The sequence below is a fragment of the Enterococcus hermanniensis genome, from assembly GCF_001885945.1.
GTDB classification, from domain to species: domain Bacteria; phylum Bacillota; class Bacilli; order Lactobacillales; family Enterococcaceae; genus Enterococcus_A; species Enterococcus_A hermanniensis.
In genome coordinates this window covers 288,357-337,814 of sequence record NZ_JXKQ01000002.1, presented here as the reverse complement: position 1 = coordinate 337,814, position 49,458 = coordinate 288,357, and the positions used below count along the sequence as shown (strand labels likewise).

The window sequence follows — 49,458 nt, the reverse complement described above, 5'->3', positions numbered from 1 at the left end:
CAAGGACAACGTCCAGCACAAAATAATTCAAGCCAAACTCCTCGTTCAAACCAAAATGGTAGCAGTCAAGGACAACGCTCGAATGATACTACTACTCAAAACCGCAATAGCAACAATAACAGCAACAACAGAAATAATTATGGCAACCAAAATCGTAACAACAGTTTCGGTGGTAACCAAAATCGTAATAAAAATAGATATAATAAAAAAGGCAAAAAAGGCAAGTATCAACCAAGTCAAAAACCTGCCGTACCACCACGTAAATTCCGTGAACTTCCTGAAGTTTTGGAATATACAGATGGCATGAATGTAGCGGATATTGCGAAGAAAATCCATCGCGAACCAGCTGAAATCATTAAAAAATTATTTATGATGGGTGTTATGGTCAACCAAAACCAACCATTAGATAAAGATACGATCGAATTGTTAGCAACAGACTATGGTATCGAAGCACAAGAAAAAGTAACGATTGATATTGCTGATATCGACCGCTTCTTTGATGCAGAAGAAGTAGACGAAGATAAATTAGTTTCTCGTCCGCCAGTAGTAACAATCATGGGACACGTCGACCATGGTAAAACAACGCTTTTAGATACATTACGTCATTCACGCGTAACAAGTGGTGAAGCGGGAGGTATCACGCAGCATATTGGTGCTTACCAAATTGACATTAATGGCAAACCAATTACTTTCTTGGATACACCAGGACATGCGGCCTTCACAAGCATGCGTGCACGTGGAGCAAGTATCACGGATATCACTATCTTAGTTGTTGCAGCAGATGATGGTGTAATGCCGCAAACAATCGAAGCCATCAACCATGCGAAAGCAGCGAAAGTACCAATTATTGTGGCAGTCAACAAAATCGATAAACCAGGTGCTAACCCGCAACATGTGATGCAAGAATTAAGTGAATATGAATTGATTCCTGAATCATGGGGCGGCGATACGATTTTTGTAGAAATTTCTGCAAAATTCAATCAAAATATCGAAGAACTTCTAGAAATGATTCTTTTAGTTGCAGAAGTAGAAGATCTTAAAGCTGATCCAACGCAACATGGTATTGGTACAGTTATTGAAGCTCGTTTGGATAAAGGCAAAGGACCAGTTGCGACATTATTAGTTCAACAAGGAACTGTTAATGTGGGTGATCCAATCGTAGTAGGGAATACTTACGGTCGGGTACGTGTAATGACGAATGATATTGGTCGTCGTGATAAATCCGCTGGACCTGCTACTCCTGTTGAAATTACTGGGTTAAATGACGTGCCTCAAGCAGGCGATCGTTTTGCTACTTTTGAAGATGAAAAAACCGCTCGTGCTGCTGGTGAAGAACGTGCGAAACGTGCATTGCTTGAACATCGTAGTTCTAATGCTCGTGTAACCTTAGATAACTTGTTTGATTCTCTTAAAGAGGGTGAATTGAAAGAAGTTAACGTGATTATCAAAGCTGACGTTCAAGGTTCTGCTGAAGCATTGGCCGCATCATTGAAAAAAATCGATGTTGAAGGTGTTCGTGTGAAGATCGTCCATTCAGCTGTTGGTGCCATCAATGAAAGTGACGTTACATTAGCTGCCGCAAGTAATGCGATCATTATCGGATTCAATGTACGTCCAACACCACAAGCTAAACAACAAGCGTCTGCTGAAGAAGTTGATATTCGTTTGCACCGCATTATTTATAAAGCGATCGAAGAAATCGAAACAGCGATGACAGGATTACTTGATCCTGAATTTGAAGAAAAAATCACTGGTCAAATGACTGTTCGCGAAACTTACAAAGTTTCAAAAGTTGGGATCATTGCCGGTTGTTACGTCAATGAAGGTTCAATCCAACGTGATAGTGGTGTCCGTATCATTCGTGATGGCATCGTTATCTACGAAGGTAAATTAGCCAGCTTGAAACGTTTCAAAGATGATGTTAAAGAAGTGAAAATGGGCTACGAATGTGGCGCCATGATTGAAAATTATAACGACCTTAAAGTTGATGATGTTATTGAAGGCTTCGTTATGCAAGAAGTGAAGAAAAAATAATTTCAGATAACCTTCTAATGTAAACAACGATTCTTGTGACCTACTATCAATAGCTTTAAGTAGTTATTGGTAGTAAGGCTAAACAAGAAGAAAAGAAACTTTAATAGGTACAAGGAGGTAGCTATTATGCCAAATTATCGCGATCGTCGTCTTGCACAAGAAATCTTAAAAGAGGTCAATGATATTTTACGTAAAAAAGTTCGTGACCCTCGTGTCCAAGAAGTGAATATCACAGATATTCACGTAACGGGTGATTTACAGCAAGCTACGATTTATTACAGCTTGTTATCTGATAAAGCTTCAGATAAGCAAAAAGCGCAAGAAGGATTGACGAAAGCCACTGGCTTGATTCGCCGTGAATTAGGTCAAGCCTTGTCGATTTATAAAACACCAGAACTATTTTTTGAATTGGATGAATCGGTTGAATACGGTTCTAAGATTGATCAAATGATTCGTGATTTAAATAAAGAATAAATTCTTTAAAACTCGAAATTTTTCGAGTTTTTTTTTGCATTCTTAGTGAAATACTGTTACATTGTATGAAGTTTGTAAATAATCCTTTTGCTGGATATTTCAAGGAGGCAAAGTTAAGAAATGACAACGGAGTTTGAAGAACGGATGAAGGCTCTACATAAAGAATTTGATGAATTAAGTCCGGAAGAACGTAAAGCAGTAAAACAAAAAATTAAAAGAATCAATGTTTTAACTTCTCGCAAGTTGGATCGAATGAAACACGAATTATTACGTATGGAAACAAAAAGAGCACAACTTTCTTTAGATGGTGAATCAAAAGAGCTGTCAGAATTAGAAGACCGTATTATAAATAAAAAAAGAGAATTCTTAAAAGTATTATTTAAAGCAAAAGAGAATTGTTCTAAGAGGTGATTGAATGGGCCTAGTTGAGATTATCATCATCATAGCTATCTCCATAACCTTATCGAATGTTCTAGCAAAAGTTTTCCCTTCATTCCCTATTTTTATGATTCAAATTATTATTGGCATTATTCTGGGTTTAACGGAAGTAGGAAGCTCAATCAATTTTGAATCAGAAGTTTTCCTGGTCATGATTATTGCTCCTTTACTATTTCGTGAAGGTGAAACGGCGGACATCCCTTCGATCCTTAAACATTTTGGTTTAATTCTGCTACTTGCGTTTGGCGGCGTCATTCTTACACTCTTTGGTTTAGGATACGTTTTACATTGGATTATCCCTACGATTCCATTAGCTGCTTGTTTAGCTTTTGGTGCTTCGCTAGGTCCAACAGATGCAGTGGCGGTAAGTTCGTTGGCGAAACGGTTAAATATACCTGACTCTATCATGCATGTGTTAGAAGGCGAGGGGCTGATCAATGACGCGACTGGGGTTACGGCTTTCCAGTTTGCGGTAGCAGCACTTTTGACAGGTCAGTTTTCTGCGGCAGATGCGTCCATATCTTTGGTTGAATCAAGTATTGTTGGTGTCTTAGTCGGTTTAGTCATTATGTGGGTCAAAAACGAAATTATCAAAATCATCGAACGAATTTCGGCGCAAGATATTTCGGCCTACTTATTAATTGAATTGATTTTACCATTTTTGGCTTATTTCATTGCTGAATTATTCCATGCTTCAGGAATCATTGCGGCGGTTGTAACTGGTGTGTTGCAAGCGACTGGTTTTCGCAGAGTCAATTTGTTTGAAGCCCAACTTTCAAATGTAACTGAAACCTCTTGGGGCACGATTAGTTTTATGCTGAATGCATTAGTATTTATTTTCTTAGGCATTGAATTGTCGCAAGTCTTTTCCCCTGTATGGAACAGTCGGAATTATTCCAACTTGCATTTGTTGGAGATCGTTTTGTTATTAACCGCATTACTATTTGTTTTACGTTTCTTGTTTGTCAGTCTATTTTATATCGTTACGCAAGGCTGGAGGAAAAGTAATGAGCAGTTAAAAGATCGGTTACTTCTAACATTTGGTGGTGTCAAAGGGACTGTCAGTATCGCAACTATCTTTATTTTACCTACGACGATCAATGGGATGGATTTTCCTGATCGTTCCTTACTCTTGTTCATTACCGCATGTGTCACCTTTTTGACATTGATCATTGGGATGATTATTCTTCCGATTTTATCTGAAGGAGAAGTTATTCCACCGACCGATCCGAAGTTGATGTTGATCTTTAGAGATGTCATCAGCCAATTATATGATGATCTGGAGAACAAAGAATTAAGTGATAAAGAGCGATTTGCTTTGCAAGCAGTGATCGCTAATTATCAAAATCGAGTACAGTTGGTTTTTAATAATTCAATGCCCGAAAGTGCGCAACAAGAATTTCAAGAAATCCAAGCACTGATTATTTCCGTAGAACGAGATGGACTAGATGAGAGTTTCCGTCGTCATGTAATCGATTCTGGAGCATATCGTTTGTATTCACGCTTTATTTCAAATGTATCCGAATCGGTGACTAAACAAATGCTCTCTTTGCTTAGTTTTTGGTTGATTTTTGTGAGAAGGATCATTCGAATTATTTTGCACCCTAAAATGTTTTGGGAACGACGTAAGAACCAAAGAGAAACTGTTGATAATGAGGATATTTCAGCATTAAGAAAAGTCTTCTTGCGTAACAGTGAAGCTATTTTAGACAGTTTAGAAAATTTACGTGATGTTTATGATGAAGATCTGATTGATTTCTTTGTTGATGAACGAAAAAATTTAATGAAACAAGTCGAAAATCATGGCTTATTTGGCACCTATTTAATTCAACAAGATCCACTATATTCAAAAGAATTGATTCGTGGATTTTATTTGGAAAGAAAATTAATTGATGAGTATGAAGTAAATGGTGACATTAGTAATTTTGTAGCCAATGATTACCGACATCAAGTCAATCAATTAGAATCCTATGCGATCCAGCAACCGAGTGATCCAAGCATCAAATTTGTGATGAATCGGCGCAAAAAGAAAAAGAATAAAAACAAATAAACCATCATACTTGCTGTGATGGTTTTTTCTTATCCAGAATTTTAGATTCAGGTAAAACACGGGTTCTTATTTCTTTGTTTAGCTATGCTATAATGGGAATGTTGAATATTAAATGAAATGAGGAACAGCGATGGACGGGATCTTACCGTTATGGAAAGAGCGCGGCATGACGAGTCATGACTGTGTCTTTAAGTTAAGAAAAATTTTACATACAAAAAAAGTCGGTCACGGAGGTACTCTAGACCCTGATGTTGATGGTGTTTTGCCAATTTGTATTGGTAAGGGAACTAAAGTGATCGAGTATCTTCAAGAGAGCGGAAAAGTTTATGAAGGAGAAATAACTTTAGGCTTTTCGACAACAACCGAAGATCGTAGCGGAGAAATTGTAGAAGAAAAAGCGGTTATGACAGGATTGAGTGAAAGAGAAATCGATCAAGCAATGGCGACGTTTATCGGAACGATCACTCAAGTACCACCAATGTACTCGGCAGTTAAAGTAAACGGACGCCGCTTGTATGAGTATGCTAGAGCAGGTGAAACGGTTGAACGGCCTGAGCGCAAAGCGGTTATCGAAAGTTTTAAGCGCACAACGAGGCCTGTTTATAATGAAGAAACTAAAACTCAAAGTTGGCGATTTGAAGTTAGCTGTGGCAAAGGGACGTATGTGCGGACATTGGCAGTTGATTTAGGAGCCAAGCTTGGCTATCCGGCACATATGTCAGATTTAACTCGGTTGGCTAGTGGGGGCTTTTCTGTGGGCCAAGCAGTGACATTAGCTCAAGTTGCTGAATTAATGGAAAAAGAACAAATCGATCAAGCTTTACAACCAATCGAGGAAGCGATGAAAGATTTTCCAAGAATTGATTTAAGCGATGCTGATTGGCAAAAAGTTAAAAATGGCCAAGTTTTGCCAATGAAAGATTTTGGACTAAAAAAAATGCCGGATCAACTGCTTGCTTTTTTCTATCAAAATCAATTAGTTAGCATGTATGGTCAACACCCTGAAAAAAATTGGTTGTTAAAACCAAGTAAAGTAATCCGAAACGAGGTATAACCATATGGAAATAATTAAATTACACCACCCGTATAAGCTTGAAGAAATTCCTCAAGACGATTGTGTGTTGATCTTAGGTTTTTTTGATGGTGTGCATCGTGGACACCAAGCAGTGATTGAAGCGGGGAAAAAAATAGCTCAAGAAAAAAACTTGAAATTAGCGTTGATGACCTTTAATCAACATCCAGCGGTTGTTTTTCAACGGGTACAAAGTAAACCGATCAAGTATTTATCTACATTAAAACAAAAAGAGAGACATTTAGCTGCCTTAGGAATCGAAAGATTATATGAAGTAGCATTCACGTCATCATTTGCAGCATTATCGCCACAAGAGTTTGTAGATCAGTATATTGTAGGTCTGCACGCAAAAGTAATTGTTTCTGGTTTCGATTATACTTACGGCAAAGGGCCAAAAGCAGATGCCAAACATCTGCCGGATTATGCTAAAGGCCGTTTTGAAGTCGTAACAGTCGCTAAAAAAACCGAAGATGCTGAAAAAATCAGTTCTTCGCGGATTCGTCGTTTGCTATCTGAAGGTAGATTAGACGAAGCCAATCATTTATTAGGTTATGTGTATGAGACTAGTGGGACTGTCATTCATGGTGAAGCACGGGGACGGACGTTAGGTTATCCGACGGCGAATATTCAGGTGCGAGAAGACATGAATCTGCCAAAAGAAGGTGTTTATGTTAATCAACTTGAAATTGATGGAAAATGGTACCCAGCGATGGGATCGATCGGACACAACGATACGTTTGGGCCAAATCGAATGTTGACGGTAGAAATCAATATTTTAGATTTTAATCAAGAAATCTATGGTGAAAAAGTAAATGTTCGCTGGCATCATATGTTACGTGGACAAGTGGCTTTTGAATCGGTCGAAGGTTTGATCGAACAGCTAAAAGCAGATGAGCAAGCAACGAGAGATTATTTTAAAACGAATCTATAGTTTATAATCGATAATTCTAGCTAAAACTATTGTGAAACACAAAAAGCTTCAACTCAAATTGATTGAGTTGAAGCTTTTTGCTTGTTATTTAGTTGTGACAGTATTTTTCTTTGAAAAGAGACTTCCCCAGAAAATACCAGTTAATTGTGCAATAAAAAAGAGCAAAAGTAAAGGAATCGAAGCTATCAAAGGCGATGAAGAATGATAAAAGGTAGTAATAGGACTTTCTATCAAAACTAGAAAAATACTTAGTAAAAAATTTAGGCCATTACCAAAAATTAACAGTGGAATTTGATAGCTACGCTTAGCATAAAATCCAATGCTAATAGAGACAATAGTAAATAGTAAAAGCCCTATAATAGAATGAAAAAGATAATCCATCGCTAAAGTGATATGAACATACGGTATGATGAAAAAAATAAATGGCAACAAGCGAATTATTTTTTTGTTTAGCATGATGAAACTCCTTTTTAATTTATTTTTATATAGTTATTTTATGCTTTAAAATTACTCAACACAACGAATATAAAGAAAATACAAATAATTATTAACGTTATTTTATCTAAAATGAAGAAAACGTTATCAGAAATATAGGCGTTTTATAGTTTCTTTCACTTAAAAAAAATATTTTCTCATAATAAATTTTTTTTAGAGTAGTTATTTTTTTAAAATTATTCTCGTTTGACTAAAGAGGATCATAAGGAACCTTATAATCAGTGGAAATAAGCCTAAAATAGCATATAAAAATTTTTTCTTTACTATCTGAGTGATTGTGATAATATGATTAAAAATGGAGGGGTTATATGAATAAATTGCAAAATCGCTTTAACAAAAATGTTTATGAAATCGCGGTCTCATTAATTCGTCAATTTGATGAGAAAGTCTCAGGAATTCCAAATATGTTGAAGTTAACATTAGGTGAACCCGATTTTAATACTCCTGAACATGTAAAAGAAGCGGGACGTCAGGCTATCAAAGAGAATTTTAGCCATTACACAGGGATGTCGGGTTTAATGGATGTGCGGGAAGCAGCCAGCCGATTCTTGTCTGAAAAATATACCGTTAATTATGATCCCTCAACGGAAGTATTAGTAACGGTGGGAGCAACAGAAGCGCTATCAGCTAGCTTATTAGCTATATTAGAGCCAGGGGATAAAGTATTATTACCTGCACCAACATATCCAGGGTATGAGCCGTTAATTTTATTAGCCGGAGCAGAACCTGTATACATTGATACACGAGAATCAGACTTTGTGCTGACCCCTGAGCAAATTGATCAAGCGATGGCAGCACATGGTGATAAAGTCAAAGCCATCATTATTACGTCGCCTTCAAATCCAACGGGCGTGGCCTATAATGAAGCAGAAGTGGCGGCTTTAAGTAAAACATTAGCGAAATATTCAGTGTTCGTTATTAGTGACGAAATTTATAGTGAATTGAATTATGAAGGACAGCATGTTTCTTTTGGAAAATATTTACGCGAACAAACCATTTTGATCAATGGATTATCAAAATCCCATGCCATGACAGGCTGGAGAATCGGTTTTATTTTTGCCCCAGCAGAATTAGTTGCACAAATCATTAAGGTCCATCAATATTTGGTAACGGCAGCGGCTACTGTTTCGCAAAAGGCGGCGGTTCGGGCCTTGGTTCAAGGAATTTCAGATGCTGAAGTTATGAAAGAAGAATACCGTGAACGGCGTGATTTTGTTTATCAAGCGATGACAAAACTTGATTTTAAAGTAGCGCGTCCATCTGGCGCCTTTTATATTTTTGCTAAAATTCCTGCTGGCCAAGAACAGGACTCAATGGCATTTTGTATTGATTTAGCAGAAAAAAATCAATTAGCACTGATTCCCGGAATTGCTTTTGGACCTGAAGGGGAAGGTTATGTACGAATCAGTTACGCCGCTTCTATGGAAACGTTAGTGGATGCGATGACTCGTCTTTCAGCTTATATCAACGATTAAAAGAAAAAAACGATCAAATCATGAGTGATTTGATCGTTTTTGTTTATTTGTTTAAGTAATTGAATAATCCACTGATTGTTTTATCATCTAAAGAAAGTTCTTTGCCATCGACAGTTGCTTTGATTACATGATAGTAATCAGGTAGATCAGGGACTTCTTTGAATTGTGCTGCTACAAAATCACTAGGGCTGTTATAAGTTTTTTCTTTTTCTGCATCATTTAATTCATACGTAATAACTAACATAATACTCGCTTCTCTCATACTTAATTTTTATTACAAACGTATTATACACCTAAACTAATAAAAAGTAAGCAATTTACCTTTACTAAATATTTACAGTTCTTAACGGATCATTTACATCGTATCAATCAGATATTTACGTTGGACTGTTAAAGTAACTATGTACTAAAGAAAAGGTATGAGGAGTGTACTACATGAAAAAAATTATTTTGGCTTTAGCATTTTCAGGGATTTTATTAGCTGGTTGTGGCAATGGAAATAATGCAGCAACGTCTAGTTCTGCAAAAGAAGATACAGCAAAAATAACTGCCGTAGGTTCAACTGCGTTACAACCGCTAGTGGATGCGGCACAAGAAAGTTACACCCAAGACCATCCCAATATTCAAATTTCTGTTCAAGGTGGGGGTAGTGGCACGGGCTTGAGTCAAGTCGAGAGCGGTTCGGTTGAAATAGGCAATTCAGATGTCTTTGCAGAAGAAAAAGAAGGCGTCGATGCTAGCAAATTAGTAGACCACAAAGTAGCAGTTGTCGGCTTTGTACCAGTAGTAAATAAAGATGTTGGCGTTAAAAACATTACGAAAGAACAATTGATCAGCATTTTTACCGGCGAAATCAAAAACTGGAAAGATGTTGGCGGAAAAGATGAAGCTATTCAAGTTGTCAATCGAGCTGCTGGCAGTGGTACGCGAGCTACGTTTGAAAAATGGGCATTAAATGGGAAAGAGCCTATTCAGTCACAAGAACAAGATTCATCAGGGACGGTGAAAAAAATTGTAGCGCAAACACCTGGTGCAATCAGCTACTTAGCATTGTCTTATGTCGATGATAGTTTGCAAGCATTGGAGTTAGACGGGGTAAAAGCAACCAATGAAAATATCACAAACAATAAATGGACGATCTGGTCTTACGAACACATGTATACAAATGGAAAACCAGATAAAGCTTTAGCCGCTTTTCTTAAATACATGACAAGCGATGCGGTGCAATCGGGGCCAGTCAAAGAGTTGGGCTACTTACCGATCACTTCAATGAAAGTGGAACGCTCTGCTGATGGTACGATCAAATAATTGTTATTTCGGAGTGAAAAGCTTCCCCAAAGTTTTGATCCAACAAAAAGGCGCACGGAATTTCCGTGCGCCTTTTTTATTTATTGGGTAAGATTATTGTAAAGGCAGAGCCTAATTTTGGATGACTTTCCACGCGCACTGATCCGCCGAGGATTTCGCTATATTCTTTAACAATCGCCAACCCTAGACCAGTACCTCCAGAATGACGGCTACGAGCTTTATCGACACGATAAAACCGTTCAAAAATTCGTTTTTGATCTTCTTTAGACATCCCAATCCCATGGTCGGTCACAATGATTTCTAGTTTATCACTCAAGGTATAACTTATTTCAATCTGACTGTTTTCGGGTGAATATTGGATCGCATTTTCTAATAGATTTTTGACAATTGGTTGGAAAAAGGTCAAACGTGTTTGATAGAAACCACCGGATGGCCCGTCAATAGTAACCGTAATATCTTTTTTCTTCAAAATATGCTGGTATAGATCGATTTGTTGTTGTAAAAACGTATCGATTTCGATCGTTTGACGATCTTCTGCCAAATCATCGCTATCTTTTGAAAGTTCGATAATGTCTTGGATCAATCGCTGTAATCGTTTGGCATCATTTTCCATGATCGTCAAAAATTCTGTAGTCAATTCAGGATCTTCTTTCGCCCCATCTAATAAGGTTTCGGTAAAGCCTAGTAAAGAAGTAACAGGGGTTTTCAATTCATGAGAAACATTGCCAACAAAATCACGTTGGATTTTTTCTAAGCGTCGAACGTGTGTCAGGTCATAGACCGTTCCCATGATTTGATCACCACGGAGTTCGTTTTCGATATAACGTAAACGAATATCTAAATTCATCGAAGTGGGCAATTTTGTAGAAATTTCTCGATGGACTTGTCCTTTATCGACTAAAATTTGTTGGATTAATTGAATAAAGCGGTTATCAGCGATGACTTGCCAATAATAATGATCTTTGGCACCACCAATTTGTAACAATTCTTCCATTGCTGGATTGACCATACTGAAGCGCCCTTCGGTATCAATGATAAAGACGCCAATCGTCAATTCATGGAACAACGTAGAGAATTGTTCTTCCGTTGATGTGTAAGCGGCATAAGTTTCATTCAATTGTTCACTGATTTGGTTGACCGTGATATAGAGCTCTTTCCATTGGGAAGAGTGTTGCATGACGTAATTGCTTTTTTCAGGCGCCTTGAGCATCCGTTGCAACACGGGTAAAACGGCTTGGATCGGTCGATTTCGTTGATAAGTCAAATAACAAATGATCAAGTAAATAAATGTATAAAAGAAAAGTAAAATAATAAAAATTGTTCGTTGAAAGTTTCTCGTCTTGGGCTGAAATGCTGAGGTTCTTTTTGCGACCCGTAAAATCCCTATGATTTTGTCATTGGAACGAATTGGCTGAGCGGTATAAAGCAACTCAGTATTCAAAGTCGAACTGTAACGGACAGAGGCACCAACGCTAGCACTATTCAAGACCGTTTTTACTTCAGGTCGATCTTCACGACTACCGGTTAAATCAGGATCCGTACTATCAAAGATAATTTTGGCTTTAGAATCCATTAGTGTGATTCGATCATGAGCTTCTTGAGCAAAATGTTCGATAGCCGCTTGATTGGAACGCGAATTTAATGCTTCGAGATCCAATCGATGAATCATCAATTCACCATTACTGGTCAAAAATTCTTCTTGTTGTTCAAGTAATTCTTTATTATAAAAATGATTGGCCAATTTCCAACTACCAAAAAAAAGGAGACAAACTAAAAGAAACGGGATGAGATAATCTAAGTGTTTGCGTTTCATCGAGTTGGTACCTGGAATTTATAACCAAAACCACGGACCGTTTGTAAATATTGGGGATGTTTTGGATCAAGTTCTATTTTTTCACGTAAATGAGAGACGTGGACATCGACGATTCGGCTCTGACCAGAAAAGTCATAGTGCCAAATCCGATCTAATAGTGTGTCACGATCAATCACACGTTCTTTTCGTTTCATGAAATAAACCAGTAATTCAAATTCTTTAGGTGTTAATTCAATTTTTTTATCACGAACGGTTACTTGATAGTTTGACAAATCTGCCGTTATCTCTCCAGTAGTTAAAAATTCATGAGACACAGCTTCTTGGCGTGGTTCAACACGTCGAAAAATAGCTTTCATTCGCGCCAATACTTCGCGTGGCGAAAAAGGTTTAGTCAAATAGTCGTCTGCTCCGATTTCTAAACCTAAGATCCGATCAATCGCGTCATCCTTTGCAGTCAACATTAAAATCGGCGTATCGATTTTTTCTTGTCTCAATTTCCGCGCGATTTCTAAACCATCCATCGATGGCAACATGACATCTAAAATAATAAAATCAAATTTTTCATTCAAGGCCAATTCATACCCAACTTGGCCATCGTCTGCAGTCGATACTGCGTACCCTTCTTTTTCTAAATTAAAGCTCAGCAACTTTACGATCGAAGGTTCATCGTCTACAACTAACACGTGTTTCATAAGTATCTCCTCTCCTGATGTAAAAAAATATCCTAGTTTGTAGCGTTTTTCTTTTTTTAAAGAAGATTTAGGAAGGACTATTTCCATACATGAATAAATGGTATAATGTGAAAGCAGTTTTGTCACCTATTTTCTATTAAATGATGGGAGAAGAAACAATGCTAGGAATCAGTGCTTGCTTAGGTGGAATCGCCTGTCGATACGATGGCCAATCAAATGAAATCCTATTATTAAAAGAATGGGTGAAAACAAATCAAGCAATCGTTGTCTGTCCAGAAGTGCTCGGGGGGTTGCCTACACCAAGAACACCTGCAGAGATCCAAGGCGGAGATGGCTTTGACGTTTGGAATGATAGCGCAAAAGTGATCGATAAAAAAGGCAACGACGTGACGGAAGCATTTAAAGAAGGAGCGATTTTAGCTTTTGAACAGCTTCAACGCTTACAAGTGACCGAATTGATTTTGAAAGAAAAAAGCCCGTCTTGTGGTAGCAATCGGATCTACGATGGTAGTTTTTCTGGCAATCGGATCAACGGTGTCGGAGTAGCCACCGCTTATTTTATGCAAAAAGGGATAGCCATATACTCTGAAGAAAATTGGCAAGAAATGAGGATGACGTAGTGGAACTCGAAAAGACGAACCGAATGAATGCATTGTTTGAATTCTACGCAACGCTATTAACTGAAAAACAAATGAATTATATGGAACTGTATTACGCAGATGATTTTTCACTTGGTGAGATCGCTGAAGAATATCAAGTGAGTCGTCAGGCAGTTTATGATAATATTAAAAGAACTGAAAAAATCTTAGAAGATTATGAACGCAAACTACATATGTTTTCAGATTATATTGTTCGTGAAGAACAATTGGATAAGCTAGCACTCTATGTGACAGAGCATTATCCCAAAGATGAAGTTTTAGCTGCAGCAATCACTAATCTGCAAGATTTAGATGAATAGTAAACGATCATTACTTTGATCAAAAATAACATTTATTTGAGTGGAAACTAGACTCATTTACAGAAAGGAAAGTAATCAACAATGGCATTTGAAAGTTTAACGCAGCGTTTACAGTCTGCGATGGGGAAATTACGAAAAAAAGGAAAAGTAACAGAAGCTGATGTTACCGAAATGATGCGCGAGATCCGTCTGGCGTTATTAGAAGCCGATGTTAATTTACAAGTTGTAAAACAATTTACCAAAGAAGTCCGGACGCGTGCACTTGGCGTAGAAGTACTAGAAAGTCTTTCGCCCGCTCAACAAATCGTAAAAATCGTTGACGAGGAATTGACGAAAACTTTAGGTTCAGAAGCAGTCGGTATTGAAAAATCACCGAAGATTCCGACCGTGATCATGATGGTTGGTCTGCAAGGGGCAGGTAAAACAACCTTTGCTGGGAAATTAGCTAATTCACTGATCAAAAATGAAAAAGCCCGCCCATTGATGATCGCAGGCGATATCTATCGTCCAGCAGCGATCGACCAATTAAAAGTATTAGGCCAACAATTAAACGTGCCTGTTTTCGATATGGGAACAGAAGTAAGTCCAGTCGAAATCGTTCGCCAAGGGATGAAACAAGCGCGCGAAAATAAAAATGATTATGTTTTGATTGATACGGCAGGGCGTCTACATATCGATGAGACATTAATGGATGAATTAAAACAAATCAAAGAAATTGCACAACCAAATGAAATCCTATTGGTTGTCGATGCGATGACGGGGCAAGATGCCGTAAACGTTGCTGAAAGTTTTAACGAACAACTAGGTATAACTGGGGTTGTGATTACAAAACTTGATGGTGATACTCGTGGTGGGGCTGCGCTATCGATCCGTGCCGTTACTGGGGCTCCAATCAAGTTCATTGGTTCTGGTGAAAAATTAACTGACCTTGAAGTCTTCCATCCAGATCGGATGTCTAGTCGAATCTTAGGTATGGGTGATATGCTAACGCTGATTGAAAAAGCTCAAGTGGATTACGATGAGAAAAAAGCGGAAGAATTAGCTCGTAAGATGAAGGAAAATAGTTTTGACTTTAATGATTTCATTGAACAATTAGATCAAGTTATGGGCATGGGACCAATCGAAGATCTATTGAAAATGATTCCTGGAATGAGTCAAATGCCTGGAATTGAAAACATCAAAGTAGATCCAAAAGATGTCGAACGTAAAAAAGCGATGGTTTATTCTATGACTCCGGCGGAAAGAGAAGATCCCGATTTATTAAATCCTAGTCGCCGTCGTCGGATCGCTGCCGGATCCGGAAATTCAGTCGTTGAAGTCAACCGCATGATTAAACAATTTAAAGAATCACGCAAAATGATGCAACAAATGAGTAAAGGCAGTATGCCTGCCGGAATGGACCAAATGTTTGGTTCAGGAATCAAAGGTAAAATGGGCAAGATGGCTATGAACCGGATGGTCAAGAAAAATAAGAAGAAGAAAAAGAAACGTAAATAATCAATCAGGGTTGAGGCAAAAGGTTTTTCTACTTGTGCCTCAGCTTTTTTATTGTGTAAAAAACGAGTTCTGCTATACTGAAAGGGGAGCGTATGTTCGTTTATAATAAAAAGGGGGAGAACAATGGAACGTTGTAATTGGGCTGGAAGTAATGAAAATATGCAGATTTATCATGATACTATTTGGGGTGTTCCTGAATATGATGATCAACGACTTTTCCGTAAATTTGTTTTAGATATGAATCAAGCGGGATTGAGTTGGCAAACGATTTTAAATAAATCAGAAAGTTTTGATCAAGCGTATGAAAATTTTGAAATCGAGAAGGTCGCAAAATTTGATGAAGTAAAGGTGGAAGAATTGATGCAAAACGCTGGCGTGATCCGTAATCGGCGAAAAATTGAAGCAGCCATCCATAATGCACAAAAAATCTTAGAGATGCAAGCAACTGAGATGAGTTTTTCTGATTACTTATGGGGATTTACCAATCATCGAGTGATCGATGGCCAACGTGAAGTCCCGGCGACGACAGAACTTTCAGATAGGATTGCGAAAGATTTAAAAAAACGTGGTTTTAAATTTGTAGGAAGTACAACAATCTATGCTTTTTTACAAGCGGTCGGTATCGTCAATGATCATGAAAAAAATTGTTTTCGTTATGAAGAATTACAGTTGAAGTAAACGCTTTAAGTTATTTTTGGTTTTTTTCTTACGTTAGCGTTATAGTGAATATGTAGAAGAAAATGGGAGGGAATTATAATGGCGTGTACAACGATTTTAGTAGGGAAAAAGGCTTCAACTGATGGATCAACAATGATGGCGCGCAACAATGATATGTTTGTCGCAGATACACCACAAAAAATTCAAGTGATTCCAAGTAATGATCATCAAACTGGGAAATATGTTTCTAATAAAAATGGCTTCACTTTTGATTATCCAGCAAAAGCCTATCGCTATCAAATGGTACCAAATGTAAATGTTGAAAAAGAAGGTATTTTCGGTGGTAGTGGATTTAATGAAAAGAATGTCGGAATCAGTGCGACTGAGAGCGTCTATGCTAATGAGCATGTTCTAGCATTTGATCCTTTAGTAAAAGACGGAATCGCAGAAGATTCAATGGTTGTAGCAGTATTGCCGTATATCGATTCTGCTCGTCATGGCGTAGAATATTTAGGAGAGATCATCAGAAAATCGGGTTCTCCCGAAGGTAACGGTATTGTTTTTAGTGATAAGAATGAAGTTTGGTATATGGAAATCGTCACAGGACATCACTGGGTGGCCCAACGAATTCCTGATGATCACTATGCTGTGATTGCGAACCAAGTCGCTCAAGAAGAAATTGATTTTACGGATCAAGAAAATTTTATGTGGTCTGAAGGAATTCAAGAATTTGTTGAAAAAAATCATTTAAATCCTGATCATCAAGGCTTCAACTTCCGTCACATTTTTGGAACAGACACAGAAAAAGATCGTTATTATAATACACCTCGAGTGTGGTTTGGCCAACGTTATTTGAATCCGGAAATCGAACAAGATCCGGTATCCTCTAACTTACCATTTTTACGAAAAGCTAGCAGAAAAATCAGTTTAGAAGATATCGCATATATTTTGAGCTCTCACTATAATGAAACAGTTTACGATCCTTATGGTAAAGGAACAGAACGTGAAAAACATTTGTATCGTCCGATTGCGTTGAATCGAACACAAGATTCTCATATCATGCAAGTCCGAAATCATGTACCGGAAGAACTTTCGACTATTATGTGGGTTTGCTTAGGTGTCCCTGCCTTTAATCCGCACCTTCCATTTTATGGAAATGCAACAGATTCTGATCCAAGTTTCAACAATACTTCTCTTGATTGGAATTTAAAAGATGGCTATTGGATGTATCGCACGATCACTGCGTTGGTCGAAGGACATTATAGTGAGTTAATTGAATCTGATCAAGACTTTGTAAAAGATTGTCGTGAAAATTTGATTCGTCTAGTCGCCGAAACAGATCAACACGCAATCCAATTTCAAGGAGAAGCGTTGACCACTTATCTGACAAATCGTAACCATGAAATCGTTGAAGTGATGCAAGAAAAAGCAATGAAGTATATTGGACAACTAGTCAAAGACAGCATCGATTTATCAAAACTAACGTATAAAATGGATGTCAATTTATAAAAAATTGCTAAAAGTGAACGTTTTGAATAAAGAAGTTTCGTCGATGATTTTGGAAACTAAACGATTGCGCTTACGAAATTGGCGTGTTGGTGAAGAAGCTGTTTTGAAAACTTTTTTAGGATCTGATGAAGTAATGTATGCTTATGAAGGTGGGTTTGATGACCTTAAAATTGCCAATTGGTTATCTTGGAACCTCAAGTTGTATCAGGAAAAAGGTTACGGTCTTTGGGCAATCGAAAGAAAGTCAGACGGCAAGATAATTGGTGAATGTGGACTCACCGATCAAACGATTGATGGCAAAACCTATGTAGAAATTGGTTATCATTTAATAGCTAGCGAATGGCATAAAGGTTATATGATGGAAGCAACTCAAGCAGTCAAAAATTATGCGTTCGAAATATTACGAGTAGCAGAAGTGGTATCGATTATTCGAGATACAAATCTTGCTTCAATGAATGTAGCTATTCGTAATGGAATGACCGTTACTCAACGGATCGTTAAACAGTATAGCGGAATCGAGATGCCACATTATATTTTTAAAGTCAAAAAGAGAACAGCTTGTCAGAAGACTGAGGATTGATTTGACGTAAATAAATTTTAAGTAAAAAAGTCTTCTCATAATTGAGAGGACTTTTTTGTGAGCAATTACCTAGCTTCTAATAAACAGGGTGGATACAATCAAAAGGAAGGAGTGAGTGAAATGACAGCACGTGTTGTATTTTATGGAGCGATTAGTTTAGATGGCTATCTAGCAGATAAAGCCGATCATTTAGAATGGTTATACCATCAACCCGGCGGAGAACTAGTTCCTTATGAAGAATTTTATCAAGCAATCGATTTGACGATGATGGGCCGACGCACCTATGAAGTGGTCAAACGAGATGCGCCCCAAGAAAAATTGTACCCTGAAAAAGAAAATTATGTTTTTAGTCACTCAACAGTCTTAGTAGATGACAATATTCAGCTAATCCATCAAGATCCCATTGAATTTATTCAAGGACTACCTGGAAATAAAACTATTTGGGTCGTTGGTGGCGGAACGTTACTACAACCGATTATTGAAGCAGAAATGATCGATGAATGGTGGGTCCAAATCGTTCCAATTCTATTAGGAGAGGGGATCCCTCTATTTTTACCTCAACAAACCCAGCAGACATTACAATTGATCGACACCAAACAATATGGGCAGTTTGCCCAATTGCATTTGAAAAAACAAACTAGTTAATAGATCGTTGTATCGATTTCAGCAACGGCTACTTCAAATACTGCTTGGCACTCAAGTACCTGTTTTTCCTTTTTAGGGAAAGCTTCATCGTAGGCTGCTAACTGTTCTAAATCAGGCTCCATAGCTTCCGAGAAAAATACTCGTCCTTGGATAGAATCAAGAGCATTTGCTTGTAAAGGTAAAGCCATGATTCCGGTATAGTATTTTCCGTCAGGCATAGAAATACTATATTTTTTCGTTCCGACAAATCCGTAAGGCTGATAATGATAAGGAAAACCGCCGATAACGATCGCAGGGTACCCAATTTTTTTTGCTTCGGCTATGGAATGCGCTATTAATTTTTTACCATAGCCTTGGCGATGATAATCAGGGTCGATGCTAACTGGACCAAAAGTAATTAAGGGAAATTCCTTTCCAGACGCATCAACTACTTTAGACTTGCTATAAAAAATGCTGCCAATGATTTTTTCATCTAATTCAATAACAAAAGCTAATTCAGGAATAAAATCTGGGTGTTGACGTAACTGATGAACAATCAGATGTTCCACTGCTCCGGGAGTATATAAGTTCCAAAATGCTTTTCGTGTAATCAATTCAACAAAATAATGATCTTTTGGTTCTTCCAGTCGAATATTTATCGTCAAATAAAGCGCCTCCTTTTGATAAGTTAATTGTACCAAAGGCTGAGTAAAGAGTTCAATCAGTAATAATTTTTCACAAAAAAAGCCCACAGTTAAACTGCGAGCTGTTTAAAAGACAATTATTTAACTAATTTATTGAAGAACTCAATATACTTATCAGTGATAGTTTGGAAGAATTCCACGGTGCCGTCAGCGATATGACCATCATTGTCAACTAAGTTCATGATGCCACCGATGTAAGCTTCTGGTTGTTGTAGTGTAGGAACATCTAGGAAGACTAATGATTGGCGTAAAGCATGGTTTGCACCAAATCCGCCAGGCCCACCAGGTGAAACAGTTACGACTAAACCAGGTTTGCCACCCCAAACGCTGCTGCCCATTGGACGAGAGCCAACATCTAAAGCGTTCTTCAAAGCTGCTGGGACAGAACGATTATATTCAGGAGAGAAGAAGAATAAGCCATCAACGTCACTGACATCCTTACGGAAACGAGTCCAAGCTTCAGGGACTGAGCCTTCAACTTCAAGATCTTCGTTATAGAAGGGTAGATCATCGATTTGGATAAATTTTGCTTCAAAACCATCGGGTAGTAATTCTGCGAATTGTTTCGCTACGATTTTATTGTAAGAGTCTTTTCGAAGACTACCAACTAAAATACCAATTTTTTTAGACATATTTGTTCCTCCAATTTTTAAAAGTAATATTTATTGCTATTTAATAACCATAATTCAATCTTACAAAAAATAAGTAAAATGTGCAAAGGATACGCTCAGAGAAAAAAACAGCCTGTAAAGAAAAAACTCTTTACAGGGTCAAATAATAATGCTATTATACATCTTGTGATTAAATATATGGAGGTGTAGTTATATAATGGCAGTTAAAATTCGCTTGAAACGTATGGGTTCTAAGAAAAAACCTTTCTACCGTATCGTTGTTGCTGATTCTCGTTCTCCTCGTGATGGACGTTTTATCGAAACTGTGGGTACTTACAATCCTTTGAAAAACCCAGCAGAAGTCGTATTAAAAGAAGAAAATGTTTTAAACTGGTTAGGTAAAGGTGCGCAACCTTCTGATACAGTTCGTAACATTCTTTCTAAAGAAGGCATCATGCAAAAACACCACGAAGCTAAATTCGCTAAGAAATAAGGTGATCAATTATGCAAGATTTAAATAACCTTGTGTTGACCATTGTTCACCCGTTGGTGACAAAGCCTGAAGAAGTGAAGTTAGAGATCGAAGAATCGAATGATTTCTTAGAGTACAACTTAACGGTTGCACCCGAAGACATCGGCAGAATCATCGGAAAACAAGGCCGAGTAGCAAAAGCGATCCGTACGATCGTGTATAGTGTTCGGACAAATGGTCCGAAAAAAGTTCGTCTTAACATCGTGGATGGTAAATAAAGTTGGAACACTCGAGTCAGTTTGATTCGAGTGTTTTTTCATTGAAAATGCGATAGACTATAGGTGGAGGTGTTCCACCATGAAAAAATATGTACTATTGTTCAGTGCGTTGTTTGTTTTATCTGCATGCCAGTTGGGAAATAATGATTCGAAAGATAGCACGACCAAAGAAACTGCAAGTGCAACGGTTAAAACAAGTAGTTCTCAAGTAAGCTCAGAAAAAAATACTTCAAGTAGTAGTTCAAGTACAAATGCGTCGACCACTTCAAGTTCAAAAACAGCTGCTAGTAGCTCTGCTACCAATTCTACTCATAGTGATCATTCGCTTTCAGCAAATGAGGAATTGAAGGCAAATTACCCAAATGACCAATTTCCAGATCCTGCAACTATTAGCGGTGGGAAGCAAATCGGTATTACTGCCGCTGAAGAACAAGGGATCCTAAAGGTAAATTATTATATAGTAGACAAAGAAACACCTTTTAATGATGCTTCGTTGAATAGTCAAACGCCAGTAGCTCAATATCAGCGACAAACATATGCTTCAAGTGCAGCAGCTCAAAGCGCTGTTGGTCAAAACTATGATCCAAATGGACAACAAGTCGATTTAGGTCATAATATTATGGGTTATCAAAATTCTGGAGCGGGTTCAACGTACTTAACTTGGAAAGAAGGTAACTGGAGTATCGGTGTTCAGGCAAGTAATTTGGAACAAGAGAACCCGGTACCTTTTGCCAAACAAGTTGTTGAATATTTAGAGAGTGCCTTTTTACCAGTTCCACAAACGGCTGGCCAAATTTCTTTACGAGTGACAGCGAGCGATTATCAATCAAATCGAATTGCATGGCAAAACAATCAAACTGTTTACACTATCATGAATTCAGATAGCATGAATGGTTTGAAGATGGCTGTTTCAATGGCAAACTAAATACAGTAGGTAAGAAAGAGGGAAATACGTGACTAATTATTATAAAGTCGGAAAAATCGTCAATACCCATGGTATTCGCGGTGAAGTCCGAGTAATTTCTACAACCGATTTTACAGAAGACCGTTATCAAGTCGGAGAACAATTGTATTTGTTTCGTGATGATCAAGAAGTTCTGCCTCTAACGATCACCAGTTACCGCAGACATAAAAATTTTGATTTGTTGAGTTTTGAGGGTTACGGCAATATCAACTTAGTTGAACCATTTCGTGATGGAATCTTAAAAATCTCAGAAAAACAATTGGGTGATTTAAATGAACATGAATATTATTATCATGAAATCATCGGTTTGACAGTTGTCGATGAGGAAGATAAAGAAATCGGAAAAATCACCGAGATTTTATCACCAGGGGCCAATGATGTTTGGGTTGTAAAACGTAAAGGTGAAAAAGATGCATTGATTCCATATATTGAATCAGTGGTAAAAGATATCGATCTTACTGAAGGAGTCGTTCACGTTGAGATTCCGGAAGGATTGTTAGACGATGCGAATTGATGTATTGACCCTTTTTCCAAAAATGATCGAAGGCCCGCTAAATGAATCCATCATTGGAAAAGCCATTGAGAAAGAATTATTGGAGGTCAACGTGCATGATTTCCGTCAGTATTCAGATAACAAGCATAAGCAAGTAGACGATTATCCTTATGGTGGTGGTGCAGGTATGCTACTAAAAGTCCAACCCATTTACGATAATTTGAAAGCTATCGAACGTGCGACCAATAATCAAAAAAAACGGGTGATTTTGTTAGACCCTGCCGGAAAACCTTTCAATCAAAAAATGGCGGAAGAGTTCTCCCAAGAAGAACAGCTTGTTTTTGTTTGTGGTCATTATGAAGGTTACGATGAACGGATTCGTACTTTAGTAACGGATGAAGTCTCATTAGGTGATTATGTGTTGACTGGTGGCGAGTTAGGGGCGTTGGTTATGATTGATGCAACTGTTCGCTTATTGCCAGATGTATTAGGCAACCAAACTTCTGCCAAAACAGATTCGCATTCTACTGGTTTGTTAGAACATCCGCAGTACACCCGTCCGGCTGAATTCGAAGGGATGGGCGTACCGGAAGTTCTAATGAATGGGAATCATCGTTTGATCGAAGAATGGCAATTAAAAGAGTCTTTACGCCGCACGTACCACCGACGACCAGATATGTTAGAAAAACTTGAATTGACACCAGAAATGGAAAACCTATTAGCTGAAATCAAAAAAGAAGATTAGATAGACGATGACAAGAAATTTATCTTTACAGATAAGTTATAGTCTGATAGAATAACTTGGTGAGTGTAAACTCATCTATTACGATAATCCGCTAGGGTGATGCATCCTAAGATTGTTTGGAAATTAGGAGAATGATAAAATGAATCCATTAATCGAAGCTTTAACACAAGAACAATTACGTTCTGACATCCCAGCGTTCCGTCCTGGGGACACTGTTCGTGTTCACGCGAAAGTTGTCGAAGGAACTCGCGAACGTATCCAGTTATTCGAAGGTGTTGTAATCAAACGCCGTGGAGCTGGTATCAGCGAAACTTATACAGTACGTAAAATCTCTAATGGTGTTGGTGTGGAACGTACATATCCACTACACACTCCACGTGTTGCTAAAATTGAAGTAGTTCGTTACGGTAAAGTACGTCGTGCGAAACTTTACTACTTACGTGCATTACACGGAAAAGCAGCTCGTATCAAAGAAATCCGTCGTTAATCTATTATCAGATAACGCAAAGCCCTTGGAATCCAAGGGCTTTTTTCTTTTGTTTTAGTTGTGCTCTATAACATCAAATAGTAAAGTTTTGTAGTAGAATAAATTAGACAAAGAATTTTGAATAACAAAGAGAAGAGTGAGTATTTTTGGCAGTTTTTTTAGGAATCGATATTGGAACAACAGCAATTAAAATTGGAGTGATCCAGAGCAATCAGGTATTATATGCTAGTGAACATAGATTGCAGACTTACGGCGATGATACCGTAAAATATCAAAAAGGGCATGAGTTATTAATGACCTTGAGTGAAGCTGTTTTAGCGATCCCAAATGTATTTCGTCAGCAAGTTGAAACCATCTCTTTTAGTACAGCCATGCATAGTTTGATGCCAGATGATGAATCTAAGAAAATCTTTTTATGGTCAGATTTTCAAGCTGCCATCGCCATTGAAGCTTTTAAAAAGACAAATGAAGCCCCATCTTTTTATGAAATTTCTGGTACGCCGCTCCATGCGATGTCGCCATTTGCTAAAATATTAGCCTTACGTAGTGAGTACCCTCAAGATATTCATTGGTATGGAATCAAAGAATTGGTTTTACAATACTTTACAGGAAAACCCTTGATTGATTATTCTACCGCATCCGCCACAGGATTATTTGATATCCATAAAAGGCAATGGAGTAAAGCGATTTTGACGTATTTAAAAATTGAGGAAGCGCAATTAGGTGAACTTGTTGATCCGACCCAACTTGTTGAAGCATTACCTGAAATTTGCCAAAAATTTGGTTTTAAAACTTCAGTGAGTATAATGGCAGGTGCAAGTGATGGTGTACTGGCTGCCTATGCTAGTTTTTATCGTACAGGAAGAACCGCAAGTCTGACGATTGGGACGAGCGCAGCGGTTCGTCAAGTAACAAGAAGCGCTAAATTAAATTATAAAAAACAGAATTTTTGTTATTATTTAAATGAACACTATTATGTCTGCGGAGCACCATCAAACAATGGCGGATGTATATTGAGTTGGGCAGCAGAGCAGTTTGGAAAAGAGTCACTTGACTTTTTTGCTAATTTACCTGATATTCTAGCGCAAACTGAAATAGGCGCTAAAAATCTTCGTTTTTGGCCCTTTTTAAATGGCGAGCGCGCACCTTATTGGTCTAATGATATAGCAGGTGGATTTCAAGATTTAACGCTGCAACACCAAAGAAAAGATATGATTCGCAGTATAATTGAAGGTTTATTACTAAACGTGGCCCGTTTAGTTAAACTAGTAGCACCAAATGAGGAATTGTCGATTAGTGGTGGCTTTTTTCAAACTGCTGTGTTGGGAGAATTAGCGGCGGATATTTTCGGGTCTACTTGTTACTATGCAGTAGAAAATGAGCCGATTTTTGGGTTGTATTATTTGTTAGAACAACCAGAATTACCAAAAGAAAAGGCAAAACAAATTTTCAGAGTCAACCAAGCCAACTATAATAAATATCAAGCAATCAGCAAAAAATATTTTGAGGAAATCGATCAATTACTAGCTCAAAAGTAAAATTCTTCTTGTTAGAAGAATTTTTTTATTGACAATATAGTCTAATTAGACTATATTGTGTCAAGCAAAGTAATTGAGGAGTGAAATAATGAAATCTATTTTATTGATTGGCCAATCAAATATGGCAGGTCGTGGCTTTTTAACGGACGTGCCAACTATTTATAATGAAAACATCGAAATGTTACGCAATGGTCGCTGGCAAATGATGGCTGAACCGATTCATTTTGATCGTGAAGTAGCCGGTGTTGGTCCAGCAGCTTCCTTTGCGTCAGCATGGTTAAATGATTACCCTGAAGAAAAAATCGGCTTGATTCCTTGTGCAGAAGGCGGAAGTTCGATTGCTGAATGGGCAGATGATCAATTACTGACTCGGCACGCATTGTCAGAAGCAAAGTTTGCGATGGAAACAAGCGAGTTGATCGGCATTTTATGGCATCAAGGTGAAAATGACAGTTTAAATGGTTTACACAAAGTTTATGCTGAAAAATTAGCCGCAGTTTTTGCTCATTTCAGAAGTGAACTAGGGTTACCAGAGTTACCGATTATTGTAGGAGAACTTCCTGAATTTTTAGGGAAAAGTGGTTTCGGCTTAAGTGCGACTGAATATAAAGAAATTAATCATGAAATAAAAAAAGTAGTCGTAGAGACTGAAAATTGTTATCTTGTTAGCGCAGAAGGTTTGACTGCCAACCCTGACGGTATTCACATCGATGCAGTATCACAACGTAAATTTGGAATACGTTATTATGAAGCGTTTAGTAAGAAGATAGATATACTTCAACCTTTAGAAAATGAAGAAAAGCAGTTACAAAAAATATATGCTCGACAACAAACCAAAAATGAAAAAATCTATCGCTTAAGTCGTAGTTTTGCCTTAGGAGAATTAGACTTTCAAGCCTTCATGACTAAATTTGGGGAGATTTCAAACGAATGATTCCGTTATTGATTTTGGGTCTTTTAAAAGAAAAACCTGAGTCTTATGGTTATGAGTTACTGGCATATATGGAAGCTAATTACTTCCAATATTTTGTCCGTTTTACCAAAGGTTCTTTTTATTACAATTTGCAGCAATTAGAAGAAAAAAGTTTGTTAGAGAGAATAAATGTTTCAAGTGAAGTTATAGAAAAAGAAAAAAATCGTTATGTGATTACCGAAAAAGGGGAGCAAGAATTTGATCGTCTGTTTCTAAAATACGGTCATAAAAATGATGTGATCACTTTTTCTTTTTACACTCCCATGCTTTTTGCAGAGGAAATCACTTCTGAGAATATGATTGATTTATTAGAAGTCCAAATAGAACAAACAAAAGAGAAAATTAGGTTAATCGAAGATTCATTGAAGAATCCGGGCAATCTGCGGAAACCGTTTATTCAAATGATGGAGAATTCAAAACGTCATCATCAAGTAAATTTACAATGGTTTCAAGAACAATTGTCAGAATATCAATAAAAGACCAGAGAAATCAATCGATTTCTCTGGTCTTTTATTGGTTTACCAAGGGATAACACCCTCACGATTAAAGAAGCAGCCAGTTGGACCATTTTGATCAATTGTTGCTAATTCTACAATAACATCAGAGCCTTCCTCCAGCGTTTGGATACCGTTACTAAAGTTTTCGCCAGTATTTGTTGGGCCGGGATCAACTGCATTGATTTTGATATTTGGTAACCCTTTTGCATACTGAACTGTAAGCATCGAGACAGCCGCTTTAGAAGAACTATATGCCAATGAATTAACTTTTGATTCAATTTTAGTAGGATTTTGTACTTGACCAAAAGAACCTAAGCCACTGCTGACATTGACAATAACTGGAAAACTTGATTTTTCCAAAAGTGTCAAAAAGTGATATGTGACAGAAACTAAGCCGAAAACATTCGTATCAAATACATTTTTCATTGCAGCAGCATCAATTTCTGCTGGTTTACTAAAACCGCCAGGAATGCCAGCATTGTTAATTAAGATATCGATTTTTCCTTCTTTTTCTTTGATTAATTCAACGGCTTTAATGATCGATTTTTCGTCTGTTACATCTAAAGCAACGGAAGAAGTACCGATTTCTTTAGCCACTTTTTCTACTTTTTCTGCAGTTCTTGAAGTGATATAAACAGTATAACCTAATTTTTTTAAGCGAACAGCCGTAGCGCGGCCTAACCCCGTACTGCTTCCAGTAATTAAAACAATTCTTTTATCCATAAATTTTTACCAACTTTCCAAAAATAAAACTTGTAGTTACAACTTTAAACAGATGATACTCTTTGGAAATTAATTTGTCAATTAAACTGTTGCAAATAAAAGTAAATGGCAGTTACTTATGTTATGATAAAAGAAAGGTGGTTACGATGAAAACAAATCAAGATACATTATCAGAAAATATTTATTTAGTAAATTTGATGCAGCAGGATTTTATTGATACAAGGTTAAAGAAAATCGGTTTAACCGCTCATCAAGCACGAACGTTAAATTATATTGGATTCAATCCGGGTGTGATCCAAAAAAAATTAGCCAATTATTTAGGTAAGCAGGATGCTACGGTTACTAATATTTTGAAAGTATTGGAAAAGAAAGACTATATCGAACGTAAAATTCCAGTAGATAATGAACGCCAAAAAAATTTATTTTTAACAGGCCGAGGTTTAGAATTGACTAAAGAAATCCAACAGATATTTGCTGACCTAAATAATCACGTCACAAACTTACTAGATAAGGAAGAGCAATATCAGCTGAAAAAATTACTTAAAAAAATTCAATAATAGTAGTTAAACTGATACACGGATAATTGGGTATCAGTTTTTTTATTTGTTTAAAAACAATAATTAATTTTTATATTTTGTGAATCAAGAAATTTATTTAAAGTAAGTTTTTATTTTGAAGCAATTAATTTTTTATTAGTTAGGAGTTCAATTACTTAAGAAATTAAAAAAAAGTTGGTTTGTAATCATTTCTTGGAGTTGCTAACATTTAAATCATAGAAAACGTTTACGAATAATTTTTTCTGATTGCGGGAGAGCGCAGAAATTCTGTCACCGAAGGTATAAGTTATAAAGTACGCTAACTCTATAATGAACATCTCAGGTAAATGGACCGTAATCATATGAACCTCTGAAGAGCAGTAATGCACCGATGGAGCAAGCCTCAAAAAGGTGAATCTCTCAGGTTAGTGACAGGGGCAACAGCAAAATATGTTGTTGCCCTTTAACTATGTTTAAAATTTCTATTTTAAAATCAATGCTCTTATGTGAATTTGGTAACAATTGAAAAGGCGGTAGAGAAGTGTTTGTCATCACAAATAATCCAATGGTAAAAGAAAAATTCAATCCAAGTACTAACATATATTTTATCAACGACTCATATGGAGCTGTACTGGAAGCCACAAAGAAATCTATTATCAATGAATATAGTTCTTTATTATCCCATCCTTTGAGTGGAAGTATCAAACCCAACGAGACTTACTACAAAACTATTTTTATGTTAGAGACCAACTCTCAATCTATCCATATCGAGAGTTTAGAATATATTGAATCTGCAATAGCTGTCTACGAAAAATTTATTAAAACTAAGCAGCGACCTGATTGGTCTTTAGGCGTACTGCATGATTTTGCTTTTGTAGACTTTTATATTGCACAAAGTACGTTGAGCAGAATGGGGGGATGATTTAAGTGCTCAATGACTTTCGACTAACTAGAACTGAGGTGAATGAATGAAACTTGAACTTGGAACTATTGAGATCAAAAAGGTTGTTTTGTCTCAAAAAGAGAAAATTGAAAAAGGAATATTGTTTATTGATCCAGCCAAAATCAAAGAATTAGTTTTGTCAGATGACCGCTTAAAGAGTTGTGAGATTGAAATTGCTATTCCTGGGGAAAGCATCCGGATTACACCAGTCAAGGATGTGATCGAACCAAGATGTAAAGTTGATTCATCTATGGGGATATTTCCAGGAGTAATAAATAAAGTAGATATTGTCGGAAGCGGTCGGACTCATGCTTTAAAAGGCTGTGGCGTGATGACGGTTGGGAAAATTGTGGGTTTTCAAGAAGGAATCGTCGATATGCAAGGTCCGGGCTCTGAATTAACGCCTTTTTCTCAATTGATTGAGATTTGTTTAGTCTTAAAACCTCAAGATGGATTATCTCCACATTTGTATGAAGAAGCAGTCCGCTTTGCCGGATTAAAAGTAGCGGATTATATTGGCAAATTTGGTGAAAATGTCGAGCCTGATAAGATCGATATATTTGAAACGTTACCATTGTTAGAACAGATCCAACAATATCCTAAGTTGCCCAAAGTGGGTTATGTCTATATGTTACAAACGCAAGGATTGCTTCATGATACCTATGTCTATGGTACTGATGCTAAACATATTGTTCCGACGATTTTATATCCAACAGAAGTGATGGATGGAGCGATCATTAGTGGAAACTGTGTTTCTGCTTGCGATAAAAACACGACCTATCATCATTTAAATAATCCAGTGATCGCTGATTTGTATAAGAAACATGGAAAAGAATTAAATTTCTTAGGTGTGATCGTTACAAATGAAACGGTCTATTTACAAGATAAACATCGTTCAAGTGACTTTGTCGCAAAATTAAGTGAATATTTAGGATTAGATGGTGTCATTATTTCGCAAGAAGGATTTGGAAATCCTGATACTGATCTAATTATGAATTGTAAAAAAGTTGAAGAAAAAGGAATCAAAACAGTTATCGTTACGGATGAATACGCTGGTAGAGATGGCGCTAGCCAGTCACTAGCCGATGCAGATAAATTAGCAACTGCTGTTGTGACCGGCGGAAATGCAAATGAAACGATCCGATTACCGAAGATGGAGCGATTGATTGGGCAACTAGATGATGTCGATGTTATTGCGGGCGGCTTTGATGGCAGCTTGAAAGAGGATGGATCGATTGAAGTTGAAATTCAGGCAATCACCGGTGCAACAAATGAACTTGGTTTTAATAAAATGTCAGCAAAAGGCATTTAATAATAAAAAAATAGGGAGGAACAACTAATGACTTTAGAATTAAACAATAAAAAAGTCTTAGTGATCGGCGACCGTGATGGTATTCCAGGGCAGGCAATCGAAGCTTGTATTGCCGGAACTGGAGCTGACGTAATATTCTCGTCAACAGAATGTTTTGTCTGAACGGCCGCTGGTGCAATGGACTTAGAAAATCAACGTAGAGTAAAAGAAGCTGCAAATACATTTGGCGCAGAAAATGTCGTTATTCTTATTGGAGCTGCTGAAGGAGAAGCAGCAGGATTAGCGGCAGAAACTGTAACGAATGGCGATCCTACGTTTGCCGGTCCATTAACCAATGAACAGCTAGGTTTAGCTGTATATCACGCTGTAGAGCCAGAATTTAAAGCAGCTGTTGCTGCAGATGTTTTTGAAGAGCAAATCGGCATGATGAAAATGGTTTTAGATGTTGACGACATCATTGAAGAAGTTTCTGAAATGAGGAATCAATACGCCAAATATTAATTGTAAGGAAGTGTCTTATGACTAAATATAGAGTTGTTCACTATATCAATCAATTCTATGCTGGAATTGGTGGTGAAGAAAAAGCGGACATTCGACCATTCTCTAAAGAAAAAGTAGTAGGGCCAGGACTTGCTTTTATGAATTCATTTGGTGAGGAAGCCGAAATCGTCGGTACTGTCGTTTGCGGCGATAGTTTTTTCAATGAAAATTTGGATAGTGCCAAAGCAGATGTCTTAGAACGAATTAAACAATTCAATCCAGATATTGTGATCGCTGGTCCAGCCTTTAATGCTGGTCGCTATGGGATTGCCTGTGGCGAAGTTGCTCAGGCAGTTATGTCAGAATTAAAAATTACGGCTGTTACTGGGATGTATGAAGAAAATCCTGGTGTAGAGATGTATAAGAAGGGAGCTTATATAGCCCCTACAAGAAACAGCGCAGCAGGAATGCGAAAAGCTGTCCCGATTTTAGCACGATTAGCATTGAAGTTGTTAAATGGAGAGAGTGTCTCACCGGAAAAGGATAGCTACTTTATTCGCTATCGTAAAAATTTTCAAGCGAAAAGCCGGGGTTCTGAACGAGCTGTGGATATGCTGTTGCATAAATTGAAGGACGAAGAATTTATGACCGAATATCCAATGCCAGAATTTGATAATGTAGCGCCAGCAAATGCTATCAATGATTTATCAAAAGTAAAAATTACTTTGGTAACTTCGGGTGGTATCGTTCCCAAAGGAAATCCAGATCGAATTGAATCTAGTAGCGCATCAAAATATGGCATGTATCCAATTGAATCGCTAGATAAATTTGCAGAAACTGATTATGAAACGGCTCATGGCGGGTATGATCCTGTCTATATAAATCAAGACCCCAACCGAGTATTACCTTTAGATATAGTAAGAGAAATGGAACGAACAGGTGTGATTGGAAGCTTGCATAATTTTTTCTATACTACAGTAGGAAATGGGACAGCAGTTGCGAACGCCAAAAAATATGCGGCAGAAATTGCACAAAAATTACTAGCAGATGGAGTCGATGCAGTGATTTTGACTTCTACCTGAGGAACCTGTACACGTTGCGGTGCAACGATGGTAAAAGAAATTGAAAAAACAGGCTTGACTGTCATTCATATTTGTACAGTCGTTCCGATCTCACAAACAGTTGGCGCAAATCGAATTGTTCCAGCAATCGCGATTCCTCATCCATTAGGAAATCCTAATCTTAGTTTGGAAGAGGAGAAAAAACTTCGTCGTAGTATCGTTGCAAAAGCGCTGAATGCGATGACAATACCGGTGGATAATCAGACTGTATTTGAATAGTATTTCTGCTTGAACAAGTTTTGTTCAGGCGAAATTGTTATCTAGCTTATTGAAGTTCCTACAAAAATAAAATGAATCTGGTTCAAAAAAGGAGCGAAAAAAATGTACGATGTGATTATTATTGGTGGAGGCCCCGCCGGTTTAACAGCAGCTATTTATAATGCTAGAGCACGACTAAACGTATTACTTTTAGAAAAAACCAAGTTAGGTGGACAGATCGTTTCAACACATGAAATTGCTAATTTTCCAGGATCAATCAAACTGACTGAACAAGAAACTTCAGGTCCGGAGTTGATCCAAAGAATGGCAGAACAAGCCGAACAATTTGGAGTAGAAATCCAATTACGAAAAGAAGTGATTGATTTAGCAATTGAAGGGACGGTCAAAAAGGTAACTTGTAATGATGGATCGGTCTATGAAGCGTCCGCTATCATTTGTGCGAATGGTGCTTTTCCAAGAGAGATTGGCTGTCCAGGAGAACGTGAGTTGGTTGGAAAAGGGGTTTCTTACTGTGCGACTTGCGATGGTGCTTTCTTTGAAGATCTGGAAGTTTATGTTATCGGCGGAGGAAACTCTGCAGTTGAAGAAGCGATGTTCATCACGACATTTGCTCGTAAAGTTACGATTATCCAAAACCTCAGTGAACTGACTGCAGATGCTATTGCGATAGAACAAGCCATGGCAAACAATAAAATCGATTATATCTTTGATTCTATCGTAGAAAGTATTGAAGGTGATGGCATGGTAGAAGCGATGACCATCCGAAATACAAAATCAGGCGAAGTAACACGAATTGAAGCCGATGAAGACGATGGATTATTTGGTATTTTTGTTTTTATTGGAAATGTTCCAAGTACGAAACTTTATGAAGGAAAAGTACCATTGAATGACTATGGATATATGACTACAGATGAAACAATGTCTACACCAATACCGGGTGTTTTTGCAGCAGGTGATATGCGCCCTAAGGTATTACGTCAAGTAGTAACTGCTTCTGGTGATGGTGCGATCGCTGCATTTTCGGCACAAAAATACATTGAAAAAGTAAAACGGGAGGTTTCAATGGCATGATTGAACTAACAGTGGAAAGTTTTGCAGCAGAAGTTTTGACACAAGAAGCGCCGGTCTTGGTAGATTGGTGGGGCGAGAGTTGTGAAAATTGTATAGCACTGATGCCCGATGTAGACGCTTTGCATACTGCATACGGGGACAAAATTCGTTTTACCAAGTTTAATACTTCGCAGAAAATGGTTCGTCGTTTTTGTATTCAGCAGAAGATTTTAGGTCTGCCAGTTATCTCGATTTATCATCACGGAGAAAAGGTCGCAGAAGTAGCAAAAGACGACTGTACAAAAGAAGCGATTGAAACGATGATTCAAAAATATATTTAAGGTGGTACACAGATGAATTATTCTACTTTAAGAGGAGCAAGTTATGTCTTAGTGCACACCCCGGATATGATCGAGCATAATGGGACGACTCAGACAACAGAAAAAATCACGACCCCAGACAGTCCTTATTTAGCGAATCTGTATGATAATTTACGAAGTTTTGAAGAAGTAGTAAATTATGCACCGAATCAAACCTTTATTGGAAATTTGAGTTACGAAGATTTAAAAGCGTTACCCCAGCCCTGGGTAGCACAGCCTTTTTTGGGAACTCGAGAGGGTAAATTTGGCGAAATAATGCCTGAAATCGAGTTTTATGGCTTGCTACAAATCGTAGATGTTTTCGAATTGGTTCATTTAGAAGAAACGTTTGCAGTAAAAGTCCGCGAAGCGTTGAGTAAGCACTCTCTGTTTGCAGACGATAGTGATAGCATCAAAACGGGTAAAAGTAGTGACTGGATCAAAAAAGAAGTTGCTGAAAATCATGCTGAAGGTCTTTATTTCGAACGTCGTTTGGTTGGCTGTGTCAGTCCAGCACATCAAATTGATGCAAATTTGAACGCACATGTAATGTTAGAGAATTTAGTAGTAAAAGCTAGTGGTGTTTTGGCATTGCGCCAATTAATTGCAAAGCAAAATCTTGATCCAAAAGAAATTGATTATGTGATTGAATGTAGCGAAGAAGCTTGTGGTGATATGAACCAACGTGGCGGAGGAAACTTTGCGAAATCAATTGCTGAACTGTGCGGATGTATTCATGCAACAGGTTCTGATATTCGAAGTTTTTGTGCAAGTCCGACGCATGCCTTAATCACGGCTTCTGCTTTGGTTGCTTCAGGTACACATAAAAATGTAGTGTTAGTAGCCGGTGGCGCTACAGCGAAATTAGGAATGAATGGAAAATCACACGTAGGAAAAGAATTGCCAATTTTAGAGGATGTTTTAGGTGGATTTGCGGCAATAATCAGTGAAAATGATGGGAAGCACCCCCTTTTGCGGCATGATATGACTGGAAAACATGAAGTTGGCAGTGGATCTAGTCCTCAAGCAGTCACAACAGCATTAATAGCAAGTGTATTAGATAAAGGCCAATTAACGATTAATGATATTGATGTTTATTCAGTAGAGATGCAAAATCCTGATATCACCAAACCAGCTGGAGCTGGGGATGTCCCATTAGCAAATCTGAAAATGATCGGTGCTATTGGGGTCTTACGTAAAGATATTGAGAAAAAAGAGTTGATGAATTTTGTTAATGAAAAATCACTCGTAGGTTGGGCACCAACCCAAGGGCATATTCCAAGTGGCATTCCTTATTTAGGTTTTGCGACTGAGGACCTAGTTAGTGGAAATAAAAAGCGGGCACTGATCGTTGGTAAGGGGTCTTTATTCTTAGGGAGAATGACCAATTTATTTGATGGTGTTTCAATTTTGATTGAACGAAACGATGGCAATATTTCTGAAGAGAATCAGCAAGATGTAGAAGAATTGGTAAAAAAAGAAGTGGCACAAGCCTTAAGAAGTTTTGCGGCCAGTCTTACCCTAGAATAGAGGTGTTTCGATGTCTAAACAAGTGAAGCAAACTGTAAAAAAAGTAGTTGAAGATTTAGCCACTAGCTTAGAAACAGGTCGGATGGAACCTAGAATAAAAATAGGGTTAACGATTGATGGAAGTGAATTAGGGTATGAGGTGATGCGTGAAGCAGCTCATATCATCAAACAAAAGAATCGATTTGACTTAGTGCTGATTGGTCCTGAGTTGGATTGGACGAATGAATTTATTCATTATTCAACCAATGAATGCCCCAAAAATGCGGCTGGTTTGATGGAAACGTTATTAGATAGCGGAGAAATCCAAGGTTGCGTAACGCTACATTATAATTTTCCTATCGGTGTTTCAACAGTTGGAAAAGTTGTTACACCCGCATTAGGAAAAGAATTATTCATTGCTACGACGACTGGAACAACAAGTAGCAATAGAAATGAAGCGATGGTCTTGAATGCAATCAATGGGGTTGTTGCAGCTAAAGCGACGGGGATCAAAAAACCAACAATCGGTATTTTGAATGTTGAGGGAGCAAAAATTGTTGAACGCGCCTTGATATCATTAAAAGAAAATGGGTACGAACTTCTATTTGGTGAGAGTCAACGTGAAGATGGCGGAAAAGTACTACGAGGAAACGATCTATTACTAGGCAGTGTCGATGTTGTAGTTTGTGATAGTTTAACGGGAAATATCTTGATGAAACTTTTTTCTGCTTATATGAGCGGCGGTAACTACGAAACAGTTGGTTCTGGTTATGGTCCGGGTATTGGACGTAATTACGGACGAAATATCTGTATTATTTCTCGAGCAAGTGGTACACCAGTTATTGCGAATGCTTTAGAATATGCTTATGAGCTAGCAAAAGGTAAGTTAGAAAAAATAAGTCAAGTCGAATATAACAAAGCGCAGCAAGCAAAACTAAAAAAAATTTGTGAAGAACTGACTTCCTCACCGGTAACAGAAACAAAAGAGATAATGGCACCGCCAAAAGAAATCGTGACCAGTGAGATTTCAGGAATTGAAATTATGGAATTGGAAGAAGCTGTTTACACTTTATGGAAAGTTGATATTTATGCTGAGAGTGGTATGGGGTGTACCGGTCCAATTATTTTAGTCAACGAAACAAAGATTGGTCGAGCAAAAGAAGAATTAAAAAAGAAAAACTATTTGTAATTTTTTGCAGGACTATAATTAAAATTGTTGGTTCTGAATAAATTTTTAACTAATTGTATAAGCAATACTAAGGTAGCTAATTAGAAATTATTTTTCTATGATTGTTGGAAAATAATTTCTTGATTGGGCTATCTTTTTTTGTAAGCACCTTTCTCAAGGTACTTGAATTAATAAAATAGCAACATTTCATGAACAAGATACAAATAATTTTTTTTATAGTAAGTACAGAAATAAGGGAGGAAGAAATCAGGGAGGAAGAAATCAGATGAAAAAAATTTTTTTAGTCACCTTAATCGCGACAGGAGCTGCTGTAATCGTTCTGAAAACAAAAAAGCTCGACAAATCCATGGTTAAGCTAGTGCCTATTTGGACTAACAAATTGGTAATAGCTAGCTGCATGAAAAAATAGAAATACGAGGAGAGAGTAAGTATGATGACAATTATTTTTGCAATTTTGATAGGGGCCGTGATGGGATGGCTTTGGACACTGTTAGTGAGTAAAATACGGGGCCGTTCAACCAATCTTTTATTGGGAATAAATAGTATTTTTGGTGCACTAGGAGCAGTCTCAGCAAATCAGTTACTCGTTTATGGTCCAGACCTTTTAGATTTATCGATCATACCGACGATAGTAGGTGCAATCGTTTTGAGTATTGTTGTAACGTATGGTTACTTTTATGCAACCAATAAGTTAGAAAAAATCAGAAATAATTAAGAATAGTAAAACAAAAAAAGCTAGGTAATGATAATGTACTTTTCAACGAAAGGAGAGCGCAGCGTGGAAAATGAAGAGAAAAAATTTATTGGTTTAGAATATCTTGAGGTGGATAGTCTTGAGAAGTATGCATCTATTTATGAAGATGGGTATTCAAATTTAGGTTGGAGGTTGATTGATCAAAAAAAACAGCATGCTGCAAAAGTAACTTTAAGATTTAAAAGAGACCGTAAAATTCGGAATAAGGCTGAGTTAACTCGTTTACAAAGAAAGTTTGATAGTCTTGTTCGTGACATTATTCATTTAGAAAACTCCAAAAAAACACTTGCTACAGCCTCTTCTATTTTCACTGGTATCATCGGCTGTGCGTTTTTGGCAGGATCAGTTTTTTTTGTGAATGATGACCAGATTTTTTTATGTATACTATTTTCCATCCCAGGATTTCTTTGTTAGTTGTTGCCTTATTTTATGTATAAAAAAATTGTTGAGATAAAGACAATTCAAGTGACACCAAAAATTGAAGCAGATTATGATGGACTATATGAGATTAGTGAAAGTGGTCTTCGTTTGTTATAATGTTTTAAAGCTAACAGGAGGAAGAGTAATGGTCAATGTGCTAGTTGTAGAAGATGATGAACGTTTAAATCGAATTATTACGACGGTAATTGAAAATGATGGTTACGAAGTAAGAGGTTTTTTATCTGCAATGGAAGCTCTTGATGAAATGGAACAGACAAAATTTGATATTATTATTTCGGATATCATGATGCCAGGAATGGATGGCTTTTCTTTTGCAACAATGATTCGAGCCGTTGATTCCAAAATTCCTATTTTATTTATGAGCGCTCGAGATGACTCTCTTTCAAAAGAAAAAGGATTTAGACTAGGGATTGATGATTATTTAGTAAAACCGATCAATCCTGAAGAAATTCTTTGGCGAATCAAAGCAATTTTAAGAAGAGCCAACATTTTAGAACAAGAAAAAATTAGTATTGGTGAATTTTCAATGGATAAAAAGAGCGTCAGTGCTCGGTATAAAAATGAAGAATTTTCTTTGACGAATCGTGAATTCAATTTACTTTATAAATTATTGTCTTATCCAAATCAAGCTTTTTCAAGAGCCAAGTTAATGGATGAATTTTGGGGCTTTGAAAGTGATTCAACGTTACGCTCAGTGGATGTTTACATAACCAAGTTGAGAAATAAATTAGTAAATATTGACGAATTTAAAATAAAAACAGTTTATGGTGTAGGTTATAAAGTGGTGTTACAGAATGAAAAATGAGCAAACCAGTATCAAAAGAAAATTTAGACAATTTAGTATGCGAGCATTCATCAGCATTTTTCTATTATTGATGTTGATTGGAGCTGTTCCAGGGCTATTTTATGGCGGCAGTTTCTCTATTCATACAGTTTTGAAAAATGCTAGTTGGTTTTTGATTTACTGGTTTATCATTGCACTTGTTTTTAGTTTGGTTACTTCTTATCAGAAATATCGCTCGTATGATAAACCGATCGCTGAGTTATCTGAAGCATCAAAAAAAGTGGCTGCGGGTGATTTCTCGGTATATATCGATCCTAAAATTGTTCAAAATAGAAATCCTTATTTTGGTCGTATGATCAAAGATTTTAATTCAATGGTTCAGGAACTAGGCTCAGTAGAGACGTTAAAAACGGATTTTGTTTCTAGTGTTTCCCATGAATTAAAGACACCATTAGCTGTTATTCAAAATTATGCCGTCGTTCTTAGACAACAGTCTATTTCTGAAAAAGAAAGAGAAATATATTTAGCTGAAATTGAGAATGCTAGTAATGATTTGGCAGCGACAGTCTCTAATATTTTATTATTAAATAAATTAGATAATCAGGGAATTGTTTCAAAAGCACAGCCTTTTAACCTAGTAGAACAACTTTCAGAGATTTTGATCTCTTTTGAAAGTTTACTTGAATAAAAAAATTTAAATGTTTCGGTGGCATTAGAAGACCGTGCCATAATAAGTGTGGATGAAAATATCTTAGGAATTATTTGGCGGAATTTATTGTCAAATGCCATTAAGTTTTCGGATAATGAAGGTGAAATAAGCCTTAAGCAGTGGTCTACACATAAAGAAATCATCGTTGAAATTACCGATTCTGGGATTGGGATGGATAAAAAGACCCTCAATCATCTTTTTGATAAATTTTATCAAGCAGACACATCTAGAGCACAACAAGGAAATGGTTTAGGATTGGCATTGGTTAAAAGAGTATTGGATATTGTAGAAGGTACGATTACTTGTTCAAGCATTTTAGGAGAAGGTAGCAAATTTATTGTCAGGATTCCTCTAAAATAAGAACAAAATTTTTTGGAGGAATTCTTATGTTGAATTTACGTGACCAAGCCATTCGCCTCAGATGGTCGTCATTTGCTAGTTTTGGAATTGCAGTAGGTAAACTAATTGTTGCTATTATGACATTTTCAATTTTTTTGGGGATTAACGCCTTTTATACCGCTACAATAGGTTACGGAAAACATCAAAGCGCGGTGGGGCTATCTCGCAGGGATGAGATAAGTGAAGAAAGTTATTATAGAAGAATTGGGCTTCTTATTTTAGTAGCAAGTATCATCTATTTGATATATGGAATGAGAATGTTTTTTACAAATACTGTTACTGATTATGAAAAAATACCAGCAATATCAATTGCCGCAATCACTTTCTTTGAGTTAGGCTTAAATCTTTTTGGAATTGTAAAATCTAACAAAGATAAGGACCTTTTACTGCAAGCCGCAAAGTTATTAAATCTATCCTCTGCACTAATCGGCTTAGTTTTAACTCAGGCCGCGCTTCTTTCCTTTACAGAAACAAAGACACATCCAATAGCCAATCTAATCACTACAATTTTATTCAGCGGGATAAATATTGTGATCGGTATTTGGATGTTAGCCAAAAAAATGCCTGAAAATCTTAATCAATGAGGCGAAACATGCACTTCTTACTTTAAATAGTAAAAAGTGCATGTTTTTTTGTCCTACTAAAATTCACAGCTTAGCAATAATTGTTGAATACTTTCGCAATAGTTTATCGCTAGTATATGAATATAAAATAATTTCAATCTTTTTTAGAAAGTAGGCTAAATCATGGAAAGTACTAAAAATACAACAAACGAAAAAATTAGAACCGGTCAAAGTTTTTTATACCGTAGAAAAGGTCTAGAAAGTATGGTAATTGAAATAAAATTAGTTGAATCAATCGATCAAGAAAGACTCCAAAAAGCTATGGATCAATCCTTTAGGCGGTATTGGTATTTAACGCAAAAATTCAGTCAAATAAATGGAGATTTTTATTTAGTCAACAACGATCAACCGGTGAGATTACGTAAGAGTTCTCAGCTACTCCCACTAGGCGGGAAAGAAGTAAATGAACATTTGATTGATATCAATTATCTAGACAACGTAATTTTCATCAGTTATCATCATGGACTATGTGATGGAAGGGGAATCATGCCCTTTGTTAGAACACTATTATTTGAGTATTTCGCTAAGAAAAAATTTGAAGGAAAGCCTGATAGTGTTAGAGTAAGCAAGACTCATCTTTTAGAGGGGGAATTGAAAGAGCCAGGACTAGTCGAGCTATCGGAAGTTTCCGATGGATTGCCCTTTCCCAGTGGAAATGAGCATGTATTGCCAGAAGTAGACGGTCTATCTGAGCGCCCGGAATTCACATATCTTAGTCAAATCAAAATCGACAGTCAAGCGTTCATTAAATATGCAAAATCGATTGATGCAACCCCTGCAATTGCTTTAGCTCTTAATTTTTCAAAGGCGATCGCCAGTATGAAACCAGAAAGTGAAAATGCAGTGATTTGTAATTTGGTTGTCGATTTGCGCAGTGGTGTTGATTTAGAAAATACGTATCGTAATTGTGTGAGTACACTTAAACTAGAGTTAGATCCGTCAAAAAGGACTCTTGAAACGGCCCGATACTACCGTGCGAAATTAGCAGCGTTTAAAATGAAAGACAATTTACAAAGAGAACTACAGAAAATCATTGGTTTAAGTAATCAATTGGACAAATTGCCTTCTTATAAAGAAAAACAAGAAGCACTATCTTTTATGGAAATACTTCATTCAGACACGTATTCATTGAGTTACATTGGAAGACTCGACATGGGAATTTATGAACAGTACATTGAAGAAATTCACACATATAGCAGTGGTACACCAGGTCTTTCAATCGAAATGATCGCCTTGGAAGATGCTTTCTATTTGGATATCATGCAAAGCTTTAAGACGAGTAATTATATTGATGCATTCGTCAAAGAGCTAACAGAATTGGGCATTCCAGTTTACGGTTCCATGAAAAAGCGAATCAAAACACCGAATTCAAGTTTTTAATCAGTCCGGTGTTTTTGAGCTAAGTACTTTGATAGCTAGAGCATTAGGCGATGGCTTTAACGATGGCTTTAACGATGGCTTTAACGATGGCTTATAGCTACCACATGAATGATCAAAACAGATAGATAGGTCAAAAAGGTTTTTTTTAGTTAAGAATAGGGCAAGATTTACACCATTTATAGCTTATAATGATATAGTGAGTATCATCTGGAATTTGAGGAGAAAGTAAGTAATGCAAATAAGTAATAAATCAATTGAGGCGAATACTTCAGCATATATTCACATCCCTTTTTGTGAACATATCTGTTACTACTGTGATTTCAATAAAGTGTTTTTAGAAGGACAGCCAGTAGATGAATATATAGAAGCATTGTTAAAAGAAGCCCGTCTTTCTTTAGACCAGCATCCAATAAAAAAGATGGAGACCGTTTATGTAGGTGGCGGAACACCGACGTCATTAAATGCAAAACAATTAGACCGTTTACTGAGTGGGTTGCGTGAGCTGCTTCCATATAAAGACGGTGAATTTACAGTTGAAGCAAATCCCGGTGATTTATCCGGAGATAAATTAGATGTAATGAAAAATTATGGGGTCAATCGATTATCGATGGGTGTCCAGACGTTTGATGACCGTTTATTAAAAAAAATCGGTCGTAAGCATACAGCACAAGATGTATATGACACTATTCAATTGTTAGAAGACAAAAACTTTGAAAATGTGACGATTGATTTGATTTATGCTTTACCAGGTCAAAGTCTTGCGAGCTTTCGTGATACTGTTCAACGGGCGTTAGAGTTAGATTTACCACACTATGCTTTGTATTCATTAATCTTAGAAAATCAAACCATGTTTATGAATTGGGTCCGCCGCGGTAAAATGAAGCTGCCTGAACAAGAACTTGAGGCTCAGATGTATGCTGAAACGATCGAAGCGATGGAAAAAGCGGGACGAATGCAATACGAAATCAGTAATTTTGCCAAACCAGGTTTTGAAAGTCAGCACAATTTAGTGTATTGGAACAATCAAAATTATTTTGGGTTAGGTGCTGGAGCGAGTGGTTATTTAGCGAATAAGCGTTACAAAAATCGTGGGCCGATTCAACACTATTTAAAAGCATTGAATAATGGAGAGCTTCCTATTTTAGAAGAAGAACGCTTAACACAGAAAGAGCAAATCGAAGAAGAAATGTTTTTAGGCTTAAGAAAAATTTTAGGAGTCGAAAAAAAAGTTTTTGAGACACGCTTTGACCAGACGATAACAAGTATATATGGAGACGTTATCGAAGATTTAAAGCAGCAAAACCTTGTGACAGAAAGTGATACAAGCATCCGTTTAACGAAGCAAGGACTGTTTCGTGGAAATGATGTTTTTGAACAATTTTTATTGAGTAAATAAAATTAGCACTCTTGGATAAAGAGTGCTAATTTTTTGTGTGTAACGCTTGACATTAAAATCAGATGTGGTATATTAATAATCGAGTTGGCACTTAAAGATAAAGAGTGCTAACTAAAGGATGAGAAGAATGTTAACAGAAAGACAAAAACTGATTCTCAGCTTGATCATCCAAGACTTTACGAATTCAGGCCAGCCTGTAGGTTCAAAAAGTTTAATGGAAGAAGGCGTAAAAGCAAGTTCTGCAACGATTCGTAACGATATGAAAGCACTAGAAGAACTTGGTATGTTGGAGAAGACACATTCTTCATCCGGACGGGTTCCTTCTGCAACAGGCTATCGTTATTATGTGGATCATCTATTGACGCCGGCAAAAGTGAGTAATCAAGAAGTAGCTCAAATTCGTAATTCGTTGAAAAAAGATATCCACGAAATTGATGATATCATTCAACAATCGGCTAAAATACTTTCTCAAGTTACTAGTTACACCGCATTTTCATTAGGTCCTGAGATGAAGGATCGAACATTGACTGGGTTTCGGATTGTACCGCTAAATGATCGACAAATTTTAGCAATCATCGTTACTGATAAAGGAAATGTCGAGAGCCAAGTTTTTCGGATACCAGAAAATGTCGAGAGCCAGGACTTAGAGAAAATGGTTCATATCATCAATGATCGTCTTGTAGGGCAACCGTTAGTAAGTGTCTATCAAAAGTTAAGAACAGAGATTCCGATGATTTTGCATCGCTATTTCCAATCAACTGAAGGTATTGGTCGCTTGTTTGACGTTGTTTTGAATGAGGCATTTGAGGATAAGGTCTTTGTCAGTGGTCGAATGAATATTTTGAATTTTAATTCGGAGTATGATTTGGGTCATGTCCAATCGATGTATTCGCTTATGCGTAATTCAGAAAAATTAACACAATTGCTCTTACCGTCTGATGATCGCATCCATGTACGGATCGGTGCCGAGATGGGCAATGATTTATTTGATCATCTAAGTATGATCCAAGCAAATTATGAAATCAGCGGTCATGGCCGAGGGACGATCGCATTATTAGGTCCGACATCAATGCCGTATTCAAAAATCGTTGGTTTATTAGAAGTATTTCAATCTGAGTTGACAAATGCTTTGGATGATTACTATCGTTCACTGGATTTATATCACTAGAAACGATTCCTAAAAAGAAAGGAAGTACGCGTAGTGGCAAAAGAAGAAAAACATGAAGTGGAAGAAGAATTAGAAGAAGTTGATTCAACAGATACTAATTCTACAGAAACAGAAGAAATCGATATCCCTGAAATTTCTGAAGTCGAAGAATTGACTACGAAATTCAATGAAATGGAAGACAAATTTTTGCGAGCTCGAGCAGAAATCGCTAATATGTCAAATCGTAACAAAAATGAACGGGAGCAATTAGTTCGTTATCGTTCGCAAGATCTTGGCAAAAAATTATTGCCTGCGATTGATAATTTAGAAAGAGCCCTAGCAACAGAAGTAACAGATGATCAAGGAGCCAGCCTTAAAAAAGGTGTTGAAATGGTACTTGAAAGTTTGAACGTTGCATTAAAAGAAGAAGGCATCATTGAAATCAAAGCTGACGGTGAAGCGTTCGATCCAAATCTACATCAAGCGGTTCAAACAATTCCTGCAGATGACGATCATAAGGCTGACACTATCGTGAATGTCTTGCAAAAAGGGTATCAATTGCATGATCGCGTGTTGCGTCCAGCAATGGTAATCGTTGCTCAATAATTAATGTATTCCACTAAAAATTTAACAGATAAATGAAAAGGAGATTTTCAACTATGAGTAAAATTATTGGTATTGACTTAGGTACAACAAACTCAGCTGTCGCTGTCTTAGAAGGCGGAGAAGCTAAAATCATTACAAACCCAGAAGGAAACCGTACAACTCCATCTGTAGTATCATTCAAAAATGGTGAAATCCAAGTCGGTGAAGTAGCAAAACGTCAAGCTGTTACGAACCCTCATACAATTTCATCAATCAAACGTCACATGGGTGAAGCAGGCTACAAAGTTGAGGCTGAAGGAAAAACATATACTCCACAAGAAATTTCAGCGATGGTTTTACAATACATCAAAGGATTTGCTGAAGATTATTTAGGTGAAAAAGTTGAGAAAGCCGTTATCACAGTTCCTGCTTACTTCAATGACTCACAACGTCAAGCAACAAAAGACGCTGGTAAAATTGCGGGTCTGGAAGTTGAACGTATCGTTAACGAACCAACTGCAGCAGCATTAGCCTATGGGTTAGATAAAACAGATAAAGATGAAAAAATCTTAGTATTTGACCTTGGTGGTGGTACATTTGACGTTTCTGTCCTTGAATTAGGCGATGGCGTTTTTGATGTATTATCAACTGCTGGTGATAACAATCTAGGTGGGGATGATTTTGATAACAAGATCATCGATTACTTAGTTGCAGACTTCAAACAAGCTAATGGAATTGACCTATCTAATGATAAAATGGCAATGCAACGTTTGAAAGATGCTGCTGAAAAAGCGAAAAAAGATTTATCCGGTGTAAGTTCAACACAAATTAGCTTACCATTTATTACAGCTGGCGATGCTGGTCCATTGCACTTGGAAACAACATTATCACGTGCTAAATTTGACGAAATCACTGCAGACTTAGTAGAACGTACTAAAACACCGGTTCGTCAAGCATTAAAAGACGCAGGTTTATCTCAATCAGAAATTGACGAAGTTATTTTAGTCGGTGGTTCTACACGTATCCCAGCAGTTGTTGAAGCTGTACGTAAAGAAACAGGCAAAGAACCAAACAAATCTGTCAATCCAGATGAAGTAGTCGCTATGGGTGCTGCAATCCAAGGTGGCGTTATCACAGGTGATGTGAAAGATGTCGTTTTACTAGATGTAACGCCGTTATCATTAGGTATTGAAACAATGGGTGGCGTATTTACTAAATTAATCGATCGCAATACAACGATTCCAACAAGTAAATCACAAGTATTCTCAACAGCTGCTGACAACCAACCTGCAGTAGATATCCACGTATTACAAGGTGAACGTCCAATGGCTGCTGATAATAAAACACTAGGTCGTTTCCAATTGACAGATATTCCAGCTGCACCACGAGGAATTCCTCAAATCGAAGTTTCATTCGATATTGATAAAAATGGTATCGTTAATGTTTCTGCGAAAGACCTAGGAACACAAAAAGAACAAAAAATTACAATCAAATCTTCATCAGGTTTATCAGATGATGAAATCGACCGCATGGTAAAAGATGCTGAAGCAAATGCTGATGCTGATAAAGCTCGTAAAGAAGAAGTTGATCTACGTAATGATGTTGATGCTTTGTTATTCTCTGTTGACAAAACATTGAAAGAATTAGAAGGCAAAGTTGATGCAGATGAAGTGAAAAAAGCTGAAGATGCTCGCGATGAATTAAAAGCAGCAGTCGAAGCGAACGATATCGAACAAATGAAAGAAAAACGTGACGCATTGAACGAAATCGTCCAAAACTTAACAGTTAAACTTTATGAACAAGCTGCACAACAACAAGCAGATGCTGATCCAGAAGCTGCTCAAGGTGGAGCGGACGATGTTGTAGATGCTGATTTTGAAGAAGTTAACGATGACGACAAATAATTAATTCGTTGATCAAGGCCAAAGTCATCGCTTTGGCCTTTTTCTTTAAGATTGGTCGCTCCTTTAGAAAAAATCTAAGAAAAGTATCGTATCGAAATCGACTTGTGATACAATACTAACGATTCTATGAATTACGGAGGGAAGCCAATGGCTACAAAACGAGATTATTACGAAGTCCTTGGGGTTCAAAAAGGTGCTTCGGATGCTGAAATAAAAAAAGCGTATCGCAAGCTTTCCAAGCAATACCATCCAGACATCAATAAGGAAGCTGATGCGGAAGAGAAGTTCAAAGAAATCTCTGAAGCTTACGAAATTTTGAGTGATCCTCAAAAACGTGCAGCCTATGATCAATACGGTCATGCTGGAACAGACCCTAATTTTGGTGCTGGTGGAGCAGGCGGCTTTGGCGGTGCTGGTGGATTTGGCGGCGGAGGCGGCTTTGGATTTGAAGATATCTTTGAATCTTTCTTTGGCGGAGGCGGTTCTCGTCAAGCGGATCCGAAAGCACCAAGACAGGGCGCCGATCTACAATACTCTATTAATTTAGAGTTTGAAGAAGCGATTTTTGGTGTTGAAAAGGATATCAAGTATAATCGTGAGGAAACTTGTCATACTTGTCACGGAAATGGTGCAAAACCAGGAACAGAACCTGAAGTTTGTCATAAATGTCATGGCTCGGGTTCGATCAACGTGGAACATCAAACACCACTTGGTCGTGTGATGAGCCGTCAAACATGTGATATTTGTCATGGTACTGGGAAAGAAATTAAAGATCCATGTGCAACTTGTCATGGTACAGGACACGAAAAACGTCCACACACAGTTAAGGTAAAAGTTCCTGCTGGTGTAGAAGACGGACAACAAATGCGTTTAGCAGATCAAGGCGAAGCTGGGATCAATGGTGGCCCTTATGGCGATCTTTATGTGGTCTTCAAAGTGAAAGAAAGCGACATTTTTGATCGCGATGGCGGTGAGATTTATTACACATTGCCGTTGAGCTTTGTACAAGCAGCGCTAGGTGATGAAATCAATGTTCCGACTGTGCATGGCGATGTGAAACTAAAAGTTCCTGCAGGCACACAAACGGGTTCGAAATTCCGTTTACGAGGCAAAGGTGCACCAAGATTACGTGGTAATTCTAACGGTGACCAACAAGTGACTGTTAAGATCATCACACCTAAGAACTTGAATGAAAAACAACAAGAAGCGTTACGTGCATTTGCTGAAGCAAGTGGACAAACAGTTACTGAACAAAGAGACGAAAGTTTCTTTGGAAAAGTAAAAGATGCTTTTGGTGGCAAAAAATAAAAAAAGAAGTTCCTTCATCTGCCTAGGTGAGGGAACTTCTTTTTACTTATTACGTTTTAAAAATGAAGCGACGAAGACCACGATATTTTTTTTCACCTTGTACAGGTGCGTTATCGGTAATCAATAAAGCAATCATCACATAGCCAATCCAACTATCTCGTGAGTAGAGGACGTATTCTGGTAACCACTTCGTCGCGTATTTATCTTTATAGTCCTTTAATCCACCAAAAGAGTAGAAACGTGAGCCAAAGTTATAAACCAGATAAGCGATTCTTTCTTGGGTGAAACTTTTGCGTGAGGTTCCGACGTTTGCTAGCGGTGCCATCCCTAAATCAAAGTATTCCAAGCCTAATTCGTCTCGCATATATTGAAATAAATTTATGAATAAGAAGTCCATCGTTCCACCAGGTGCTTTTTCAGGACTATGGCGCATTAAATCGATCGTTCCGATATTATCCGTATAAGTTGGCATAAAATTAGCGAAAGCAACAATGTCATCTCCACCGTTTTTTATTACTGCAATCGGTGCTCGTTGCAAATAATCTTCTGAAAAGAAACCTAGAGAAAAGCCTTTTTCTTTTCGACCATCTAACCACTCATCGGAAATTGATCGAAGGTTTTGCATAGTTTCGGCTGAAAAAGGAGGCTTTAAGACATCAAATTGGTAGCCCTCTTTTAGTACTTTATTGAAACTGGCTCGTTGACCTTTCATTTTTTTACCACTCATGGTGAAGTCAGGTAAGAAAACATGGGCGCGTTCACCGAATTTGATAAAGTCATAACCGAATTCATGAAGAATCATGACCATTTCTTCGCTGTTTTCGTAAAAGACAGGTAAGTAATTGTAACGATCTGCTTGCTTGATTAGTTCTTCAGTTGCAGATTCGAAGTCCGTTGCTTTACCTGAGGGATCGCCCATAACCAAGATTTTGTTATTGAAGGTCGATAATTGGAAAAAGACTGTGTCTTCTTCGCCATCGTTATAATAGAAAACTTTTTTGTCATTTAGAAAAACCAATTGACTGTCCGCATTTCCGCCATGAGTCGTTAAAATATGTTGAATCCGACTTTCATCAAGCGTTTCGCCAATTTGGATTCGCTTGTTCTTTAAGAAACGAATCAGCAAGAGCACGAAAAAGGCGCCGATGAAAATAGCAATAAAACCAACCACCCAAATCTGTTCACTAGGGAATAAAAAGAAATCTGGTAAGCGATGACGATGATGGATTTTAGGGCTGTTGTAAACGCCTATGATAATGTATAAAATCGCCAAACTACCCATGATGATCCCGTCGATGGTCAACCACTCTGCAGAATAAACAAGTTGCTCACGGAATAATTCATTTTTAGAAAAAATAACGAAAAGTAAAACGAGTGTTAAGAAAACACCGCTAGATAATCGGAATCCGGCAAGCATAGAATATAAGAACGTTGCTGCTACAATCACGATTGTAGGGATGTATGCCCGTTTGACTCGAGCGGAAACCCCACGACCGAGTACCATTAATAAAAAGCCTAAAAGAATCGCCGGAAAGACAACAATTACCCGTGAGTGAATCGGATTTAAATGACGTAAAAAGGAGACACGAATAAAGGCCTCAGGAATCGTCGCTGATAGTACCAACATAATTCCGGTGAAATAAAGTAAAAAGCTTTCTAGCTTATGGGCAACTTCTTTTAATAAACTAAGTGGAATCCCTTTATAACGCTCATTGATTGTTGAACTGATATTTTTGAAGAATAGAATTAGACCAATCGCAAAAGGGACTAAATAATAAAACAGACGGAATAATAAAATCCAAGCAATCACCGTCTCTCTTGAAGTTCCTAAAGCGGATAAGCCAAAGATCATCATTAGATCGAAACTGCCAAGTTCACCGGGTATCATTGATACGATCCCGATAACTGTAGCGGCAATAAATAGTGGTACTACATCACGAACGCTGACCGAAACCCCCATCAATAAACCGGTTGAAATAAAACTGACCAATACACCCGTCCATTCTAAGAAAGAATAGCCAATTAGCTGTAAACGATGCGAACTTTTGAGGTCTCCAAGGTATTCACCTTTCCCAAAAAGACTTAAACAAAAAACGATTGGAAAATACAAGCCACCAGCAATCAGCCAAATCCAATATTGTCTTAAATATTCATTATGATCATCGAATATCACCAAGAAAAATGAGAGCAATGCATAAATGGATAGTCCCGACATTGT

Annotated in this window: 53 protein-coding genes and 1 riboswitch (1 of these 54 cut by a window edge); of the genes, 45 read left to right on the top strand and 8 right to left on the bottom strand. The window is 37.4% G+C overall.

The window, feature by feature from the left end; genetic code table 11:
- The 6 genes from infB to ribF form a co-directional block, all read left to right on the top strand.
- Nucleotides 1–2,034: translation initiation factor IF-2 (gene infB, locus RV04_RS03930; protein ID WP_071857163.1), on the top strand; the 2,034-nt coding region annotated here is incomplete at its 5' end.
- 126 nt (nt 2,035–2,160) lie between these two features.
- Nucleotides 2,161–2,508, top strand: a complete 348-nt coding sequence (rbfA, locus tag RV04_RS03925) for a 30S ribosome-binding factor RbfA (RefSeq protein WP_071857162.1) — start codon at nt 2,161–2,163, stop codon at nt 2,506–2,508.
- A gap of 120 nt (nt 2,509–2,628) precedes the next feature.
- The gene (locus RV04_RS03920) at nt 2,629–2,919 is read left to right on the top strand and encodes a hypothetical protein (RefSeq protein WP_071857161.1); all 291 of its coding nucleotides are present in this window, start codon (nt 2,629–2,631) and stop codon (nt 2,917–2,919) included.
- A gap of 4 nt (nt 2,920–2,923) precedes the next feature.
- Nucleotides 2,924–4,996, top strand: coding sequence for a cation:proton antiporter (locus tag RV04_RS03915; RefSeq protein ID WP_071857160.1), 2,073 nt, complete (start codon nt 2,924–2,926; stop codon nt 4,994–4,996).
- Nucleotides 4,997–5,126: 130 nt separating this feature from the next.
- Complete coding sequence (gene truB / locus RV04_RS03910) at nt 5,127–6,050, top strand: tRNA pseudouridine(55) synthase TruB (RefSeq protein WP_071857159.1); 924 nt, start codon at nt 5,127–5,129, stop codon at nt 6,048–6,050.
- A gap of 4 nt (nt 6,051–6,054) precedes the next feature.
- Entirely contained in the window at nt 6,055–6,999 is a 945-nt protein-coding gene (gene ribF / locus RV04_RS03905; RefSeq protein WP_071857158.1) for a riboflavin biosynthesis protein RibF, read from the top strand.
- Between the two features lie 84 nt (nt 7,000–7,083).
- On the opposite strand, the gene RV04_RS03900 is transcribed toward ribF, so the two are convergent.
- Complete coding sequence (locus tag RV04_RS03900) at nt 7,084–7,455, bottom strand: hypothetical protein (RefSeq protein WP_071857157.1); 372 nt, start codon at nt 7,453–7,455, stop codon at nt 7,084–7,086.
- A gap of 347 nt (nt 7,456–7,802) precedes the next feature.
- Here RV04_RS03900 and RV04_RS03895 point away from each other — a divergent pair, with 347 nt between their 5' ends.
- The gene (locus RV04_RS03895) at nt 7,803–8,969 is read left to right on the top strand and encodes a pyridoxal phosphate-dependent aminotransferase (protein ID WP_071857156.1); all 1,167 of its coding nucleotides are present in this window, start codon (nt 7,803–7,805) and stop codon (nt 8,967–8,969) included.
- Nucleotides 8,970–9,012: 43 nt separating this feature from the next.
- Here RV04_RS03895 and RV04_RS03890 read toward each other — a convergent pair whose 3' ends face one another.
- Complete coding sequence (locus RV04_RS03890) at nt 9,013–9,213, bottom strand: hypothetical protein (protein ID WP_084405508.1); 201 nt, start codon at nt 9,211–9,213, stop codon at nt 9,013–9,015.
- A 191-nt stretch (nt 9,214–9,404) separates the two neighbouring features.
- On the opposite strand from RV04_RS03890, the gene RV04_RS03885 reads away from it, so the two are divergent.
- On the top strand, nt 9,405–10,277 hold the full coding sequence (locus tag RV04_RS03885) for a phosphate ABC transporter substrate-binding protein PstS family protein (RefSeq protein ID WP_071857155.1): 873 nt from the start codon (nt 9,405–9,407) through the stop codon (nt 10,275–10,277).
- A 76-nt stretch (nt 10,278–10,353) separates the two neighbouring features.
- On the opposite strand, the gene RV04_RS03880 is transcribed toward RV04_RS03885, so the two are convergent.
- Together RV04_RS03880 and RV04_RS03875 are read right to left on the bottom strand one after the other, a co-directional pair.
- Nucleotides 10,354–12,090, bottom strand: coding sequence for a sensor histidine kinase (locus RV04_RS03880; RefSeq protein ID WP_071857154.1), 1,737 nt, complete (start codon nt 12,088–12,090; stop codon nt 10,354–10,356).
- A complete protein-coding gene (locus RV04_RS03875) occupies nt 12,087–12,782 on the bottom strand; it encodes a response regulator transcription factor (RefSeq protein ID WP_071857153.1) in 696 nt (231 codons plus the stop codon). Before RV04_RS03875 ends, RV04_RS03880 begins: the two co-directional genes overlap by 4 nt.
- 158 nt (nt 12,783–12,940) lie before the next feature.
- On the opposite strand from RV04_RS03875, the gene RV04_RS03870 reads away from it, so the two are divergent.
- From RV04_RS03870 to RV04_RS03840, 7 genes are all read left to right on the top strand, one after another.
- Nucleotides 12,941–13,402, top strand: coding sequence for a 2-thiouracil desulfurase family protein (locus RV04_RS03870; RefSeq protein WP_071857152.1), 462 nt, complete (start codon nt 12,941–12,943; stop codon nt 13,400–13,402).
- A complete protein-coding gene (locus RV04_RS03865; RefSeq protein ID WP_071857151.1) occupies nt 13,402–13,740 on the top strand; it encodes a putative DNA-binding protein in 339 nt (112 codons plus the stop codon). Before RV04_RS03870 ends, RV04_RS03865 begins: the two co-directional genes overlap by 1 nt.
- A gap of 81 nt (nt 13,741–13,821) precedes the next feature.
- Nucleotides 13,822–15,237, top strand: coding sequence for a signal recognition particle protein (gene ffh, locus RV04_RS03860; protein WP_071857150.1), 1,416 nt, complete (start codon nt 13,822–13,824; stop codon nt 15,235–15,237).
- Nucleotides 15,238–15,360: 123 nt separating this feature from the next.
- Nucleotides 15,361–15,915, top strand: coding sequence for a DNA-3-methyladenine glycosylase I (locus RV04_RS03855; protein WP_071857149.1), 555 nt, complete (start codon nt 15,361–15,363; stop codon nt 15,913–15,915).
- A 78-nt stretch (nt 15,916–15,993) separates the two neighbouring features.
- Entirely contained in the window at nt 15,994–17,403 is a 1,410-nt protein-coding gene (locus tag RV04_RS03850) for a C69 family dipeptidase (protein WP_071857148.1), read from the top strand.
- A gap of 43 nt (nt 17,404–17,446) precedes the next feature.
- Complete coding sequence (locus RV04_RS03845) at nt 17,447–17,983, top strand: GNAT family N-acetyltransferase (RefSeq protein WP_071857176.1); 537 nt, start codon at nt 17,447–17,449, stop codon at nt 17,981–17,983.
- A 120-nt stretch (nt 17,984–18,103) separates the two neighbouring features.
- Nucleotides 18,104–18,628 carry a dihydrofolate reductase family protein gene (locus tag RV04_RS03840; RefSeq protein ID WP_071857147.1) on the top strand — a complete coding sequence of 175 codons (525 nt, stop codon included), beginning with the start codon at nt 18,104–18,106 and terminating at the stop codon, nt 18,626–18,628.
- Here RV04_RS03840 and RV04_RS03835 read toward each other — a convergent pair.
- Nucleotides 18,625–19,272: a GNAT family N-acetyltransferase gene (locus tag RV04_RS03835; protein WP_071857146.1), complete on the bottom strand. Its 648-nt coding sequence runs from the start codon at nt 19,270–19,272 to the stop codon at nt 18,625–18,627. The two genes, RV04_RS03840 and RV04_RS03835, sit on opposite strands and share 4 nt — an antisense overlap.
- Nucleotides 19,273–19,388: 116 nt before the next feature.
- Nucleotides 19,389–19,943 carry an NADPH-dependent FMN reductase gene (locus tag RV04_RS03830; RefSeq protein WP_071857145.1) on the bottom strand — a complete coding sequence of 185 codons (555 nt, stop codon included), beginning with the start codon at nt 19,941–19,943 and terminating at the stop codon, nt 19,389–19,391.
- A 196-nt stretch (nt 19,944–20,139) separates the two neighbouring features.
- Here RV04_RS03830 and rpsP point away from each other — a divergent pair, with 196 nt between their 5' ends.
- The 9 genes from rpsP (at nt 20,140) to RV04_RS03785 (ending at nt 26,348) form a co-directional block, all read left to right on the top strand.
- Nucleotides 20,140–20,415, top strand: coding sequence for a 30S ribosomal protein S16 (gene rpsP, locus RV04_RS03825; protein WP_071857144.1), 276 nt, complete (start codon nt 20,140–20,142; stop codon nt 20,413–20,415).
- 11 nt (nt 20,416–20,426) lie between these two features.
- Nucleotides 20,427–20,672 carry a KH domain-containing protein gene (locus RV04_RS03820; protein WP_071857143.1) on the top strand — a complete coding sequence of 82 codons (246 nt, stop codon included), beginning with the start codon at nt 20,427–20,429 and terminating at the stop codon, nt 20,670–20,672.
- A gap of 79 nt (nt 20,673–20,751) precedes the next feature.
- Nucleotides 20,752–21,597 (top strand): membrane lipoprotein lipid attachment site-containing protein, encoded by an 846-nt coding sequence (locus RV04_RS03815; protein WP_071857142.1) that lies wholly within the window; start codon nt 20,752–20,754, stop codon nt 21,595–21,597.
- Nucleotides 21,598–21,625: 28 nt separating this feature from the next.
- Nucleotides 21,626–22,150 carry a ribosome maturation factor RimM gene (gene rimM, locus RV04_RS03810; protein WP_071857141.1) on the top strand — a complete coding sequence of 175 codons (525 nt, stop codon included), beginning with the start codon at nt 21,626–21,628 and terminating at the stop codon, nt 22,148–22,150.
- A complete protein-coding gene (gene trmD, locus RV04_RS03805) occupies nt 22,140–22,874 on the top strand; it encodes a tRNA (guanosine(37)-N1)-methyltransferase TrmD (RefSeq protein WP_071857140.1) in 735 nt (244 codons plus the stop codon). Before rimM ends, trmD begins: the two co-directional genes overlap by 11 nt.
- 139 nt (nt 22,875–23,013) lie before the next feature.
- On the top strand, nt 23,014–23,361 hold the full coding sequence (rplS, locus tag RV04_RS03800; RefSeq protein ID WP_071857139.1) for a 50S ribosomal protein L19: 348 nt from the start codon (nt 23,014–23,016) through the stop codon (nt 23,359–23,361).
- Nucleotides 23,362–23,507: 146 nt separating this feature from the next.
- Nucleotides 23,508–24,899, top strand: coding sequence for a gluconokinase (locus tag RV04_RS03795; protein ID WP_071857138.1), 1,392 nt, complete (start codon nt 23,508–23,510; stop codon nt 24,897–24,899).
- An 88-nt stretch (nt 24,900–24,987) separates the two neighbouring features.
- Nucleotides 24,988–25,833, top strand: a complete 846-nt coding sequence (locus RV04_RS03790; RefSeq protein ID WP_071857137.1) for a sialate O-acetylesterase — start codon at nt 24,988–24,990, stop codon at nt 25,831–25,833.
- Entirely contained in the window at nt 25,830–26,348 is a 519-nt protein-coding gene (locus tag RV04_RS03785; RefSeq protein WP_071857136.1) for a PadR family transcriptional regulator, read from the top strand. The genes RV04_RS03790 and RV04_RS03785 overlap by 4 nt, the downstream gene beginning before the upstream one ends.
- Before the next feature lie 42 nt (nt 26,349–26,390).
- On the opposite strand, the gene RV04_RS03780 is transcribed toward RV04_RS03785, so the two are convergent.
- Nucleotides 26,391–27,092 (bottom strand): SDR family NAD(P)-dependent oxidoreductase, encoded by a 702-nt coding sequence (locus RV04_RS03780; protein ID WP_071857135.1) that lies wholly within the window; start codon nt 27,090–27,092, stop codon nt 26,391–26,393.
- Between the two features lie 146 nt (nt 27,093–27,238).
- On the opposite strand from RV04_RS03780, the gene RV04_RS03775 reads away from it, so the two are divergent.
- The 21 genes from RV04_RS03775 to dnaJ all read left to right on the top strand — a co-directional run bounded on the left by RV04_RS03775 (nt 27,239) and on the right by dnaJ (nt 47,240).
- Entirely contained in the window at nt 27,239–27,649 is a 411-nt protein-coding gene (locus tag RV04_RS03775) for a MarR family winged helix-turn-helix transcriptional regulator (RefSeq protein ID WP_071857134.1), read from the top strand.
- 239 nt (nt 27,650–27,888) lie between these two features.
- A riboswitch (glycine riboswitch) is annotated at nt 27,889–27,993 on the top strand.
- Nucleotides 27,994–28,169: 176 nt separating this feature from the next.
- The gene (locus RV04_RS03770; RefSeq protein WP_071857133.1) at nt 28,170–28,550 is read left to right on the top strand and encodes a GrdX family protein; all 381 of its coding nucleotides are present in this window, start codon (nt 28,170–28,172) and stop codon (nt 28,548–28,550) included.
- Between the two features lie 46 nt (nt 28,551–28,596).
- Nucleotides 28,597–29,883, top strand: a complete 1,287-nt coding sequence (locus RV04_RS03765) for a glycine/sarcosine/betaine reductase component B subunit (protein ID WP_071857132.1) — start codon at nt 28,597–28,599, stop codon at nt 29,881–29,883.
- Nucleotides 29,884–29,910: 27 nt separating this feature from the next.
- Nucleotides 29,911–30,384: a glycine/sarcosine/betaine reductase complex selenoprotein A gene (grdA, locus tag RV04_RS03755; protein ID WP_084405507.1), complete on the top strand. Its 474-nt coding sequence runs from the start codon at nt 29,911–29,913 to the stop codon at nt 30,382–30,384.
- Between the two features lie 17 nt (nt 30,385–30,401).
- Entirely contained in the window at nt 30,402–31,703 is a 1,302-nt protein-coding gene (grdB, locus tag RV04_RS03750) for a glycine reductase complex selenoprotein B (protein ID WP_084405506.1), read from the top strand.
- Nucleotides 31,704–31,805: 102 nt separating this feature from the next.
- Nucleotides 31,806–32,774, top strand: a complete 969-nt coding sequence (locus tag RV04_RS03740; RefSeq protein ID WP_071857127.1) for an NAD(P)/FAD-dependent oxidoreductase — start codon at nt 31,806–31,808, stop codon at nt 32,772–32,774.
- Entirely contained in the window at nt 32,771–33,094 is a 324-nt protein-coding gene (gene trxA / locus RV04_RS03735) for a thioredoxin TrxA (RefSeq protein WP_071857126.1), read from the top strand. Before RV04_RS03740 ends, trxA begins: the two co-directional genes overlap by 4 nt.
- Before the next feature lie 12 nt (nt 33,095–33,106).
- Entirely contained in the window at nt 33,107–34,642 is a 1,536-nt protein-coding gene (gene grdC, locus RV04_RS03730; protein WP_071857125.1) for a glycine/sarcosine/betaine reductase complex component C subunit beta, read from the top strand.
- A 10-nt stretch (nt 34,643–34,652) separates the two neighbouring features.
- Entirely contained in the window at nt 34,653–35,810 is a 1,158-nt protein-coding gene (grdD, locus tag RV04_RS03725; protein ID WP_071857124.1) for a glycine/sarcosine/betaine reductase complex component C subunit alpha, read from the top strand.
- Nucleotides 35,811–36,240: 430 nt separating this feature from the next.
- Nucleotides 36,241–36,525: a hypothetical protein gene (locus tag RV04_RS03720; RefSeq protein WP_245791034.1), complete on the top strand. Its 285-nt coding sequence runs from the start codon at nt 36,241–36,243 to the stop codon at nt 36,523–36,525.
- A gap of 63 nt (nt 36,526–36,588) precedes the next feature.
- Entirely contained in the window at nt 36,589–36,978 is a 390-nt protein-coding gene (locus RV04_RS03715; protein WP_211271169.1) for a hypothetical protein, read from the top strand.
- A gap of 151 nt (nt 36,979–37,129) precedes the next feature.
- Nucleotides 37,130–37,810, top strand: a complete 681-nt coding sequence (locus tag RV04_RS03710) for a response regulator transcription factor (protein ID WP_071857123.1) — start codon at nt 37,130–37,132, stop codon at nt 37,808–37,810.
- Nucleotides 37,800–38,477: a sensor histidine kinase gene (locus RV04_RS12990; protein WP_084405505.1), complete on the top strand. Its 678-nt coding sequence runs from the start codon at nt 37,800–37,802 to the stop codon at nt 38,475–38,477. Before RV04_RS03710 ends, RV04_RS12990 begins: the two co-directional genes overlap by 11 nt.
- An 18-nt stretch (nt 38,478–38,495) precedes the next feature.
- Entirely contained in the window at nt 38,496–38,858 is a 363-nt protein-coding gene (locus RV04_RS12985; RefSeq protein ID WP_084405504.1) for a sensor histidine kinase, read from the top strand.
- Nucleotides 38,859–38,884: 26 nt separating this feature from the next.
- Nucleotides 38,885–39,481 carry a hypothetical protein gene (locus RV04_RS03700; protein ID WP_071857122.1) on the top strand — a complete coding sequence of 199 codons (597 nt, stop codon included), beginning with the start codon at nt 38,885–38,887 and terminating at the stop codon, nt 39,479–39,481.
- 162 nt (nt 39,482–39,643) lie between these two features.
- Nucleotides 39,644–40,900 carry a hypothetical protein gene (locus RV04_RS03695; protein ID WP_071857121.1) on the top strand — a complete coding sequence of 419 codons (1,257 nt, stop codon included), beginning with the start codon at nt 39,644–39,646 and terminating at the stop codon, nt 40,898–40,900.
- 232 nt (nt 40,901–41,132) lie between these two features.
- Nucleotides 41,133–42,296, top strand: a complete 1,164-nt coding sequence (gene hemW, locus RV04_RS03690; RefSeq protein ID WP_071857120.1) for a radical SAM family heme chaperone HemW — start codon at nt 41,133–41,135, stop codon at nt 42,294–42,296.
- A 127-nt stretch (nt 42,297–42,423) separates the two neighbouring features.
- Nucleotides 42,424–43,464 carry a heat-inducible transcriptional repressor HrcA gene (gene hrcA / locus RV04_RS03685; protein WP_071857119.1) on the top strand — a complete coding sequence of 347 codons (1,041 nt, stop codon included), beginning with the start codon at nt 42,424–42,426 and terminating at the stop codon, nt 43,462–43,464.
- A gap of 33 nt (nt 43,465–43,497) precedes the next feature.
- The gene (gene grpE, locus RV04_RS03680) at nt 43,498–44,049 is read left to right on the top strand and encodes a nucleotide exchange factor GrpE (protein WP_071857118.1); all 552 of its coding nucleotides are present in this window, start codon (nt 43,498–43,500) and stop codon (nt 44,047–44,049) included.
- Between the two features lie 53 nt (nt 44,050–44,102).
- Complete coding sequence (gene dnaK, locus RV04_RS03675) at nt 44,103–45,932, top strand: molecular chaperone DnaK (RefSeq protein ID WP_071857117.1); 1,830 nt, start codon at nt 44,103–44,105, stop codon at nt 45,930–45,932.
- A gap of 147 nt (nt 45,933–46,079) precedes the next feature.
- Nucleotides 46,080–47,240, top strand: coding sequence for a molecular chaperone DnaJ (gene dnaJ / locus RV04_RS03670; RefSeq protein WP_071857116.1), 1,161 nt, complete (start codon nt 46,080–46,082; stop codon nt 47,238–47,240).
- A gap of 49 nt (nt 47,241–47,289) precedes the next feature.
- On the opposite strand, the gene mprF is transcribed toward dnaJ, so the two are convergent.
- On the bottom strand, nt 47,290–49,458 hold the 3' portion of the coding sequence (gene mprF, locus RV04_RS03665) for a bifunctional lysylphosphatidylglycerol flippase/synthetase MprF (protein WP_071857115.1). Its footprint extends 411 nt past the window's final position; 2,169 of the gene's 2,580 nt are visible here — the last part of the coding sequence; the start codon falls outside the window, past its right edge; it ends in the stop codon at nt 47,290–47,292.

Bases quoted from the DNA above. Each gene is read 5' to 3' on its own strand.
- grdD (WP_071857124.1), top strand. From the start codon at position 34,653: ATGTCTAAACAAGTGAAGCAAACTGTAAAAAAAGTAGTTGAAGATTTA.
- RV04_RS03870 (WP_071857152.1), top strand. From the start codon at position 12,941: ATGCTAGGAATCAGTGCTTGCTTAGGTGGAATCGCCTGTCGATACGAT.
- RV04_RS03775 (WP_071857134.1), top strand. From the start codon at position 27,239: ATGAAAACAAATCAAGATACATTATCAGAAAATATTTATTTAGTAAAT.
- RV04_RS03695 (WP_071857121.1), top strand. From the start codon at position 39,644: ATGGAAAGTACTAAAAATACAACAAACGAAAAAATTAGAACCGGTCAA.
- rbfA (WP_071857162.1), top strand. From the start codon at position 2,161: ATGCCAAATTATCGCGATCGTCGTCTTGCACAAGAAATCTTAAAAGAG.
- hrcA (WP_071857119.1), top strand. From the start codon at position 42,424: ATGTTAACAGAAAGACAAAAACTGATTCTCAGCTTGATCATCCAAGAC.
- RV04_RS03850 (WP_071857148.1), top strand. From the start codon at position 15,994: ATGGCGTGTACAACGATTTTAGTAGGGAAAAAGGCTTCAACTGATGGA.
- rplS (WP_071857139.1), top strand. From the start codon at position 23,014: ATGAATCCATTAATCGAAGCTTTAACACAAGAACAATTACGTTCTGAC.
- RV04_RS03765 (WP_071857132.1), top strand. From the start codon at position 28,597: ATGAAACTTGAACTTGGAACTATTGAGATCAAAAAGGTTGTTTTGTCT.
- grdC (WP_071857125.1), top strand. From the start codon at position 33,107: ATGAATTATTCTACTTTAAGAGGAGCAAGTTATGTCTTAGTGCACACC.
- dnaJ (WP_071857116.1), top strand. From the start codon at position 46,080: ATGGCTACAAAACGAGATTATTACGAAGTCCTTGGGGTTCAAAAAGGT.
- dnaK (WP_071857117.1), top strand. From the start codon at position 44,103: ATGAGTAAAATTATTGGTATTGACTTAGGTACAACAAACTCAGCTGTC.
- RV04_RS12990 (WP_084405505.1), top strand. From the start codon at position 37,800: ATGAAAAATGAGCAAACCAGTATCAAAAGAAAATTTAGACAATTTAGT.
- hemW (WP_071857120.1), top strand. From the start codon at position 41,133: ATGCAAATAAGTAATAAATCAATTGAGGCGAATACTTCAGCATATATT.
- RV04_RS03890 (WP_084405508.1), bottom strand. From the start codon at position 9,213: ATGTTAGTTATTACGTATGAATTAAATGATGCAGAAAAAGAAAAAACT.
- RV04_RS03840 (WP_071857147.1), top strand. From the start codon at position 18,104: ATGACAGCACGTGTTGTATTTTATGGAGCGATTAGTTTAGATGGCTAT.
- RV04_RS03710 (WP_071857123.1), top strand. From the start codon at position 37,130: ATGGTCAATGTGCTAGTTGTAGAAGATGATGAACGTTTAAATCGAATT.
- trxA (WP_071857126.1), top strand. From the start codon at position 32,771: ATGATTGAACTAACAGTGGAAAGTTTTGCAGCAGAAGTTTTGACACAA.
- RV04_RS03855 (WP_071857149.1), top strand. From the start codon at position 15,361: ATGGAACGTTGTAATTGGGCTGGAAGTAATGAAAATATGCAGATTTAT.
- RV04_RS03900 (WP_071857157.1), bottom strand. From the start codon at position 7,455: ATGCTAAACAAAAAAATAATTCGCTTGTTGCCATTTATTTTTTTCATC.
- rpsP (WP_071857144.1), top strand. From the start codon at position 20,140: ATGGCAGTTAAAATTCGCTTGAAACGTATGGGTTCTAAGAAAAAACCT.
- RV04_RS03885 (WP_071857155.1), top strand. From the start codon at position 9,405: ATGAAAAAAATTATTTTGGCTTTAGCATTTTCAGGGATTTTATTAGCT.
- truB (WP_071857159.1), top strand. From the start codon at position 5,127: ATGGACGGGATCTTACCGTTATGGAAAGAGCGCGGCATGACGAGTCAT.
- RV04_RS03915 (WP_071857160.1), top strand. From the start codon at position 2,924: ATGGGCCTAGTTGAGATTATCATCATCATAGCTATCTCCATAACCTTA.
- RV04_RS03880 (WP_071857154.1), bottom strand. From the start codon at position 12,090: ATGAAACGCAAACACTTAGATTATCTCATCCCGTTTCTTTTAGTTTGT.
- RV04_RS03740 (WP_071857127.1), top strand. From the start codon at position 31,806: ATGTACGATGTGATTATTATTGGTGGAGGCCCCGCCGGTTTAACAGCA.
- RV04_RS03780 (WP_071857135.1), bottom strand. From the start codon at position 27,092: ATGGATAAAAGAATTGTTTTAATTACTGGAAGCAGTACGGGGTTAGGC.
- RV04_RS03875 (WP_071857153.1), bottom strand. From the start codon at position 12,782: ATGAAACACGTGTTAGTTGTAGACGATGAACCTTCGATCGTAAAGTTG.
- RV04_RS03830 (WP_071857145.1), bottom strand. From the start codon at position 19,943: ATGTCTAAAAAAATTGGTATTTTAGTTGGTAGTCTTCGAAAAGACTCT.
- RV04_RS03845 (WP_071857176.1), top strand. From the start codon at position 17,447: ATGATTTTGGAAACTAAACGATTGCGCTTACGAAATTGGCGTGTTGGT.
- RV04_RS03790 (WP_071857137.1), top strand. From the start codon at position 24,988: ATGAAATCTATTTTATTGATTGGCCAATCAAATATGGCAGGTCGTGGC.
- RV04_RS03895 (WP_071857156.1), top strand. From the start codon at position 7,803: ATGAATAAATTGCAAAATCGCTTTAACAAAAATGTTTATGAAATCGCG.
- RV04_RS03820 (WP_071857143.1), top strand. From the start codon at position 20,427: ATGCAAGATTTAAATAACCTTGTGTTGACCATTGTTCACCCGTTGGTG.
- ffh (WP_071857150.1), top strand. From the start codon at position 13,822: ATGGCATTTGAAAGTTTAACGCAGCGTTTACAGTCTGCGATGGGGAAA.
- RV04_RS03785 (WP_071857136.1), top strand. From the start codon at position 25,830: ATGATTCCGTTATTGATTTTGGGTCTTTTAAAAGAAAAACCTGAGTCT.
- RV04_RS03720 (WP_245791034.1), top strand. From the start codon at position 36,241: ATGATGACAATTATTTTTGCAATTTTGATAGGGGCCGTGATGGGATGG.
- trmD (WP_071857140.1), top strand. From the start codon at position 22,140: ATGCGAATTGATGTATTGACCCTTTTTCCAAAAATGATCGAAGGCCCG.
- RV04_RS03700 (WP_071857122.1), top strand. From the start codon at position 38,885: ATGTTGAATTTACGTGACCAAGCCATTCGCCTCAGATGGTCGTCATTT.
- RV04_RS03815 (WP_071857142.1), top strand. From the start codon at position 20,752: ATGAAAAAATATGTACTATTGTTCAGTGCGTTGTTTGTTTTATCTGCA.
- ribF (WP_071857158.1), top strand. From the start codon at position 6,055: ATGGAAATAATTAAATTACACCACCCGTATAAGCTTGAAGAAATTCCT.
- RV04_RS03920 (WP_071857161.1), top strand. From the start codon at position 2,629: ATGACAACGGAGTTTGAAGAACGGATGAAGGCTCTACATAAAGAATTT.